This is a genomic window from Bradyrhizobium sp. YCK136 (assembly GCF_044570075.1).
GTDB classification, from domain to species: Bacteria; Pseudomonadota; Alphaproteobacteria; order Rhizobiales; family Xanthobacteraceae; genus Bradyrhizobium; species Bradyrhizobium diazoefficiens.
Genome location: NZ_CP172424.1, coordinates 3,657,660 through 3,713,393, shown reverse-complemented (window position 1 = coordinate 3,713,393; position 55,734 = coordinate 3,657,660). Strand labels below are relative to the sequence as shown.

Genomic DNA, 55,734 nt, shown 5'->3' with positions numbered 1-55,734 from the left:
GCGGATGTCTTCGATCTTCATCTGGGCCATGGCCATTACTCCGCAATGCGCTCGACGAAGCGCGTCTTGATCGGCAGCTTGGCGGCCGCCAGGGTCAGCGCCTCACGCGCCGTCTGGGTGTTGACGCCGTCGATCTCGAACAGCACCCGGCCCGGCTTGACGCGCGCCACCCACAGTTCCGGCGAACCCTTGCCGGAACCCATGCGGACTTCGGCCGGCTTCTTCGACACCGGAAGGTCGGGGAACACGCGGATCCAGACGCGGCCGGCGCGCTTCATGTGACGGGTCAGCGCGCGGCGAGCGGCTTCGATCTGGCGCGCAGTGACGCGCTCAGGCTCGGTCGCCTTCAGGCCGTACTGGCCGAACGCCAACGTCGCGCCCGAAGACGCAACGCCGTGGATGCGGCCCTTATGCGCCTTCCGGAACTTCGTTTTCTTAGGTTGCATCATGGCTTTAAGCCCTCAAATTCCTGTGCTGGCTCAGACCGCAGCGTTGTCGCGGCGCTGACGGCCACCACGATCACCACCGCCGCCGGTCTCGCCTTCGGCCATTCTCTTGTCCTGGGCCATCGGATCGTGCTCGAGGATCTCGCCCTTGAAGATCCAGACCTTGACGCCGCAGGTGCCGAAGGTCGTGAACGCGGTCGCAACGCCGTAGTCGATGTCGGCGCGCAGCGTGTGCAGCGGCACGCGACCTTCGCGGTACCACTCCATGCGCGCGATTTCCGCACCGCCCAGACGTCCCGAGCAGTTGATGCGGATGCCTTCCGCGCCGAGACGCATCGCCGACTGCACGGCGCGCTTCATGGCGCGGCGGAACGCCACGCGGCGCTCCAGCTGCTGCGCGATCGACTCGGCCACCAGCGTCGCATCGAGCTCCGGCTTGCGGATCTCGACGATGTTGATGACGACGTCGGACGAGGTGATGTCCGCGACCCGCTTGCGCAGCTTGTCGATGTCGGCGCCCTTCTTGCCGATCACCACGCCCGGACGGGCCGAGTGGATGGTGACGCGGCACTTCTTGTGCGGACGCTCGATCACGATGCGGGCGACGGCCGCCTGCTTGAGCTCCTTGTGCAGGATCTCACGGATCTTGACGTCCTCGTGCAGCAGCTTGCCGTATTCCTGCTTGCCGGCGAACCAGCGGGAATCCCAGGTCCGGTTGATGCCGAGACGCAGACCGATCGGATTGATCTTTTGACCCATCGTTTTCTCCTGCGACCCTTAAGCCGCTGCTGCTTCGGCTTCGACCTGACGAACAATGATCGTCAGCTGCGAAAATGGTTTGTAGACACGGCCCGAACGGCCACGGCCGCGGGCGGCAAAGCGCTTCATCACGAGGCCGTTGCCGACGAAGGCCTGCGCCACGACGAGATCGTCAACGTCGAGGTCGTGGTTGTTCTCGGCATTGGCGATAGCCGATTCCAGGCACTTCTTCACGTCAACCGCGATCCGCTTGCGCGAAAACTGCAGATCGGCGAGCGCAGCAGCCGCCTTCCGGCCGCGAATGAGCTGGGCGACCAGGTTGAGCTTCTGCGGGCTCACCCGCAGCATCCGGGCGACCGCCTTGGCCTCGTTCTCGGCGAGGCTCCGTTCGCGCTTAGGTTTGCTCATCGTTTAATCCTCAAGCCTTCTTGGCTTTCTTGTCACCGGAGTGGCCATGGAAGGTCCGGGTCGGCGAGAACTCGCCGAACTTGTGACCGACCATTTCCTCGTTGACGGCCACCGGCACGTGCTTCTGACCGTTGTAGACACCGAAGGTCAGACCGACGAACTGCGGCAGGATCGTCGAACGACGGCTCCAGATCTTGATGACGTCGTGACGGCCGGACGCGCGCGCGGCATCTGCCTTCTTGAGCAGAGAACCCTCGACGAACGGGCCTTTCCAGACTGAACGAACCATGTCCGGCGTTCCTTACTTCTTCCGCTTGTGGCGGCTTAGGAGAATGAATTTGTTGGTCGACTTGTTGGAGCGGGTCTTCTTGCCCTTGGTCGGCTTGCCCCACGGAGTAACCGGGTGGCGACCGCCCGAGGTACGACCTTCACCACCGCCGTGCGGATGGTCGATCGGGTTCATCGAAACACCGCGGTTGTGCGGCTTGCGACCCAGCCAACGGTTGCGGCCGGCCTTGCCGATCGAGGTGTTCATGTGATCCGGGTTCGACACCGCGCCGATCGTGCCGCGGCAACGGCCGTGCACCAGGCGCTGCTCACCCGAGTTCAGGCGGATGATGACGTAGTCCTGGTCGCGACCGACGAGCTGGGCGTAGGTGCCCGCGGAACGGGCGAGCTGGCCGCCCTTCCCGATCTTGACCTCGATGTTGTGGATGATCGTGCCGACCGGCATGTTGCCGAGCGGCATGACGTTACCCGGCTTCACGTCGACATAGTTGCCGGCCACCACGGAATCGCCGACCGCAAGGCGCTGCGGCGCCAGGATATAGGCCTGGGTGCCGTCTTCGTACTTGACCAGTGCGATGAACGCAGTGCGGTTCGGATCGTATTCCAGCCGCTCGACAGTCGCGGGCGCATCGACCTTGTCGCGCTTGAAGTCGACGATGCGCAGGGTCTGCTTGTGACCGCCGCCGCGGAAGCGCACGGTGATGCGACCGGTGTTGTTGCGACCGCCGGAGGAATGCTTGCCTTCGGTGAGGGCCTTGACCGGCTTGCCCTTGTACAGGGCCGAACGATCGACCATGACCAGCTGGCGCTGGCCCGGCGTCGTGGGATTGAATGTCTTCAGTGCCATCGTCGTACGACCTTACAGACCGGTGGTTACGTCGATCCGGTGGCCCTCTTCGAGGGTCACGATCGCGCGCTTGGTGTTCGACTGCGAACCGAGGTTGCCGCGGAAGACCTTGGTCTTGCCCTTGCGGACCAGCGTGTTGACGCTCTTGACCTTGACGTCGAACAGCTTCTCGATCGCTTCCTTGATCTGCGGCTTGGTCGCCTTCGCGGCCACCTTGAACAGGACCTTGTTGTGCTCGGACGCCAGCGTCGCCTTTTCGGTGACGACCGGAGCAACGATCACGTCGTAGTGGCGAGGCTCAATGTTCTTCGTCATTTGAAGCGCGCCTCCAGCGCATCGATGGCGGCCTTGGTCAGAACGAGCTTCTGACGGCGCAGGATGTCATAGACGTTGATGCCCTGGATCGGCAGCACGTCCATGTTCGGGATGTTGCGAGCCGCGGCGGCAAAGCCGTTGTTGAGCTCGGCGCCGTCGATGATCAGCGCGTTGGTCAAGCCCAGACCCGAGAAGTGACCGAGCAGCGCCTTGGTCTTGGCGGCTTCCAGCGCGGCCTTGTCGATCACCAGCAGATCACCGTCCTTAGCCTTGGCCGACAACGCATGCTTGAGAGCCAGCGCGCGGACCTTCTTCGGCAGGTCGGTGGCGTGCGAACGCACCACCGGACCGAAGGCGCGGCCACCGCCCCGGAACTGCGGCACGCGGGCCGAGCCGTGACGAGCACCGCCGGTGCCCTTCTGCTTGTACATCTTCTTGCCGGTGCGCCAGATCTCGGCGCGGCCCTTGGCCTTGTGGGTGCCGGCCTGACGCTTGTTGAGCTGCCACTGCACGCAACGCGCAATGATGTCCTGGCGCGGCTCGAGGCCGAAAATGGCGTCGGAAAGCTGGACCGAGCCGGCTTCCTTACCTTCGAGGGTGGTGACCTTCAATTCCATCTCACGCACCCTCCTGCTGGGCCGCAGCCTCGGCTTCGCCACCCGCAACCTTGAACTTGCCGGGCTTCGGAGCTTCCTTCGGCAGCGGCTTCTTGACGGCGTCGCGCACGCGGATCCAGCCGCCCTTGGAGCCGGGAACGGCGCCTTCGACGAGGATCAGGCCGCGCTCGACGTCGAGCTGAACGACTCGAAGGTTGAGCGTGGTGATGCGGTCGACACCCATGTGGCCGGGCATCTTCTTGTTCTTCCAGGTCTTGCCGGGATCCTGACGACCACCGGTCGAACCGATCGAACGGTGCGAGATCGACACACCGTGCGTGGCGCGCAGACCGCCGAAGTTCCAGCGCTTCATGCCGCCGGCGAAGCCCTTACCGACCGAGGTGCCGGTGACGTCGACGAACTGGCCGACGACGAAATGATCGGCCTGGATCTCGGCGCCGACCGGGATCATGGCATCCGCGGTGACGCGGAATTCCTCGACCCGGCGCTTCGGCTCGACCTTGGCGACCGCGAACTGGCCGCGCTCCGCCTTGGGCATGTAAACGGTCTTGCGGCTGCCAGAACCGAGCTGGAGCGCGACGTAACCGTTCTTCTCTTCGGTACGGTGGCCTACGACCTGGCAATTGCCGAGCTTCAGCACGGTCACGGGGATATGTTCGCCGGCCTCCGTGAAGACCCGCGTCATCCCGACCTTTTGTGCGATCACTCCGGAGCGCATCGGCTTGCTTCCTGTTCTTTCTGTCCGCTTACGCGAACGGGATCCAAAAATCTTAGAGCTTGATCTCGACGTCGACACCGGCGGCCAGATCGAGCTTCATCAAAGCATCGACGGTCTGCGGGGTCGGATCGACGATGTCGAGCAGGCGCTTGTGAGTGCGCATCTCGAACTGTTCGCGGCTCTTCTTGTCGACGTGGGGCGAACGGTTGACGGTGAACTTCTCGATGCGGGTGGGCAGCGGAATGGGTCCGCGGACCTGCGCGCCGGTGCGCTTCGCCGTGTTCACGATCTCGCGGGTCGACGTATCGAGGATACGATGGTCGAACGCCTTGAGACGGATACGAATGTTTTGGCCGTTCATTGCCGTGGTCTCTCTTCAGTGGGTGGCGAATAGCGAATAGCGAATGTCACCATTCGCTACTCGCCGATCCCTATTCTCGTATTACTCGATGATCGAGGCGACGACGCCGGCGCCGACGGTACGACCGCCCTCGCGGATCGCGAAGCGGAGCTTCTCTTCCATCGCGATCGGCACGATCAGGTGCACTTCCATCGCGATGTTGTCGCCCGGCATCACCATCTCGGTACCTTCCGGCAGATGCACGACACCGGTCACGTCGGTGGTGCGGAAATAGAACTGCGGACGGTAGTTGGTGAAGAACGGGGTGTGGCGACCGCCCTCTTCCTTGGTGAGGATGTAGGCCTCAGCCTTGAACTTGGTGTGCGGCTTGACCGAACCCGGCTTCGCCAGCACCTGGCCGCGCTCGACGTCCTCGCGCTTGGTGCCGCGGAGCAGAGCGCCGATGTTGTCGCCGGCCTGGCCCTGATCGAGCAGCTTGCGGAACATTTCGACACCGGTGACGGTGGTCTTCTGGGTCGCACGCAGACCGACGATCTCGATTTCCTCGCCGACCTTGACGATGCCGCGCTCGACACGGCCGGTCACCACGGTGCCGCGGCCCGAGATCGAGAACACGTCTTCAACCGGCATCAGGAACGGCTGGTCGATCGGACGCTCCGGCTGCGGGATGTACTCGTCGACGTTGCGCATCAGCTCGAGGATGGCGTCGTGGCCGAGCTTCTTGTCCGAATCTTCGAGAGCGGCGAGCGCCGAGCCCTTGATGATCGGGATCTTGTCGCCCGGGAATTCGTACTTCGAGAGCAGTTCGCGGACTTCGAGCTCGACGAGCTCGAGCAGCTCCGGATCGTCGACCATGTCGCACTTGTTGAGGAACACGACGAGCGCGGGCACGCCGACCTGGCGGGCGAGCAGGATGTGCTCGCGGGTCTGCGGCATCGGGCCGTCAGCGGCCGACACGACCAGGATCGCACCGTCCATCTGGGCGGCGCCGGTGATCATGTTCTTCACGTAGTCGGCGTGGCCGGGGCAGTCGACGTGGGCGTAGTGGCGGTTCTTGGTCTCGTACTCGACGTGCGCGGTCGAGATCGTGATGCCGCGCGCCTTCTCTTCCGGCGCCTTGTCGATCTGGTCGTACGCGGTGAACGTTGCACCGCCGGTCTCGGCGAGGATCTTGGTGATCGCCGCGGTCAACGACGTCTTGCCATGGTCGACGTGACCGATGGTGCCGATGTTGCAGTGCGGCTTGTTACGTTCAAACTTTGCTTTGGCCATTTGACTCTCCGTTCAATCGTCAGCTTGAGACCGACGACAATCAGGCAAACTTCTTTTGGACTTCTGCCGACACGTTGGCCGGCGCTTCTGCGTAGTGATCGAACTGCATGGTGAAGGTTGCGCGCCCCTGGCTCATCGAGCGCAGGTTATTCACGTAACCGAACATGTTCATGAGCGGCACCATCGCGTTGATGACGTTGGCGTTGCCGCGCATGTCTTGACCCTGGATCTGACCGCGCCGGGAATTCAGGTCGCCGATGACCGAGCCGGTATAGTCTTCCGGGGTCACCACTTCGACCTTCATGATCGGCTCGAGCAGCACGGACTTGCCCTTCTGCAAGGCTTCGCGGAATGCCGCGCGCGATGCGATTTCGAAGGCGAGCGCCGACGAGTCGACGTCGTGGTACTTGCCGTCGACGAGCTGAACCTTGACGTCGACCACGGGGAAGCCCGCGACGACACCAGAGCTCATCACGCTGTTGAGGCCCTTTTCGACGCCGGGGATGTATTCCTTCGGAACCGCACCGCCGACGATCTTGGACTCGAACTCGTAGCCCTTGCCGGGCTCGTTCGGCTCGACCACGATCGACACTTCCGCGAACTGACCGGTACCGCCGGTCTGCTTCTTGTGGGTGTACTTGACCTCGGCCTTCTTGGTGACGCGCTCACGGAACGCAACCTGCGGCGCGCCGATGTTGGCGTCGACCTTGTAGGTGCGCTTGAGGATGTCGACCTTGATGTCGAGATGGAGTTCGCCCATGCCCTTGAGGATGGTCTGGCCGGACTCCTGGTCGGTCGACACGCGGAAGGACGGATCCTCCGCGGCGAGCTTAGCTAGCGCCACGCCCAGCTTCTCCTGGTCGGCCTTGGACTTCGGCTCGATCGCGATCTCGATGACCGGCTCGGGGAATTCCATCTTCTCCAGGATCACCTGCTTGTCGGGATCGCACAGCGTGTCACCGGTGCGCGCTTCCTTCAGGCCGGCCAGGGCGACGATGTCGCCGGCATAGGCTTCCTTGATGTCTTCGCGGTTGTTCGCATGCATCAGCAGCATGCGCCCGATGCGCTCCTTCTTCTCGCGGGTCGAGTTCACGACGCCGGTGCCGCTCTGGAGAACGCCGGAGTAAATGCGGCAGAAGGTGATGGTGCCGACGAACGGGTCGTCCATGATCTTGAACGCGAGCAGCGCGAGCGGCTCCTTGTCGTCGGCCTTGCGCACGACCTCGTTGCCGCGGTCGTCGGTGCCCTTGATCGCGGGCACGTCGATCGGCGACGGCAGGTAGTCGACGACGGCGTCGAGCAGCGGCTGCACGCCCTTGTTCTTGAAGGCCGAACCGCACAGCACGGGATAGAACGCGCCGGTCAGCACCGCCTTGCGGATCAGCCGCTTCAGCGTCGCTTCGTCCGGCTCGTTGCCGTCGAGGAAAGCGGCGAGCGCATCGTCGTCGAGCTCGACGGCGGCTTCCACCATCTTCTCGCGATATTCCTTGGCCTGCTCGACGAGGTCTTCCGGAATGTCGACATAGTCGAACTTCGCGCCGAGCGATTCATCGTTCCAGACGATGCCCTTCATCTTCACGAGGTCGACGAGACCCTTGAAGTTGTTCTCGGCACCGATCGGAAGCTGAATCGCGATCGGCTTGGCGCCGAGGCGGTCAACGATGTCGGCCAGACACTTGAAGAAATCGGCGCCGGTCTTGTCCATCTTGTTGGCGAAGACGATGCGCGGAACCTTGTACTTGTCGCCCTGGCGCCAGACGGTCTCGGTCTGGGGCTCGACGCCCTGGTTCGAGTCCAGCACGCAGACGGCGCCGTCGAGCACGCGCAGCGAACGCTCGACTTCGATGGTGAAGTCGACGTGGCCGGGAGTGTCGATGATGTTCAGGCGCTTACCGGCCCAGAAGGCGGTGGTCGCAGCCGAGGTGATCGTGATGCCACGCTCCTGCTCCTGCTCCATCCAGTCCATCGTCGCGGCACCTTCGTGCACTTCGCCGATCTTGTGGCTCTTGCCGGTGTAATAGAGGATGCGCTCGGTCGTCGTGGTCTTGCCGGCGTCGATATGCGCCATGATACCGAAATTACGGTAGTCCTCGATGGCATGTTGGCGGGGCATAGGTCGTTCCTTGCGAGTCCGAGTGTGTCGCCGTTACCAGCGATAGTGCGAGAAGGCGCGGTTGGCTTCCGCCATCCGGTGCACGTCTTCACGCTTCTTGACGGCGTTCCCCCGGTTATTCGATGCGTCCAAGAGCTCCGCCGAGAGCCGCTCGGTCATCGTCTTCTCGTTGCGCTCGCGCGCGGCCGAGATCAGCCAGCGAATGCCCAGGGCCTGCCGGCGGGTCGAACGAACCTCGACCGGAACCTGGTAGGTCGCACCGCCGACGCGGCGGGAGCGAACCTCGATCGTCGGCATGACGTTCTCGAGCGCCTGCTCGAACACGCCGAGCGGGTTCTGCTTGGTCTTGGTTTCGATGATGCCGAGTGCACCGTAGACGATGCCTTCGGCCACCGACTTCTTGCCGGCGTACATCACCGAGTTCATGAACTTCGTGATCACGATGTTCCCGAACTTCGGATCCGGGAGAACTTCGCGCTTTTCCGCTGAGTGGCGACGAGACATGGACGTGGTTCCCGCTTACTTCGGACGCTTGGCGCCGTACTTCGAACGGCGCTGCTTACGGTTCTTGACGCCCTGGGTATCCAGAACGCCGCGGAGGATGTGGTAGCGCACGCCGGGCAAATCCTTGACGCGGCCGCCGCGGATCATGACCACCGAGTGCTCCTGGAGGTTATGGCCCTCGCCGGGGATGTAGCCGATCACCTCGAAGCCGTTGGTCAGGCGCACCTTGGCAACCTTACGAAGCGCCGAGTTCGGCTTCTTCGGGGTCGTGGTGTAGACGCGGGTGCAAACACCACGCTTCTGAGGCGACTGCTGCAGCGCCGGCACCTTCTTGCGCGACTTCTGCACTTCCCGCGGTTGAGCGATCAGCTGGTTGATCGTCGGCATCCTGGCCTTACCCTTTGTTCTGCCGCGGCCCCTTCCGGGTCCGCTGTCTTGCCGCGGCCCGTTGCCGGAACCGCAAATTCGTTTCGAGCCACCCGCTCGATGGGCCCGCCTTCCGCGGAACAATCCGCACAAAGCGAAATTGCGCCAACCGCTCCATCACCGAGCGGAAAGCGTTACGACGCCACAGAGGACCGCAGTTTCCGGGTCAATCAGCGTAAAGCTGTGGCCCGTGCACCGAGGTCATGCATCCGAATTCGATCTCAAGAGAACAAGCTCAAGAGAACTAGAATCGCACTGGCATTGCCTAGCTATGATCGACAGCGTTTGAGCGGCATTCGTCGAGGTTGGTGCCCGTCTTCAACGACCCCTGAGGGATCAACGGGTGGCCCGTTCCGACGTTGGCGATGCTCACCGCCTGTCGTTAAGTGAGGCGCTTTCTATAAGTGGGAATCGATCAAGTCAAGGCGAAACGACAGTCACAAAGCGCTTCTCGCGCCTATGGAATTCGCCCGTTTGCCGCCCTCACCGCGCTTCCACGATGTGGGAACGACGAGCCCATTCCGCTAGCCCTAGATCTATTTTTGCCCGGGTGAAATATACTTTTATAACCCGCGCTAAGGCTTTTTTTCCTGTTGATGCGTCAAACTGCCGCCTTCGGCGGGGATTGGCGCCATGCGGTACACCGACATTGCCATTATCGGCGGGGGATTGTCCGGCTCAACCGCCGCCGCAATGCTCGGCCGCGCCGGCATTTCGACGGTGCTGATCGATCCGCATGAGAGCTATCCGGCGGACTTTCGAGTCGAAAAACTCAGCGGTCACGTGCAAGTCGAGCGATTCCTGAAGACCGGAATCGCAGAATCAGTGCTGCGCCGCGCGACCTTTGCCGGCGAGAACTGGATCGCCCGATTCGGCCGCCTGCTCGACAAGGCGCCGAGCCGGCAGTTCAACATCCTCTACGATTCGCTGGTCAACGCCGTCCGCGACGAAATCCCCGCCACCGTCGAGCGCGTCTGCGCCAAGGCCCTGGCGGTCGAGACCAGTCCGGAGCGGCAGAGGATCACGCTCGCCAACGGCGAGACGATCTCGGCCCGCCTGGTCGTGCTCGCCAACGGCCTGAACGTCGGCCTGCGCCACCAGCTCGGCATCGCCCGCAAGGTCGTCAGCGCCTGCCATTCGATCTCGATCGGGTTCGACGTGATGCCGGCAGGTCGGAATTCGTTCGACTTCCCGGCGCTGACCTATTTCTCGGAGCGGCCGAGCGACCGCACCCCCTACATCTCGCTGTTTCCGGTCGACACGCGGATGCGCGCCAATCTGTTCGTCTACCGAAGCTTCGACGATCCCTGGCTGCGCGAGCTGCGCCGTGCACCCGCTGAGACGCTGGACGCCACCCTGCCCCGGCTCAAGCGCATCACCGGCGCGTTCGACATCCCCGGTGAGCTGAAGGTCCGTCCGGTCGATCTCTACGTGAACGACCCTCGCGGCCAGCCGGGAATCGTGCTGGTCGGGGATGCCTTCGCGACCTCGTGCCCCGTCGCCGGCACCGGCTGCGACAAGGTCTTCACCGACGTCGAGCGGCTCTGCAACGTCTACATCCCGCAGTGGCTTTCCTCCGACGGGATGAATGCGGCCAAGATCGCCGGCTTCTACGCCGATCCGGTCAAGCAAGCTTGCGATCAATGGTCGGCGGCGAAGGCGTTCGACTTCCGCTCAGTCTCGATCGCGACGAGCCCTTACTGGACGGCGCAGCGCTGGGCGCGCTTCATCGCCTGGTCGGCTCAAGGGCTGCTGCGGCCGCTTGGAGGAGCGTTCCATCTGGAGCCGAACTTCCTCGGTCACTCCTCCTCGTCGTCCTCGTCCTCATCACCCTCGAGGTCGTCTTCATCCTCGTCATCGTCGCTGTCGTCGTCGGCCTGAGCCACAGCGCCATGCGGCTGGTGGATCTGGTCGTTCCACAGCTTGCGATAGGTACCGTTCCTGGCGAGCAGCTCGGCATGCGACCCGCGCTCGATCGCCCTGCCCCCTGAAATCACGATGATCTCGTCCATCTCGACCACCGAGGTCAGGCGGTGGGTCGACCAGATCATGGTGCGGCCCTTGGCGACCTTGAGCAGCGTGCGGTTGATCGCGGCCTCCGTGGTCTGGTCGAGCGCCGAGGTGGCTTCGTCCAGCAGCAGCACGGACGGGTTGCGGATGATCGCGCGCGCGATCGCGATGCGCTGGCGCTGGCCGCCCGACAGAGTATCGCCGCGCTCGCCGACCGGCGTGTCGTAGCGTTGCGGCAGGCTCATGATGTAGCGATGGATCTCGGCCTTCTTGGCCGCCTCCTCCACCTCCGCGTCGGTCGCGCCCTCCTTGCCGAGCCGGATGTTCTCGCGGATCGACATGTTGAACAGCATGTTCTCCTGGAACACTACCGCCATGCTCCGGCGTAGCGAATCCAGCGTCACCTTGCGGACGTCGACGCCGTCGATGGTGACGCGCCCCTCGTCGGGCACGTAGAGCCGCAGGATCAGGTTGAGCAGCGTGCTCTTGCCGGAGCCCGAGGGGCCGACGATGGCGATGCTCTTGCCGACATTGAGCTTGAGGCTGAGATTGTCCAGCATCGGCGTCTGGCTGCCTTCGTACTGGAAGGTGACGCGGTCGAAGGTGATGTCGTGGGTAATGCGCGGCAGATCGGGCGCGCCGGCACGATCGGCCCCGCGCGTCGGCTCGTCGAGCAGCTCCTGGATGTGCCGGATCGCGGCGGCCGAGGAGATCGACACCGGGATGAAATGCATCACATGGGCGATGTTGTAGGAGACCTCCCAGAACGCGCTCTCGAAGGTGACGAAGGTGCCGATGGTGATCTGGCCCTTGGTCGCCAGATACGCACCGATTGCCAGCACAACGAGATGCAGGAGCAGCACCGAGATGGTGACCGTCCGCTCCACCATGGTCGACAGGAACGCGGCTGAGGCGATCCTGTTGCGGGTTTCGTCGTTGCGGAAGGTAAAGAAGCCGAACATCCGGCGTTGCAGGCTGAACGCCTTGATCACGGCCTGCGCCGCCACGTTCTCCTGCACCATGCCGAGCAGCGCGGATTCATTGAGCTTCTGCTCGTAATTGGCCTGCACCGCCTTCGGCGTGAGCATGCGCGGCCCGATCAGCGTGATCGGAAACACCAGGAGCGCGACCACCGCGAGCTGCCAGTTCAGGAACACCATCAGGATGATGCCGGCGAACAACTCCAGGAACGGCAGCGCCGCGCTGTTGGCGAAGGTCTTGACCGAGCCCTCGAAGGCAGCGAGGTCGACGGAAAAGCGCGACAGGATCTCGCCGCGCTTGGTGCGGCCGAAATAGGCCGCCGGCAGGTCTTGGACGTGCTCGAACAGGTGCTTGCGGACGTCGGAGATGATGCAGGCCGCGAGCCGCGCATCCCAGCGCTCATACCAGACCGCCACGATCGAGGTGAAGATGCCGGCGGCCGCGAGCACGCCGAGGATCTTGTACAGCGCCTGGAAATCCTCCTCGCCGAGCGCGTCGTCGATCAAGAACTTCAGGCTGAGCGGCATGATGACGTTGAACAGCGTCTCGACGACGACGCCGAACGCCACGAACGACAGCATCCGCTTGTAGTTGGCCAGATAGGGCTTGACGAAACCCAGGATGGTGGCGAGCGCGCCGGCGGCCTCGCGCGCGGTAAAGACGACGAGGTCCTCGTCCTCGTCGTCGTCATCGAGCTCCAGCTCGTCATCCTCCTCGCCTTCGTCGTCCTCGTCGTCTTCGAGGTCCGGCTTGGCGGTGGGGGCAAGCTTGTCGAGCTCGGCCGCCTCTTCCACGGGGGGCTTCTGTTTGTCGGGAGAAGGAGGCTTGGACGCCATGAAACCAACGGATGCTGACGGCCGGCATGACCGCAGAGAAAGCAGGAAATAGCGGCAACCGCTATTGCACTGATTCTATGCGATCAGAATGAATTCGGCAAAGCAATTGGCGAATCCGGTCCGATCGTTGCGGCTAGTCGTCGTCCTCGCTTTCGACCTTGTCGAAGAAGGAGTAGCGCAGACTGTCGGCGTCGGCATACCACTGGCCCGGCCCCTTGTTGGCGGCGAGCGTCGCCTCCCAGAGCGCATCGGTGCAGTCCCTGCGGTGCATCGACAGATCGAACCCATTGCCGAAGAACAGTTCGGACCATTCCCACCAGGTGCCGAGCTTCTTGACCCCGCGCAGGAGGTCGTAGCGGTCGATCACGGCCGAGGCCATGTCCGAGGTGATCGAGCCGAACACGAGGCCGGTCTTGACGACGCGGTTGAGCTCGCGGATCGCGCGGACTACCTGCTTCGGGGAAACGTGGCAAAGACTGGTCTCGAACACGAAGTCGAAGGCGCCGTCCTTGAACGGCATGTCGGTGATCGAGCCGAGCTTGTTGTATTTCTTCAGCGCCTTCGGCGTTTTGGCGTGGATGGCGCGGTTGTTCTCGATGCCGAAGGCATCGATGCCGCGCTCGCGCAGCGCGCCAACCAGCTCGCCACTGGCCGAGCCCGCGATCAGCAGCTTCGCGCCCTTGGCCTTGCCCCAGACGATACCGATCAGCTTGGTGAGGTAATCGGGATCGGTGAAATGGCGCCATGCCTCGCTATAGGGGCCGAGGCCGCGATAGTTCTCGAAATAGTCGCGATCGATCCTGTCGGAGAGCGGCTTGTCGTCCTGCGCGCGCTCGCGGCGCAGGCGCATCATCTCGGTGAGGATAATGTCGGTCGCCGCGTCCGAGGAGTCGAGCAAGCCGTTCAGCGTCGAGTCGAACAGATAGTCGCCGACCACGACGATGCCGGGATGCTCCTTCGGCTCGGGCCGGTGGTTGGTCATGACGTCGCGCACCGGCAGGCCGCCGGGAATCGCGTTCACCGACGACAGCCAGCGGTGGATCTTGCCTTCCATGAAATGCGCGCGCGCATCGCCGAGCGAGGCCGGCAGCGATTTCAGCGCGGCGTCGATCAACTCCTGGTCCGACAGGTTGGCGAAGGCCAGCGCGTCGGAGCCGGGAATGAGCCAGTTCAACACGCCGTGCTTGCCGACGTCGTGGCGCGCGCCCTCGTTGTAGACGCAGCAACCGCCGAAGGCCTCCGACATGAACCAGGCGCCGGCAATCTTGTCGCCCCAGAACGGCGTGTCGAACAGGATCGAGACGCGCAGATAATGCGCCGGACGGTCGAAATACGAGACGTGCTTGACCATCGACTTGCGGAGCTGCTCGCCTTCCCAGCCCATGGTCGCGAGCCAGGAATGCGGCAGGCAGACCAGCACGAGATCGAAATCGCGCGTCTCCGGCCCCTTGCCGTTCATCATCTTGAGCTGATAGCGGCCGGTCGGCGCCTTGCCGACGGCGAGCACGCGGTGATTGAGCTGGATGTCGGCATTGACCTCCGACTGCAGGCACTCGATCAACTGCTCGTTGCCGTTCTGGATCGAATAGAGGCCGATATAGCCGTCGACATCCATCAGGTAGTTCTTGAGCGCGTTGAGGCCATTGGTGTTGTGGCTCTCGGTCGCGATGTCGGAGCGCGCCATCACCTTGAAGAAGCGCTTTGCGGTCTCGTCCTCGACCTCCTCGTCGAGCACCTGCTCGGCGGTCTTGTAGGCCCAGGGATTCTCGTTGTCGTGCGCGCCGACGCCCTCGTAATATTCGATCGGCGACATCGCCTCGGTGCAGCGCTTGCGGAACGCCTCGATCGCGGCCGCGGTCTTGGCACCATATTTGCGGCGCATGCCCGGCACGTCGTTCAGCAGCTCGCCGCCGAACTGCACCTGCTCGGCATCCATCGGAATGGTCTGAAGCCCGAAATGCTGGATCAGCTCGCGCAGCGGATCCGGACCGGTCATCGAGTAGTCGTAGATCTCGGCAACGCCGGCCTCGTATATCGCCGGCGCCGAATCGAATTTGCGGGTGACGATCTTGCCGCCGAGCCGATCGGACGCCTCGTAGATGGTGACGCGGCAGAGGTCGCCGAGCTTACGCTTCAGATACCAGGCGCTCATCAGCCCGCCGGGGCCGCCGCCTACGATTGCGAGATCAAGCATGTGAGTTCCGTGGTCTCCGGCCCTGCCCCCGTCACGGGACCACCGGTCTAAACTCCCCTAGCAGAAGCGCTTTTACGCCTGAAGGAAAGATGAACAAAGGTTGATCCTGCACCGCAACAGGGAAACAAAGCAGCAAAAAGGCCGGCTTGCGCCGGCCTTTTCATTGTCCTCGGTATTCCTACGGATGAACGATCATTCCGCAGGCGGCAGCGCAGGAAGCTCCGCTTCCGGCGCCGGCGACACGACGGCCGCCTGCTTCTCGCGCTCGTCCAGGATCAGCTTGTCGCGCTTCATCGCGACTTCGCGGATCTTGGCCATGGAGGCGCCGGTGCCCGCCGGGATCAGCCGGCCGACGATGACGTTCTCCTTGAGGCCTTCGAGCGGATCGACCTTACCATTGACCGCCGCTTCCGTGAGGACGCGGGTGGTCTCCTGGAACGAGGCCGCCGAGAAGAAGGAGCGGGTCTGGAGGCTCGCCTTGGTGATGCCGAGCAGAACCGGCGTACCCGTGGCGATCTTCTTGCCCTCTTCCTTGGCCTTCTCGTTGAGCGCGTCGAACTCGATCTTGTCGACCTGCTCGCCGGAGATCATATCCGTGTCGCCCTGGTCGGTGACTTCCACCTTCTGGAGCATCTGACGGACAATCACCTCGATGTGCTTGTCGTTGATGAGCACGCCCTGGAGCCGGTAGACCTCCTGGATCTCGTTGACCAGATAGGCCGCGAGTTCCTCGATGCCCTTGACCGCCAGGATGTCGTGCGGCGCCGGGTTGCCTTCCACGATGAAGTCGCCCTTTTCGACGACGTCGCCGTCCTGAAGGTGGATGTGCTTGCCCTTCGGGATCAGGTACTCGCGCGGCTCGTCGGTCTTGTCCATCGGCTCGATCGAGATGCGACGCTTGTTCTTGTAGTCGCGCCCGAACCGGATGGTGCCCGCGATTTCGGCGATGATCGCCGCATCCTTCGGACGCCGTGCCTCGAACAGTTCCGCCACCCGCGGCAGACCGCCGGTGATGTCACGCGTCTTGGCGCTTTCGGTCGAGACACGGGCGAGGATGTCGCCCGGCGCAACCTTGGCCCCGATATCGACCGAGAGAATGGCGTCGACCGACAGCATGTAGCGGGCATCGCCGCCACGGGCGAGCTTGAGCACCTTGCCGTCCTTGCCCTTGACCACGATGGCCGGACGCAGGTCCGAGCCGCCGCGGGTCGAGCGCCAGTCGATGACCACGCGCTTGGCGATGCCGGTGGCTTCGTCGAGCGTTTCCGAGATCGACTGCCCCTCGACCAGATCCTCGAAGCCGATGGTACCTTCGACTTCGGTGAGCAGCGGACGGGTGTAGGGATCCCACTCGACGATGCGCTGGCCACGCTTGACCGTGTCGCCCTCGTCGACGTGCAGGCGCGAGCCGTACTGGATACGGTGCGTCGCACGCTCGGTGCCGTCGGCATCGACGATCGCCACCACCATGTTGCGCACCATCGCGATCAGGTGGCCTTCGCTGTTGCGGGCGATGGCCTTGTTCCGGATCACGATCTTGCCGTCGAAGTTGGATTCGACGAACGACTGCTCGTTGAGCTGCGCCGCACCACCGATGTGGAAGGTGCGCATGGTGAGCTGGGTGCCCGGCTCGCCGATCGACTGCGCCGCGATGACGCCGACCGCTTCGCCGTGGTTGACCGGCGTGCCGCGGGCGAGGTCGCGGCCGTAGCACTTGCCGCAGATGCCGTTGACGAGTTCGCAGGTCAGTGCCGAGCGGATCTTCACCTCCTGGACGCCACCCTGGTGGATGGCATCGAGGTGGCTCTCTTCCATCAGCGTACCGCGCTTGATGATCACCTTGCCCGAGCTGTCACGCACGTCTTCGCAGGCCGTGCGTCCGAGGATGCGCGAGCCGAGCGAAGCGACCACGGTGCCGGCATCGACGATGGCGCGCATCTTGATGCCGAGCTTGGTGCCGCAGTCGTCCTGCGTGATGATGCAGTCCTGCGCGACGTCGACGAGACGACGGGTCAGGTAGCCCGAGTTCGCGGTCTTCAACGCGGTGTCCGCGAGGCCCTTGCGGGCGCCGTGGGTCGAGTTGAAGTACTCGAGCACCGAGAGGCCTTCCTTGAAGTTCGAGATGATCGGCGTCTCGATGATCTCACCCGACGGCTTGGCCATCAGGCCACGCATGCCGGCGAGCTGGCGCATCTGGGCCGGCGAACCGCGGGCGCCGGAGTGAGCCATCATGTAGATCGAGTTGATGTCGGCATCGGCTCCGCTCGCCGTCTTCTTGGTGGCGGAGATCTCCTTCATCATCGCCTTGGCGATTTCTTCCGTGGCCTTCGACCAGGCGTCGACGACCTTGTTGTACTTCTCGCCGTGGGTGATCAGGCCGTCGTTGTACTGCTGCTCGAAGTCCTTCGCCAGCGTACGGGTGGTGTCGACGATCTTCCACTTGCCGTGCGGCACGACCATGTCGTCCTTGCCGAACGAGATGCCGGCCTTGAACGCGTTGTAGAAGCCGAGCGCCATGATGCGGTCGCAGAAGATCACCGTCTCCTTTTGGCCGCAGTGACGATAGACTTGGTCGATCACACCCGAGATCTCGCGCTTGGTCATCAGCTTGTTGATGATCTCGTACGAAATCCGCGGGTTCTTCGGCAGCAGGTTGCCGAGCATGACGCGGCCCGCGGTGGTCTCGATCCAGCGCGTCGAGACCTTGCCGGTCTCGTCCATGCCCTGCCACCGATACTTGATCTTGGTGTGGAGGTGGATGACCTTCGCGTGCAGCGCGTGCTCGAGCTCGGCCATGTCGCCGAAGATCTTGCCCTCGCCGGGCAGGCCTTCGCGCATGATCGAGACGTAGTAGAGACCGAGCACGATGTCCTGCGACGGCACGATGATCGGCTGGCCGTTCGCGGGATGCAGGATGTTGTTGGTCGACATCATCAGGACGCGCGCTTCCAGCTGCGCTTCGAGCGACAGCGGAACGTGCACGGCCATCTGGTCGCCGTCGAAGTCGGCGTTGAACGCGGCGCAGACCAGCGGATGCAGCTGGATCGCCTTGCCCTCGATCAGCACGGGCTCGAACGCCTGAATGCCGAGACGATGCAGCGTCGGCGCGCGGTTGAGCAGCACCGGATGCTCGCGGATCACCTCGTCCAGGATGTCCCAGACCTCGGGCCGCTCCTTCTCGACCAGCTTCTTGGCCTGCTTCACGGTGGTGGACAGGCCCTTGGCGTCAAGCCGCGAATAGATGAACGGCTTGAACAGCTCGAGCGCCATCTTCTTCGGCAGGCCGCACTGATGCAGGCGCAGCTCGGGACCGACCACGATCACCGAACGGCCCGAATAGTCGACGCGCTTGCCGAGCAGGTTCTGGCGGAAGCGGCCCTGCTTGCCCTTGAGCATGTCGGCGAGCGACTTCAGCGGGCGCTTGTTGGCGCCCGTGATGACGCGGCCGCGGCGGCCGTTGTCGAACAGAGCATCGACCGCTTCCTGAAGCATGCGCTTCTCGTTGCGGATGATGATGTCGGGCGCGCGCAGCTCCATCAGCCGCTTCAAGCGGTTGTTGCGGTTGATGACGCGGCGGTAGAGGTCGTTGAGGTCCGAGGTCGCGAAGCGGCCGCCGTCCAGCGGCACCAGCGGACGCAGGTCCGGCGGGATCACCGGAACCACGGTCATGATCATCCATTCCGGCTTGTTGCCGGAGTGGCGGAACGCTTCGACGATCTTCAGGCGCTTTGCGAGCTTCTTGTGCTTGATGTCGGAGTCGGTCTCCTGCATCTCGACGCGCAAGGAGGCCTCGAGCTTCTCGAGGTCCATGCCCTTGAGCAGCTCGCGGATCGCTTCGGCGCCGATCATGGCGGTGAAGGAATCCTGGCCGTACTCGTCCTGCGCCTTTAGATACTCGTCTTCCGACAGCAGCTGACGGTCCTTCAGCGCGGTGAGGCCCGGCTCCAGCACGACGTAGTATTCGAAGTAGAGGATCCGCTCGAGATCCTTCAGCGTCATGTCGAGCAGGAGGCCGATGCGCGAGGGCAGCGACTTCAGGAACCAGATGTGGGCGACCGGGGCTGCGAGCTCGATATGGCCCATGCGCTCGCGCCGCACGCGCGACAGCGTGACCTCGACCGAGCACTTCTCGCAGATGATGCCCTTGTACTTCATGCGCTTGTACTTGCCGCACAAGCACTCGTAGTCCTTGATCGGCCCGAAGATGCGGGCGCAGAACAGGCCGTCGCGCTCGGGCTTGAAGGTACGGTAGTTGATGGTCTCCGGCTTCTTGATCTCGCCGTAGGACCAGGACAGAATCTTCTCTGGAGACGCGATCGAGATCCGGATCTGGTCGAAGACCTGAGCCGGAGTCGTCGGATTGAAGAGATTCATAATTTCTTGGTTCATCGTCTTCTCCTCGCGTGCCGGTCGCCTCCGGCCGCAAATTCGAAAATCACTCAAGCGGGGCGCCCTGCCCTCAAGGCATTGGGAAGGGGCACCGATGCCCGGCCGCTAAAGGCCGGGCATGAAAGGTCGAATTACTCGGCCGCTTCCGACGTCGGCGCCGGTCCCATCTTGGAGTTGTGCAGGTCGACGTTGAGGCCGAGCGAGCGCATTTCCTTGACCAGCACGTTGAACGATTCCGGAATACCGGCCTCGAACGTGTCGTCGCCGCGCACGATCGCCTCGTACACCTTGGTGCGGCCGGCGACGTCGTCCGACTTCACCGTCAGCATCTCCTGGAGCGTGTACGCCGCGCCGTAAGCCTCGAGCGCCCACACCTCCATTTCGCCGAAGCGCTGGCCGCCGAACTGCGCCTTGCCGCCCAGCGGCTGCTGGGTGACGAGCGAGTACGGACCGATCGAACGCGCATGGATCTTGTCGTCGACCAGATGGTGCAGCTTGAGCATGTAGATGTAGCCCACCGTCACCTTGCGATCGAACGGATCGCCGGTGCGGCCGTCGTAGACGGTCGACTGACCCGAAGCGTCGAGACCGGCAAGCTTCAGCATCTCCTCGATGTCGGCTTCCTTGGCGCCGTCGAACACCGGCGTCGCGATCGGCACGCCGCGGCTCAGATTGTGGCCGAGCTCGATCAGTTCGTTGTCGTTGAGCGACTTGATCGTCTCGTCCTCGCCGTAGACCTTCTTCAAGGTTTCCTTCAGCGGCTTGATGTCCTGCTTCGACAGGTAGGCATCGACCGTCTGGCCGATACGCTTGCCGAGGCCGGCGCAGGCCCAGCCGAGATGGGTCTCGAGGATCTGTCCGACGTTCATGCGCGAGGGCACGCCGAGCGGATTGAGCACGATGTCAGCATGCGTGCCGTCTTCGAGGAACGGCATGTCCTCGATCGGCACGATCTTCGACACCACGCCCTTGTTGCCGTGGCGGCCGGCCATCTTGTCGCCGGGCTGGATCTTGCGCTTCACCGCGACGAAGACCTTGACCATCTTCATCACGCCGGGCGGCAATTCGTCACCGCGCTGGAGCTTCTCGACCTTGTCGAGGAAGCGCTGCTCGAGCCCCTTCTTCGACTCGTCGTACTGCTTCCGCATGGCCTCGATCTCGGCCATCAGCTTGTCGTTGGGCGACGCGAACAGCCACCACTGCGACTTCGGGTACTCCTCGAGCACCGCACGGGTGATCTTGGTGTCCTTCTTGAAGCCCTTCGGACCCGCAATGCCCTGCCGCCCCTCGAGGAGCTCGGCAAGACGGTTGTAGACGTTGCGGTCCAGGATCGCCTGCTCGTCGTCGCGGTCCTTGGCCAGACGCTCGATCTCTTCCCGCTCGATCGCCAGCGCACGCTCGTCCTTGTCGACGCCGTGGCGGTTGAACACACGCACTTCCACGATCGTGCCCTGCACGCCCGGAGGAACGCGCAGCGAGGTGTCGCGAACGTCGGAGGCCTTCTCGCCGAAGATGGCGCGCAGGAGCTTTTCTTCCGGCGTCATCGGGCTTTCGCCCTTCGGCGTGATCTTGCCGACCAGGATGTCGCCGGCGCGCACTTCCGCGCCGATGTAGACGATACCGGCTTCGTCGAGGTTCTTGAGCGCTTCTTCCGAGACGTTCGGAATGTCGCGGGTGATTTCCTCAGGCCCGAGCTTGGTGTCGCGGGCCATCACCTCGAACTCCTCGATGTGGATCGAGGTGAAGACGTCTTCCTTCACGATCCGCTCGGAGAGCAGGATCGAGTCTTCGAAGTTGTAGCCGTTCCACGGCATGAACGCGACCAGCACGTTCCGGCCGAGCGCGAGCTCGCCGAGATCGGTCGACGGACCGTCCGCGATGATGTCGCCCTTCTTGACGATGTCGCCGACCTTCACCAGCGGACGCTGGTTGATGCAGGTCGACTGGTTGGAGCGCTGGTACTTCATCAGCCGGTAGATATCGACGCCCGACTTGGTCGGATCGAGATCTTCGGTGGCGCGGATCACGACGCGGGTGGCGTCGATCTGGTCGATCACGCCCGAGCGGCGCGCCGCGATCGCGGCGCCCGAGTCACGGGCAACGACGCCTTCCATGCCGGTGCCGACGAACGGCGCCTCGGCGCGAACCAGCGGCACCGCCTGGCGCTGCATGTTCGAGCCCATCAGCGCGCGGTTGGCGTCGTCGTTCTCGAGGAACGGGATCAACGCCGCGGCGACCGAAACGAGCTGCTTCGGCGACACGTCCATGTAGTCGACCTTGTCCGGCGTCACCGGCAAGACTTCGCCGGCGTGACGGCAGACCACGAGGTCTTCGGTGAAGCGGCCCTTCGGGTCGAGCGGCACGTTGGCCTGCGCGACCGTGTAGCGGCCCTCCTCCATCGCCGAGAGGTACACGACCTCGTCGGTGACGCGGCCGTCCTTGACCTTGCGGTACGGCGTCTCGACGAAGCCGTACTTGTTCACGCGCGCGAAGGTCGCGAGCGAGTTGATCAGGCCGATGTTCGGACCTTCCGGCGTCTCGATCGGGCAGATGCGGCCGTAATGCGTCGGATGCACGTCGCGCACCTCGAAGCCGGCGCGCTCGCGGGTCAGACCGCCCGGTCCAAGCGCCGACAGGCGACGCTTGTGGGTGATCTCCGACAGCGGGTTGGTCTGGTCCATGAACTGCGAAAGCTGCGAGGAGCCGAAGAACTCGCGCACCGCGGCAGCCGCGGGCTTCGCGTTGATCAGGTCCTGCGGCATGACCGTGTCGATGTCGACCGAGGACATGCGCTCCTTGATCGCGCGCTCCATACGCAGCAGGCCGATGCGGTACTGGTTCTCCATGAGCTCGCCGACCGAACGCACACGGCGGTTGCCGAGATGGTCGATGTCGTCGATCTCGCCCTTGCCGTCGCGAAGGTCCACCAGCGTCTTGATGACGGAGAGGATGTCTTCCTTGCGCAGCGTGCGCTGGGTGTCCGGCGCATCGAGGTCGAGGCGCATGTTCATCTTGACGCGGCCGACCGCGGAGAGGTCATAGCGTTCGGCGTCGAAGAACAGCGACTGGAACATGGCCTGCGCCGAATCCAGCGTCGGCGGCTCGCCCGGACGCATCACGCGGTAGATGTCGAACAGCGCGTCCTCGCGCGTCATGTTCTTGTCGGCCGAGAGCGTGTTGCGGATGTAGGCGCCGACATTGACGTGGTCGATGTCGAGCAGCGGCAGTTCCTTGTAGCCCTGCTCGTTGAGGGCCTTCATGTTCTTGTCGGTGATCTCCTCGCCGGCCTCGGCGTGGATCTCGCCGGTCTTCGGATTGACGAGATCCTCGGCGAGGTAGTTGCCGACGAGCTCCTCATCCGACAGGCGCAGCGCCTTCAGCCCCTTCTCCTGGAGCTGACGGGCGGCACGGACGGTGAGCTTCTTGCCGGCCTCGAGCACGACCTTGCCGGTGTCGGCGTCGATCAGGTCGTTGATGGTCGAGTAGCCGCGGAAACGGTTGGCGTCGAACGGAACGCGCCAGCCTTCCTTGGTCCGCTTGTAGAGGATCTTCTTGTAGAACGTGGACAGGATCGCCTCGCCGTCAAGGCCGAGCGCGAACATCAGCGACGTCACCGGAATCTTGCGGCGACGGTCGATACGCGCATAGACGATGTCCTTGGCGTCGAACTCGATGTCGAGCCAGGAGCCGCGATACGGGATCACGCGGGCGGCGAACAGCAGCTTGCCCGACGAATGGGTCTTGCCCTTGTCGTGGTCGAAGAACACGCCGGGCGAACGGTGCATCTGCGAGACGATGACGCGCTCGGTGCCGTTGACGATGAAGGTGCCGTTCATCGTCATGAGCGGAATGTCGCCCATGTAGACGTCCTGCTCCTTGATGTCCTTGACCGACTTCGCGCCGGTTTCCTCGTCGATATCGAATACGATGAGGCGCAGCGTCACCTTGAGGGGCGCCGCGAAGGTCATGCCGCGCTGGCGGCACTCGTCGACGTCATACTTCGGCTGCTCGAACTCGTAGCGGACGAATTCCAGCATCGAGGTGCCCGAGAAGTCGGAGATCGGAAACACCGAGCGGAACACCGCCTGCAGACCCTCGTCGAGACGCCCGCCCTGGGGTTCGTCGACCATCAGGAACTGATCATAGGACGCCTTTTGAACCTCGATGAGGTTCGGCATCTCGGCGACTTCCTTGATGTGTCCAAAGAACTTGCGAACGCGTTTGCGACCGGTGAATGTCTGCTGCGCCATCGTGGCCTCTCATTTCGTCGCCCGCTCTGGGCGCGCCGTCCAGGACGCAGCTGCCGCCGCTCCCCGGGTTGAATTTTTCGAACCCGTTTTGGGGACCAAAAATCCAGTTTCAGGCCGTCATGTCCTGAATCTGTTCTTCAGACCTTCAAAACGCAAAACGACGCGCGGGGCGCATAGGCACGCCCGCCCGTCACAACGATTGTCTTCACGGACTGCAAAAGCCCGAAATAGCCTGCTCTCCCAACGGCTTACAGGGAAATCCCGCATCCCTGCCCACCGCGCTTTCGTGCTGCCGACCCGATATGGGGCGACAATAGTGCAGATTCGAGGGGTAAACCCTCAAATCCCCACACTTTTTCGTGTTCGGCCCGCGTCGGGACGTTCCGTCGCACGCCTTTTGCATCTGGCCCGCCCTCGTAAGGGTGGACCAAGATCCCGGGCCTCGCTTGGCGCTCGCCCGGGATCTCATGCCAGCAAGCTTGCGCTTACTTGAGCTCGACCTTCGCGCCAGCCTTCTCGAGCTGGACCTTGATCTTCTCGGCTTCGTCCTTGTTCACGCCTTCCTTGACAGGCTTCGGCGCGCCCTCGACGAGGTCCTTTGCTTCCTTCAGGCCGAGGCCGGTGATGGCGCGAACTTCCTTGATGACCTCGATCTTCTTCTCGCCGGCGCTGGCGAGGACGACCGTGAACTCGGTCTTCTCTTCCGCCGGAGCGGCGGCAGCGCCACCACCAGCCGGGCCGGCCACGGCGACAGCCGCGGCAGCCGAAACGCCCCACTTCTCTTCGAGGAGCTTCGCAAGTTCGGCAGCTTCGAGCACGGTGAGGCTCGAGAGGTCGTCAACGATCTTCTGCAAGTCAGCCATTGTTCAGTTTCCTTACGTGTAAGTCTGGTTCGGGTTTGAGTTTTGCGAAGGGCGTCAGGCCGCTTCGCCCTTTGAGGCATGAGCCTGGATGACACGCGCGAGCTTGCCCGCGGGCGCGTTGGCGAGCTGAGCGAGCTTGGTCGCCGGGGCCACAATCAGGCCGACGATCTTGCCGCGCAGTTCGTCAAGCGACGGCAGCGAGGCAAGCGCCTTCACGCCGTCGACATTCAGGACGGTCTTCCCCATCGAGCCGCCGACGATGACGAACTTTTCGTTCGCCTTGGCGAATTCGATGGCGACCTTTGGCGCCGCTACCGGATCGTTCGAAGTGGCGATCACGGTCGGTCCCTTCAGCATGGGGCCGATGGCAACGACGTCAGTGCCTTCAAGAGCAATTTTGGCGAGACGGTTCTTCGAGACCTTCACCGAGGCACCCGCCTGCTTCATCTGCTGGCGCAGCTTCTGCATCTGGGCGACGGTGAGGCCGGAATATTGAGCAACGACCGCGACGCTCGTGGTCTTGAAGACCCCATTGAGCTGTTCGACCGCTTCTTTTTTTGCCGCTCGTTCCACAGCAAGCTCTTTCCGGTTGGCGGTCATCGCGAAAGCGGGACCGCCGGGTTGCACCCATCGTCCCGCCCAAACCTGAACCTCAGGGGGCAAACCCTTCGGACACGCCGGGCAAGACGACAATTCAAAGCCTGCCCTCCGGGAGCCCGCTAGAGCCCACGGCGTGTCGAGGTCCGAACCAGACCCGTTCCGCAAGCCAGCCCTTAAAGCTGGATGCGAAGTGAAATCCGGTCTTCACCCGTCTATGCAGGCCATGCGATTAAGCCGTTGAGAAATCGAAATTTCCCGCGGGCGCCTGCAGTCTTGGACAGGACAAGGTCAGCCGGCGAACCGCCCGACCCCTGCCCGCATTCCACCAACCGACGGGCTTTCCTTCCTTTTCCGGCAAATCCTTGCGGACGTCCTGAAAAGGAATGAACTCCTGTCTTGTCGGGTTTTCGGAATGCGTGCACGAACGCGCCAGCGAGGCCGGCACGTCCGGAGGCGGTTCTTTAACCGCTCCGGGCCTGCTTGCCAAGAGCAAAATTCACACCAGTTCCAATCCGTTGCCGGGCGGGCTTGAGATGGCCCAACAAGGACCGATTCAGGCCGATTTGACCGCGTAAGGCAGCGGCTTGCCCGCGAAGAACGCGGTCAAGTTCGCAAGTACACAGTTCTGCATGGCGGCGTGCGAGTCCAGGGTGTGGCCGCCGATATGGGGGGCGAACACGACGTTCGGGAGCGCGGTCAGCGCGTCGGGCGTGTGCGGTTCCTTCTCGAAGACGTCGAGGCCGGCGCCGGCGATGGTCTTGTCGGTCAGCGCCGCAACCAGGGCCTTCTCGTCGATGACGGAGCCACGGGAGATATTGACGACATAGCCGTCGGCGCCCAGGCGCTTCAGGATATCGGCATTGACGACGTGCTGTGTCTCGGCCCCTGCCCGGACCGCGATCATCATCACGCTGCACCAGTCGGCGAGCGCCTCCAGCGTCGGGAAATATTGATAGGCCAGATCGTATTTGCTGCGGCTGAAATAGCCGACCTCGCTCTCGAAGGCGGCGCAGCGCGCGGCGATCTTGCGGCCGATCTCGCCCATGCCGTAGACGCCGATACGGCGGCCGGGCATGCCGGCCTGCGGGCGCATCATCGGCGAGGGCTTTGACGCGGCCCAATCGCCACTGCGGACATACTGGTCGGCGACCAGGATCCGCCGCGTCGTCGCCAGCATCAGGGTCATCGCGATATCGGCAACCGAGGCCGCATTGGCCCCCGGGCTGTGGCCGACCGCGATGTCGCGCGCAACGGCCGCTTTCAGGTCGATGCCGTCATAGCCGGTGCCGTAACAGACGATGGCGCCGAGATTCGGAAACAGGTCCATCGCCTCGGCCCCGAGCGGGGTGCCGCCCGCAGTCAGCATCGCGCGAATGCCGCCGAGCTCGTCCGCCGAAAACACCTCCCGCACGGGCTTGCCGCCGGTGTCGAGCAGCTCGAACCGCTCGGCGAAGCGCGCCATCATCGTCTTGGGGAAGCGCGAGTAGATCAGGACCTTGTCAGCCATTGTTCTTGTTTCCAGTGAACGCCGCCACAAACGAAGAGGGGCGGAATCGGTTGCCCAATTCCGCCCCTCGCCTCGTGCAATTTCCAAACCTCTAGCCGAGGCAAACCTTAGCCGAGAATGGTGCCCGGCTCGACCTTCACGCCAGGGCCCATCGTCGAGGACACCGCAACGCGCTGGATGTAGGTCCCCTTGGAACCGGCCGGCTTCGCCTTGGAGACAGCGTCAGCCAGGGCCTTGATGTTCTCGACCAGCTTCTCCTCGGAGAACGAGGCCTTGCCGACGCCGGCCTGCAGGATGCCGGCCTTCTCGACGCGGAACTCGACCGAGCCGCCCTTGGCACCCTTCACCGCACCGGTGACGTCCATGGTCACGGTACCGAACTTCGGGTTCGGCATCAGGCCGCGCGGGCCCAGCACCTTACCGAGACGGCCGACCAGCGGCATCATGTCGGGGGTGGCGATACAGCGGTCGAAATCGATCGAGCCGTTCTGCACCTTCTCGACCAGGTCTTCGGCGCCGACGACGTCGGCACCTGCCGCCTTGGCCTCATCGGCCTTGGCGCCACGGGCGAACACGCCGACGCGCAGCGTACGGCCGGTGCCGTTCGGCAGGGTTACGACGCCACGGACCATCTGGTCGGCGTGACGGGGATCGACGCCGAGATTGATCGCGACCTCGATGGTCTCGTCGAACTTCGCCTTCGCGCGTTCCTTGACCATCTTGATGGCTTCCGCGAGCGGGTAAAGCTTTTCGCGGTCAACACCTTCGCGGGCTTTGTTCAAACGCTTTCCGATTGCCATGACCGCTTACCCCGCCACTTCCAGACCCATCGAACGGGCAGAGCCCTCGACCATCTTCATGGCCGATTCGATGGTGTCGCAATTCAGGTCCTTCATCTTCTTCTCGGCGATCTCGCGCACCTGCGCCTTGGTCACCTTGCCGGCCTTGTCGCGGCCCGGCGCCTTCGAGCCGGACTGGATCTTGGCGGCCTGCTTGAGGAAGTAGGACATCGGCGGCGTCTTCATCTCGAAGGTGAAGGAACGGTCCGCATAGATGGTGATGATCACCGGGATCGGGGTGTTCTTCTCTTCCTTCTGGGTCTGGGCGTTGAACGCCTTGCAGAACTCCATGATGTTGAGACCGCGCTGACCAAGCGCGGGACCGATCGGGGGCGAAGGATTCGCCGCACCGGCCGGGACCTGAAGCTTCAGGTATCCGGTCACTTTCTTTGCCATGTATCACTCCTGTTGTGCCGGCATGTCGCCGGCGGTTTCAGGTTCGTGGTCTGGGTCGGATGCGGCTGGCAACCGCCCTCTCCCTCCCACGGCCTCTCTTTGCGCGAAGCCTTCGGCTTCACGCGCGACCCGATCAGACCTTCTCGACCTGACCGAATTCCAGCTCGACCGGCGTGGCGCGGCCAAAGATCGACACCGCGACCTTCACGCGCGAGCGCGCCTCGTCGATTTCCTCGACCACACCCGAGAACGAGGCGAACGGGCCGTCGGCCACGCGCACGTTCTCGCCGATCTCGAACGACACCGACGCCTTCGGTCGTTCCACGCCTTCCTGCACCTGGTGCAGGATGCGCATGGCCTCGGCTTCCGAGATCGGCATCGGCTTGTTTTCCGCGCCGAGGAAGCCGGTCACCTTCGGCGTGTTCTTGATCAGATGAAACGCCTCGTCGGTCAGCTTCATCTTCACCAGCACGTAGCCCGGGAAGAACTTGCGCTCGGCGTCGATCTTGCGGCCGCGACGCACTTCCGTGACCTTCTCGGTCGGAACCAGCACCAGCTCGAACAGCTCCTCGAGCCCGCGCTGCTTGGCCTGCTCGCGGATCGATTCGGCGACCTTCTTCTCGAAGTTCGAATAGGCGTGGACGATGTACCAGCGCTTGTCGGACAATTGAGCGGTTGCTGTAGCCATCAGTGAATGCCCAAGAGGAAGGTAATGAGGTAACGGATGATCTGGTCGGCGGCGAAGAAGAAGATCGAGGCCACAGCGACCATGACGAACACCATGATGGTGGTGATCGTGGTCTCGCGACGGGTCGGCCAGGTGACCTTGGCGGTCTCCGAGCGCACTTCCTGCAAGAACTTGAACGGGCTGACTGCCATCGTTTGATGTCCAACGTCCGTCGACAGACGCGAATGAATTTCATGGATCCGAACAGCCGCCGTTGGCCCAGCCCTCTGTCTCGAAGGATGAGCCGGAAACCGGGCTCGATTGTTCGGGGGATTTCAAAGCCGCGCCGGAGATCCGCGTCTAACGGGCCGGCTGCAGGTGGCGGGTATCTACTGCGAACGGGGCCAAACGTCAAGGTCACGGCTCACCCGTCCAGCGTCCCTCGTCCCCGGACGGCCTACGGCAGAGCCCATGCGAATCAACGGTTTACCGGGCCGGGTCGAGCGTCCTCCTGACGCTCGGACCGACCTCACCACCCGCCTCACGCTGACGGCGCCCGCAGGAGGCGCGTCAATCGGCCCGGTCGATCATGGAAATGCCCGGCAACGGCACCACGAACTTTCCGCCGTCAGCGAAATAACCGGCATGCTTGGCCCGGATCGGGTCGACGTAGCGCCAGGCGAACACGACGACGAACGCCGGCTTGCGCTCGTAAAGGGCGGCGGGCGGCAGGATCGGGATGTCGTAGCCGGGGCCGGCCATCACGTTCCCCTTCTTGGGATCGTCATCCACCAGGAAGTCGATCTTGCTCTCCAGGCCGAACTGCGGAAGCAACGTCGTGGTGCCGACGGAGACGCCATAGCCGGCGACAGATTGACCGCGCGCATGGGCGGCATCGGCCATCGCGACCAACTCGTCGCGAATCGCCGCGATCCGCTTCACATAGGGCGCATAATAGGCCGGCTGATCAACGCCGAGCCGGTCTTCCTCGGCGATGAACCGCGCGACCTCCGCCGACGGCTTCTTCGCGCCGCCGGCGCGCTGCACCGTCACGCGGATCGAGCCGCCCTTGGTCCAGATGTGCTGGACGTCGATCACTTCCATCCCGAGCCGCGCGAAGAAGCGCGTCAGCGGCTTGATGTTAAAATACGACAGATGCTCGTGATAGACGGTGTCGAGCAGGTTCTTCTCGGTGACGTCGACGCCATATTGCGTTTCGAAGACGAACAACCCGTCCGGCGCAAGCACGTCGCGAACCCCGATCACCAGCGGATCGAGATTGTCGACATTCGCGATCATGTTGTTGGCGATCACGACGCTCGCCGCGCCGTGGCTTTTCAGGATGCGGTGCCCGACAGCGTCGGTGAAGAAATCGCCGATGGTCTCGATCCCCGCCTCGGTCGCGCGCCGCGCGATGTCGACGGCGGGATCGACGCCCAGCACCCGCATGCCACGCTCCTTGAAGAAGCCGAGCAGCGATCCGTCGTTGCTGCCGAGTTCGACCACCAGCGAGCCCGGCGCGATTCCGAAGCGGCTGACGACGTCGCTGGCATAGCCTTCGAAATGCTGCCGCAGGCCGAGCGAGAGCGAGGTCGTGTAGACGTAGTTGCGGTACTGGACCTCCGGATTGCCGACATGGAGAATCTGGAGGTGGCCGCAGTCCCTGCACAGATGCAGCGCCATCGGCACCGCGGCCCTGAAGACGGGATCGTCAACGCTGGCGTCCGGCACCTGGAAGTTCGGCGTGCCAATGGGCATGCCGGCCATCGGGACGACCAGCTCTTGCTTGTCCGAGTGACAGAGGCGGCAGGTATGACGGACGTAGAACAGGTTTTTCATCGTGGAACCGGAAAACGGAGAGATGCGCGCAGGTGGGGCAATCCCACCCTGTGAAGATCAGATGGACAGAACTGGTTCAAGCGGGTCAAGGGTGGCTCGATACCTCCTCGGCCTTCGCCAGCCCGTAGTTCGGTGATTCTTCGGCAGCCTTCGCCGCCTTGCCCGCGGAATACGAGCCGCGCTCCGGACTTGCCAGCCAGATCACGCCGCCTGCAAGACCGATGAACACGCTGACGGCCCCCAGCAGGAGCGAAACCGACAGCGCCTCCTCGGAAGGAACGCCCGCAAGGCCAAGGCAGGCGACCATGGCCCCCTCGCGAACGCCCCAGCCGCTGATCGAGATCGGAACAGCCGTCAACAGCACCACCGGCGGAATCAGGATGCCGGCGTCCAGCACCGAGAGCTGCGCTCCGACGCCGCGCGCCAGGACGTAGCAGGCCGCTGCCGTCACGAGATGGATGAGGAGCGCCGACCCGAGCAGCAAACCGCGGCACTCGGATCGCACGAGAAGAAACCTGACGAGCGTTCCGAACCGGACGAAGCTTGCGATCGCGGGAAGCGCGATGAGACGCTTCGGCAGGCGATCGAGCGTCAACAGGACCACGGTGCCGGCGACACCCGCCAGCGTCAGCCCGCCGATCGCCAGGATCGCGGCCTCGTTGGACACGCGCGACATCAGGAGCGGCAATCCCGCCGCCATCAGCACGATCAGCCCGATCAACGCCGTGAAACGGTCTGCGGCAACCCCCTTGACCGCCTCCGGCCACTGCACGCCACGCTGGCGCAGCAGCCACATCCGAACCGCGTCACCGCCGACCGACGACGGCAGCACCTGGTTGAACCAGAGGCTGATCATGAGGATCCGCCAGCCGGCGAACCAGTCCAGCGACACGCCGAGCGCACGCATGATCAGCTCCCACCGGCCGTTGAGCACGAAGGTCTGAAAGAAGATCAGCGCCAGCGCGAGAGCGAACAGGAAGGGGTCGACGGAGACGAGATGAGTCCGCAACCGGCCCAGATCGAGGCCGCGCGCGATATAGGCCAGCACCGCGATCGACAGCAACAGCTTCACCGAAAACAAAGCCGTCTGTTTAAAGCGCGACTGCATCCGATACCCGCCTCAGGACGCCGGGTATTCCGCGCGACCGATGACGAGGTCGATCGCGGCCATCATCCAGAACTGGTGCGTGGTCTCGACAATGTTGTAGCTGCGGCTGTCCACCCAGAAATTGACGTCGCCGAGATTACGCAGGGGATTGCCCGCATTCATGCCCGACATCGTGATCACATCGAGCTTCATCGAACGCGCCTGCGCGACCGCATTGAGAATGTTCTTCGAGCGCCCCGACGAACTGATCGCAACGAGGCAGTCGCCGGCGCGGGCGCTCAGCCGCACGGCGTGCGCGATCCAGTCCTCAAAACCGTAGTCGTTGGCGAGGCACGACATCATGCTTGCATCGCTGAAGCACAGCGCAGGCACCGATGCGTTCTTTGCGAGGTCGATCGCCAGATGCGAGGCGATGCCGGCCGAGCCGCCATTACCGATGAAGATGACTCGACCGCCCTGCTCGCGCGTGCGCAACCAGGCCGTGCGAGTGGCAGAGATGCCGGCAAAAACACCGTCGTCAATCGCCGTCGCGCGATGAAGGCGTCCGACGTAATCGTCGAGGAAAGCCTTGTGATCGGGATCGAGAGATTCGGCGGGCATGGCGTGACGGCTCGACTGTAACATGACGCCCTGATGCCGGCTGTTACTAGCGATTGCAAAGGTATAATACTTGCAAAAGTTGCGACCGACTGTTAGTCGGCTTCAGGGTTTCACTCAACATTGGCGACGCCCGCAGGGCATTCGCGCTACGGATGTTCCTATGAAATGCATCGTCACTGGCGGCGCCGGTTTCATCGGCAGTCACCTCGTTGATCGCCTCCTCGATGACGGCCACGAGGTGATCGCGCTCGACAATTTCGTCATCGGACGTTCCGAAAATCTATCGTCGCGCGCCGATTCGAGCCGGCTGAAGATCGTCCGTGCCGACGTCACTGACCGCGAGTCGATCAGCCCGTATTTCTCCGGTATCGATTGGGTGTTTCACCTCGCGGCACTCGCCGACATCGTTCCCTCGATCGAATCGCCGATCCCGTATCACCGCGCCAATGTCGACGGCACGGTCAACGTTCTCGAGGCTGCGCGGGAGGCAGGCGTCAGCCGCTTCGTGTATGCGGCGTCGTCGTCCTGCTACGGCATCCCCGACATCTATCCGACGCCGGAGAGCGCCGAGATCCGGCCGATGTACCCCTACGCGCTCACCAAGAATCTCGGCGAGCAGTGCGTCATGCACTGGTGCCAGGTCTACAAGCTTCCGGCGGTGGCGCTCCGTCTGTTCAACGTGTTCGGGCCACGCCATCGCACCACGGGGACCTATGGTGCCGTGTTCGGCGTGTTCATGGCGCAGAAGCTCGCCGGCAAGCCTTTCACGGTGGTCGGCGACGGCGAGCAGACCCGCGATTTCACCTTCGTCAGCGATGTCGCCGACGCCTTCGTCACGGCAGCGCGTTCCGACGTCTCGCACGAGATCTTCAACGTCGGCTCGGACAACACCTACAGCGTCAACCGGCTGGTCGAGTTGCTCGGCGGCGACAAGGTCCACATTCCCAAGCGCCCCGGCGAGCCCGACTGCACCTACGCCGACATCACCAAGATCAAGCGGGTCCTGAAGTGGACGCCGAAGGTGAAATTCGAGGACGGCGTCGCGACGATGCTGAAGTCGATGGACCAGTACAAGGACGCTCCCCTGTGGACGGTGGACAAGATTGCCGACGCCACCAAGGACTGGTTCAAATATCTCGGTGACGACAGCGATTCGGCGCCCGGTACCCCGCAGAAGGCAAGCTATTGAACAGGTTCGCCGGGTATCATTACCGCGAATCGATCAATTTCGGACCAGCCGGCTGAGGCCGGCCGGCGCTTTTGGGTAACTCACATGGGCAATTCTGCGACAGACAAGGCGGCCGTCCATCCGGCGCCGCACGAGAAGATCAAGACGATCGAGGAACTGGGAGCGGTCGCGCGCGCCGCGCAGGCCGAGGGCCGCACCGTTGCGCTCTGCCACGGCGTGTTCGATCTCGTGCATCTTGGCCACGTCCGGCACATCCTGGCGGCGCGCAACGAGGCCGACGTCGTCATCGTGACCGTTACGGCCGACCGTTTTGTCAACAAGGGCCCCGGGCGGCCGATCTTCCCGGAGAACATGCGCGCCGAGATGCTGGCCGCGCTCGGCACGGTCGACTGGGTCGGCATCAACCAGACATCGAGCGCCGAGCCGATCCTCGATACCGTGCGCCCCGACATCTACGTGAAGGGTTCTGACTACGAAAACCCCGAGGATGACGTCACCGGCAAGATCGCCACCGAGCGAGAGGCCGTCGAGCGTCATGGCGGCCGCATCGTCTTCACGCGCGACGTGACCTTCAGCTCGTCGTCGCTGATGAACCGCTACTTCGACATCTACGATCCCCCTCTGCGCGACTACCTCCAGAAGGTGCGCGAAGGCGGTGGCGCCGAACGACTGCTGAAGCTGATCGACAAGATCCAGGACATGCACGTCGTGCTGGTCGGCGACACCATCATCGACGAATACCAGTACGTCACGGCGCTCGGAAAGGCCTCGAAGGAAAACATCGTCGCCACCCTGCTCAAGAACGGCGAGCAATTTGCCGGCGGCGTCATCGCCGCGGCCAATCACGTGGCGAGCTTCTGCAAGTCGGTGGAGATCGTCACGACGCTGGGTGGCAACGACTACCCTGAAGAGTTCATCCGCGCGCATGTCCGCCCGAATGTCACGCTCACGCCGATCCGCGTTCAGGGCCGTCCGACGACCCGCAAATTGCGGTACGTCGAGCTGGGCTATCTGCACAAGCTCTTCGAAGTCTACACCATGGACGACACGCCGCTCGACGAGACCGAGCGGAAGGAGATCGACCGTATCACCGCCGAGCGCGTTCGCGGCGGGGATGTGGTGATCGTCACCGACTTCGGTCACGGCATGATCGCACCCAGCACGATCGACACGCTGATCGCGAACTCCAGGTTCCTGGCGATCAACGCCCAGAGCAACAGCGGAAACCACGGCTACAATCTGATCACGAAGTATCCGCGCGCCGACTACATCTGCATCGACGCGCCGGAAGCGCGCCTGGCGGCCACCGACAAGTTCAACGACATCGCGTCGGTGATCGAGAACGGCCTGCACCGCAAGATCGACTGCAACAACATGATCATCACGCACGGCTCCTTCGGCTGCTACCCCTTCTCGTCGAAGACGGGTGTCGCGCGTGTCCCCGCTTTCACCAAGACCGTCGTCGACACCGTCGGCGCGGGCGATGCCTTCCTGACGATCACGGCGCCGCTGGTTGCCGCGGGCGGCAATATCGAGGACGTCGCCTTCATCGGCAATGCCGCAGGCGCGATCAAGGTCGGCATCGTCGGTCACCGCAACTCGGTCGAAAAGGCCCCCCTGGTCAAGTTTGTCACCGCGTTGCTGAAGTAGCGCAAAGAATTCTGGAGAACGACAGTGATTGATCAGAAATGGAACGTGATGGTCACCGGTGGCGCCGGCTATGTCGGCAGCGTGCTGGTTCCCCACTTGCTGGCCGCGGGCCACAAGGTCACCGTGCTCGACCTGTTCATGTATGGCGAATCCGTCTTCGACGCGGTTCGCAACAATCCGAATCTCCGGCTGATCAAGGGCGACATCCGCGATGAGGCCGCGATCAACGAGGCCCTGCGCGGCAACAACGCGGTGATCCACCTCGCCTGCATCTCCAACGACCCCTCGTTCGAGCTGGATCCGGCGCTCGGCAAGTCCATCAACTACGACTGTTTCCGGCCGATGGTGCGCGCCGCGAAGAAGGCCGGCATCAAGCGCTTCATCTACGCCTCCTCCTCGAGCGTCTACGGCATCAAGGACGAGGCCGAGGTGACCGAGGAGCTGTCCTGCGAGCCGCTCACGGACTACTCCAAGTTCAAGGCGATGTGCGAGACCGACCTTGCCGACGAGGCGGCGTCCGGGTTCGTCGCCTGCACCGTTCGTCCCGCCACCGTCTGCGGCTACGCACCGCGGCAGCGGCTCGACGTCGTCGTCAACATCCTGACCAATCTCGCGGTCAACACCGGCCGCATCCGCGTGTTCGGCGGAACGCAGCGCCGGCCCAACCTGCACATCGAGGACATGTCCGCGGCCTATCTGTTCCTGCTTCAGCAGGACGACGCAAAGATCGACGGAAAGACCTACAATATCGGCTACGAAAACCACTCGCTCATGAAGATCGCCGACATCGTGAAATCGGTGGTGGGCAACAACGTCGACATCGCGGTCGAGCCGACCGACGACCTGCGCTCCTACCATGTGTCCTCGGAGAAGATCCGCCGCGAACTCGGATTTGCGCCGACGCACACGATCGAACAAGCCGTGTCCGGACTGGTGGACGCCTTCAAGGCCGGCCGCCTGCCGAACTCGCTCAACGACCCCCGGTACTTCAACATCAAGATGATGCAGAATATCAGCCTGAAGTGAGCGGCGTGCGGATCGGCATCGATTTCGACAACACGATCATCTGCTACGACAAGGTCTTTGCCGCCGTCGCGCGTCAGCGCGGGCTGGTGCCCGAGGGCTGGGAGGGGCCGAAGACCGATGTGCGGGATCATCTGCGATCCCGCACTGGCGGCGAGCTCGCTTGGCAAGGGCTGCAAGGCTTCGTCTACGGCAAGGGCATTGGCGGCGCCGAAATCTATCCGGGCGTGCGGGAATACCTGGCGGCGTGCAGGCACGCTGGCGCGAAGGTGTACATCGTCAGCCACAAGACCCGATTCGGTCATCAGGATCCCGACCATACCGACCTGCGTGAAGCCGCGCGCGGCTGGCTGCGTGGTGCCGGCCTGATCGACGCTGCGGATGCGGCGGTGGCTGCCGGCGACGTGTATTTCGAGGACACGATGGCCGCCAAGGTCGAGCGACTCGTGAGCCTGGAGCTCGACATCTTCATCGACGATCTCGTCGAGGTGTTCGAGCAACCGCATTTTCCGAAGGGCACGCGATCGATCCTGTTCACGCGTTCGCAGCCTCCCCACCCCGAACACTGCAAGCCGATCGCGACATGGACCGGCATCCGCCACGAGGTGTTTGCGGAATGAGCGAGCCCGAGATCAGCGCGCCGGATGCAATGGCGATCGGCAGCCGCCTGGCCGGAGCGCGGGTCGCGGCCGCCCAACCGGCGCGGGCCGGCGGCAACAACAGGGTGTTTCGGCTGGAGATGGCGGAGGGACCGCCCCTCGCCCTCAAGCATTATCCGTCCGACGGGCGCGATCGCCTGGGACAGGAATATGACGCGCTGTCGTTTCTGTCGCGCCACGGCATCATGTCGACACCGCGCCCGATCGCGAAGGATTCGGGTGCGTTCTGCGCGCTGTATCAATGGTTCGACGGCGAAGCGGCGGTGCTGCGCCCTCAGGACGGCGATGCCGATCAACTGGCTGATTTCCTGATCGCGTTGCAGAAACTGCGCAACGCCGACGGGGCGCAAACTTTGCGGAACGCTTCGGCCAGCATCTTCTCGCCCGAGGAAGCCGTCGCCCAGTACGAGCAGCGCCTGGACGGACTGAGGCGCGCTTCGGATGATCATCCGGACCTGCGCGCGTTCATGGACGACAGCCTGGTTCCCAGCACTGCCATCGCGATTCGGCGGCTCCGCCAGCGCTATGCGGAACTCGGCCGGGATCCCGCAGCGGACCTTGCGCCCGCGCATCGCGCGTTGAGCCCGTCGGATTTCGGACTACACAATGCGCTGCGCGCCGCGGACGGCCGGCTGCGCTTCATCGACTTCGAATATTTCGGCTGGGACGATCCGGTCAAGCTGGTGTCGGACACCGCGATTCACCCCGGTAGCAATCTGCCTGAAGCCAAAGCAAATCGATTGACCGAACGCCTCGCGCAAGCCTTCGCGGCTAGCCCGTCTTATTCGTAAGAGTGCGCCTGAGGGCTGGCGAGCGTGGTGTAAAGCGCTGATGCGGCGTAGGATTCGGTTGCGAAGCCACCCCATCACCTTCAACCGCGAACGCCACGCCCGCCATGACCGATGATACGATTCTGCCCTTCTCGTTTCCAGCCATTCACGCCAAGAAAGTCACAGCTGCCTTCGATGGTGGGCGCCTAACCTCGAACGGGGGCGTGATGCTTCTGGCGATGGCCGAGCGGCGTCTCGGCTTGGCCGACAATCTGGCCCGGGTGTTCCCGGATCGGCGCGATCCGACGCGGGTCGTGCACAGCCTTGTCGATATGTTCCGCGCGCGCATGTTCGCGATCTGCTGCGGCTACGAGGACGCCGACGACCTCGATCATCTGCGGTCCGATCCCGCATTCAAGCTGGCCTGCGGACGGCTGCCGGACACGGGCCGCGATCTGTGTTCCCAACCGACGCTGTCGCGGCTGGAGAATGCTCCGCGCCTGCGCGACGTGATCCGACTGACCTACATTTTGGTCGACGCATGGATGGATAGCTACCCGCGCGAGCCGGCATCCGTCACGCTCGACATCGATGATACCTGCGATGTCGTCCACGGCCATCAGCAGCTCTCGCTGTTCAACGCTCATTATGACGAACGCTGCTTCCTGCCGATCCACGTCTACGACACGGAGAAGAGCCGTCCCGTGGCGGTCGTGCTGAGGCCCGGCAAGACGCCGGGCGGCGTCGAGGTGCGTGCCCTTCTGCGCCGCCTGGTACGGCATATCCGGACGCGGTGGCACAACACGCGAATTACGTTCCGTGGCGACGGGCACTATGCCCGGCCGGAGGCCATGGCGTGGTGCGAGACCAACGGCATCGACTACATCTTCGGTCTGTCCGGCACCAAGCCTCTCGCCAGAAAAGTCGACGAGGTCGCCGACGACATCCGCACCCGACGCGCCATCGAGAACCTGCCGGTTCTGCGTGGCTATACCGAGACCCGCCACAAGGCAAAGTCCTGGGATCGCGAACGGCGCACCGTCGCCCGTATTGAGGCGACGATGCTCGGCCTCGACATCCGTTTCGTCGTCACCAGCCTCGATGTCGGCTCGGCCGAGTGGATCTACGACAGCCTGTATTGCGCGCGCGGCCAAGCAGAGAATCTGATCAAGCTGCATAAGACACAGCTCGCCTCCGACCGCACCAGCTGCCGTTCGGCGCTCGCCAACCAGGTCCGTCTCGTGCTCCATACGGCCGCTTATTGGCTGATGCTGACCGTGCGCGACGCCATTCCCAAAGCCCGGGAATTGGCCACTGCCGAGTTCGCGACGCTGCGTCTTCGGCTCTTGAAACTCGCTGCCCGTGTGGTCGAGACCACGAGCCGCATTCGCCTTGCGTTTGCCGCGGCATGTCCCGAAGCCGACCTGATCCGCGGCTTGCCCGGCGCGCTGCTGCCGCTCGGTCCTTGACCGGCGGGGCGTCCGCCCCCGTTCGCCCAACCCATCCCTCAAGCGCGTTGCAAAGTACCGGTCGTCAGGCGGCGAAAAGCCGAAGGCAATCCTGTGCGCCTCGTCAGACAAGATGTGCGGCCGCATCAATCGGGCCCAAAAGCCGCACTCTCACGAATAGGACGGGCTAGGGATGACGCGTTTGCGATCCGCCTTGACGTACTGTATCCTCTCTTTGGAGCGATTTGGTGCCTGATTGTCCTGAATGCCTATTTGCCGGAAAGCCGCTCCCGGCGCGCCTTGGCTGCGCAAGGTGGCGACCTGACGGTCCGCCTCGCCGGTCAGCTCGACAAAGCCCGCCAGCTCCATCAAACGATTTGCCAACGTGATCCAGATCTCACCCCACGCTGAAGCCGCCCTCACCTGCACGCTCGACGAGCGCAGCCTTTACCTGCGCCGCCTGGTCCTCGGTTCTGTCCGTTCGGCGGGACGCGGACATGTCGGTCCGGCCCTGTCGCTGATCGAGATGGTCCGCGTGCTCTACGACGATGTGCTGCGGATCGATCCGAAGAACCCGCGCGATCCGAACCGCGACCGCGCGATTCTCAGCAAGGGACACGGTTGTCTGGCGCTCTACGCGCTCCTGGCCGATCGCGGCTTCTTCCCCCTGTCGGAGCTGGACGGCTTTTGCGGCCCGGACAGTATTCTGGGCGGACATCCCGAATACGGAATGGTGCCTGGGGTCGAGGCCTCGACTGGCGCGCTTGGACATGGTCTGTCGATCGGTGTCGGCCTTGCGCTCGCCGCACGCATGCGCGAACGCACTTACCGCACCTTCGTCCTGCTCGGCGACGGCGAGATCAACGAGGGATCGGTGTGGGAGGCGGCGATGGGCGCGGCCAAGCACGGGCTCGACAACCTCGTCGCGCTGATCGACTACAACAAACTCCAGAGCTACGGACCCACCGACTACGTGCTGCCGCTGGAGCCGCTTGCGGACAAGTGGCGCAGCTTCGGCTTTGCCGTGCAGGAGCTCAACGGCCACGACGTCGGCGCCCTGCGCACCGTCCTGAAGCAAGTCCCGCCCGTTGCGGGGAAACCCACCGCGATCATCTGCCATACCGTCAAGGGCAAGGGTCTGCCGGCCGCAGAATCCAACGCCGACTGGCATCACAAGAACAAGCTGACCGACAGCGAGCTCGACGCGATACGCGTTGCTGTCGGCGATTTTTGATCGGCACCCCATGCGCAACACCGCCATGAACATGGTCCACAAGCTCGCCGCGCGCGACGAGCGTGTGCTTTACATCGGCTCCGATCCCGGCGCGGGCACCTTGCGCGCGATGAGCAAGGAGTTTCCGAAGCGCCATCTGATCGAAGGCATCTCGGAAGCGCACATCATCGGCATGTCGGCTGGCCTCGCGATGGAAGGCTTCGTGCCCTACGTCAACACAATCGCGACATTCCTCACTCGCCGCTGCTACGAGCAGGTCGCCGTCGACCTCTGCCTGCACAATCTGCCGGTGCGGCTGATCGCCAATGGCGGCGGGCTCGTCTATGCGCCGCTCGGCCCCACCCACCAGGCGATCGAGGACATCGCCATCATGCGGGCGCTGCCCAACATGACGGTGGTCTGCCCGTGCGATGCCGACGAGGCGGCGCGCATGATGGAGCAGACCCTCGACTGGAAGGGACCGATCTACATCCGCCTGGGCAAGGGCGGCGATGCCGTCGTCTCGAAGGCCGAGCACGGCTTTGAGATCGGCAAGGCCATCCTGATGCGGCCGCCGGGTGACGTCCTCATGGTGACCACCGGAATCATGCTTCAGCGGGCGCTGGCTGCAGCCGACCTGCTGGCGGCACAAGGCGTCCGCGCGGGCATCCTGCACATGCATACCGTCAAGCCGCTCGACACCGAGGCGCTGCTGCAAGCGATCCGCGGCATCAAGCTTGTGGCAACTCTCGAGGAGCATGTCCCGTCCGGCGGCCTCGGCAGCGCGGTCGCGGAGACGCTGATCGACAAGCTCGGGGCAGGCCTGCCGGCGATGCTGCGGCTGTCGCTGCCGGACAGCTTCATGCACAATTACGGCTCGCAGGACTCGCTGCTGAAGAAGCACGGGCTTTCCGCCGGCGCCATTGCCGCCTCGATCGAGCGCGCGCTTGCCGCCTCGCACACCGCCTCCCCTCAACTCCATTCCACCTGACGGGCCACATGTACGACGTTCGATATTCCTATCTGCTCGAGCAATTCTCCGATCCTGCCCCCATCCTGGCCGAGATCGGCCGGCTGGTCGCGACCGGGGACTTCACCCTTGGCAAGCCCGTCGCCGAATTCGAGAAGCGCTTTGCCGAGCTGATCGGCGTGCGCCACGCCATCGGCGTCGGATCGGGCACCGACGCGCTCAAACTGCCGCTCAAGGCGCTCGGCATTGGCCATGGCGATGAAGTCATCACCGCCGCCAATACGTTCATCGCGACCGTCGGCGCCATCGCGGAGACCGGGGCGAAGCCCGTGCTGGTCGACTGCGACGATTCGTTCTGCATGAACGTCGACTATGTCGAAGCCGCGATCACAGCGAAGACCAAGGCGATCATGCCGGTTCAGTTGACCGGCGAGGTCACCGACATGGGCAAGCTGATGGCGATCGCGCAGCGCCACAACATCCCCGTCGTCGAGGACGCCTGCCAGGGCATCCTGTCTGAGTTCGCGGGAAAGCGCTCCGGCACCCACGGCATCGCGGCCGGCTTTTCCCTGCACCCGCTCAAGAACCTGAACGTCTGGGGCGATGCCGGCGTCGTCGTCACCAATGACGACGGCATGAACGAGAAGCTCCGGCTCATCCGCAACCACGGCATGAAGAACCGCGACGAGATCGCGATCCTCGGCTGCAACTCGCGGCTCGATTCCTTGCAGGCCGTCGTCGGCAACTGGCTGATCGGCCAGACCAGCGAGATCACGCGGCGCCGGATCGAGAACGCGGCCTATTACGACGCAGGCCTCGCCGGCCTGCCCGGCCTGCGCGTCCCGCCGCGCCGGCCCAACGTGAAGCACGTCTATCACCTCTACATGGTGTTCGCCGAACGCCGCGACGAGCTTTACAAGTACTGCCTGGACAACGGCATCGAAGCCAAGATCCACTATCCGATCCCGCTGTATCAGCAGGAAGGCCTCAAGCATCTCGGTTACGCCCCCGGAACGTTCCCGGTTACCGACCGTCATGCCAAGGAAGTCATCAGCTTCCCGGTGGACCAGCACCTGACACGCGCGCAGCAGGACCGCGTCATCGAGACTGTTCGGAAGTTCTGCCATGGACGCTGACACCGGCCGCCGGCGCATCGGTTACGTCAACCTTCCGGCGCAATTCGAGGAAGAGCGCGCCGAGATCATGCAGGCGGTCGAGGGCGTGTTCCAGCGCGGCGATTTCATCGGCGGTGCGGCGGTCGGAAAGCTCGAAGAGGAATTGTCCGCCTATCTCGGCTCGCCGCATGTCGTGACGCTGAATTCCGGCACCGATGCGCTGATCCTCGCGATGAGGGCGCTCGACATCGGTCCCGGCGACGAGGTCATCACCCCGCCGAATTCGTTCGCGGCATCGACCGCCGCGATCATCGCAGTCGGCGCCTCGCCGGTCTTTGCGGACGTGCTGCCGGACCAGAACATCGATCCGGCCGCGGTCGAGGCCGCCGTCACGCCGCGGACCAAGGCGATCATGCCGGTGCACCTGACCGGGCGCATGGCCGACATGAACCCGCTGATGGCGATCGCAAGCAAGCACGCCCTCGCCGTGATCGAGGATAGCGCGCAGGCCGTCGGCTCGACCTATGACGGGCGAATGAGCGGCACCATCGGAACCTTCGGCTGCTTCTCCGCGCATCCGCTGAAGAACCTCAATGCCGCGGGCGATGCCGGCTTCCTCGTCACCGCCGACGCCGAGCTTGCCGCACGAATTCGCCGCCTGCGTAATCACGGTCTGATCAACCGCAGCGACGTCCAGGAATGGGGCATCGTATCGCGGCTCGACACGCTGCAGGCCGAGCTGCTTCGCATTCGCCTGCGCAACCTGCCCTCGGTGATCGAGCGCCGGCGGCGCAACGCCGCGCAATACCGCGCCGAGCTCGCAGGCCTGCCGCTGTTCATTCCGCCCTGCCGCAACATCGAGTTCAACACGTTCCACACCTTCGTGGTGCAGACCGACCGCCGCAACGACTTCCAGAAATATCTTGCCGACAACGGCATCGAGACCGCGATCCATTATCCGGTCCCGATCCACCTGCAGCCGGCGGCAGCGCATCTGGGTCATGGTCGCGGCGCATTTCCGGTGACCGAGCAGCAGGCCAACCAGATCCTCACCCTTCCCATCAACCAGTTCCTCTCGGCCGCCGATATCAGCTATATCTGCGCGACCGCCCGGGAGTACTTCGCATGACGGATACGGACTTCCTCGAGGCCGATGAGCAGGCGCTGGCGCAGCGCTTCATCGACGATGGTTTTGTCACCACGCCGGCCGACGACCGCGCCGGGCTCGACCGCATCCAGCGGCGCGCCGCCGAACTCGCGGCGGACTATCTCAAGCTGCCGCACAGCAACGATCCCTATGCGATGCTCGACACCATCCACACGCGCGTGAACGTGGATGATCTCAACGGATTGCGGCTGCACGTCTTCAACGGCCTCAACGCCGAGCCCTGGTTCCGGCCGACCTATTTCCGTCTGGCGCGCTCGACGATCGAGACCATCGTCGGCAACGAGCTCTGCATGCAGCGCCGCGTCAATCTCAGCATCCAGCTTCCCGGCGACAGCTCATCGCTGCTCGCCACCCATTCCGACGTCTGGTCGGGGGACTCGCCGTTCGAGGTCGTGGTGTGGGTGCCGCTGGTCGACGTCCGCCACACCAAGTCGATGTACCTGCTGCCGCCGTCCCTGAACGGCGAGATGCAGGACCGGATGGCCAGCCTGCGCAGCGCCGAGGAGCTGTACAAGACGATCAAGCCGCACGCGACCTTCATCGAGATCCCCTACGGTCACGTGATGCTGTTCAACCAGACCCTGATGCACGGCAATCGCGTCAACGAGGAGCCCGGCACGCGCTGGAGCATGAACTGCCGCTTCAAGAGCATCATGTCCCCCTACGCGGACAAGCGCTTCGGCGAATTCTTCGAACCGATCCTGCTGCGCCCGGCGACACGGGTCGGCATGCAATACAAGCTGCCCGGAGGCTTCCATGGCTGAGCGAGCCGGCCATCGCGGCTATATCGGCGCCCGCCCGCTGAACGGCAGCCGTACCCCGCAGCACGTCCAGAACATCGTGATCCGCGACTATGCCCGGCGGAAGAACCTGCACTATCTGCTCAGCGCCGCCGAGCACACCATGCCCGGCAGCTACATGGTGCTCGAGGATATCCTGGATGAGCTGCCGCGGCTGCGTGGCCTGATCCTTTACAGCATCTTTATGCTGCCGCCCGACGAGGCACGGCGGCGGGAGATCTACGACCGCGTGCTGCGCGAGGGCTGCGATCTGCACGCGGCCGTGGAGGAGATCACGCTCTCGTCGCAGAAAGACGTCCAGGCCGTCGAGGACATCCTGCTCGTCAATAAATTCGCGACCATCCTGTGACTATGCCGCGGACCGGTTGACGATCATGACCGAGATCAACCTGCTCCAGCCGATGCACGCATCGACCAAGCGGGACTACGTTCAGCGCGTGCTCGAGCATGACAAGGCCGAATCCGCCGCCGTGGCGCGGCAATGGGGGCGCGACTACTGGGACGGCGACCGCCGTTACGGCTATGGCGGCTATCGCTACGACGGACGGTGGCGCCCGCTCGCCCAGACCCTGATCGACCGCTACGGCATCAAGCCGGGCATGAGCGTGCTCGATGTCGGCTGCGGCAAGGGCTATCTGCTCTACGAGTTCACCCAACTCGTCCCCGACCTCACGATCGCCGGCATCGACGTCTCCGAGTATGGCATCGCCAACGCCAAGGAGGACGTGCGGCCGCAGTTGAGGGTCGGCAGCGCCGTCGAGCTGCCCTACCCCGATCACAGCTTCGATCTCGTAGTGTCGCTCGGCGTGCTGCACAACCTTCCACTCGAGGACGTCTTCCGCGCGGTGTCGGAGATCGAGCGTGTCGGACGCGGCGCCTCGAAATATCTGATGGTGGAATCGTTCCGCAACGAGCGCGAGAAGGCAAATCTCCTCTACTGGCAACTCACCTGCCTGAGCTTCCATGGCCCGGACACATGGGCCTGGATCTACGATAAATGCGGCTATCGGGGCGACCATGGGTTCATCTTCTTCGAATGAGACGGCGCGTCCGCGCCCACCGACTTCGCTGCGCGCGCAAAATCCGGAAGTCTACTATTCGGACGACGCCATCGTCACGGCGGACGACGCCACGATCGCGGAGCTGAAGCGTATTGCCGCCGGCAACCCGCGCCTGCGCAGCCGGCTGTGCACGCATCCCGATCCCTCGTCCGGCCTGCATGAGATGCTGATCGTGCATCATCGCGAGGCCTATGTGCGACCCCACATGCATTTTGGCAAACCTGAATCGTTTCACGTGATCGAGGGCTCCGCGCAGGTCGTGATCTTCGAGGATGACGGCCGCATTCGCGACGTGCTCGAGATGGCGCCCTACGGCCAGGGCAAGCGCTGCTACTACCGGATGCCCGAACAGGTCTTCCACTCGATCCTGATCACCTCGGAGTGGCTGGTGTTTCACGAAACCACCGCCGGTCCCTTCGACCCCTCCCGCACGGCTTTTCCCGACTGGGCACCGGATGGCAGCGATGCCGCCGCGGTTCAGGATTATGTCGCGAAGACTGGCGTGCTCGCCGCGGAGCATCTGGCGGGACGTTAGATTTCGACTGATACCGCTACTCGACTATACCGCCTTGAACGTTCGAGGAAGACCTACCCGATGAAGCTGCCTACGTTACGCGCGACTTCAGAAAGATCGCATTGGGGACCGCCGACACGGCGGAAGCCACGCCGTACCCGCTTCCCTTCAATGGACTGCCGCGCGTCTTGCGGGACCTACCGACGACTGCTACCTGCATTGGTTGAGGACGCAACGGCCAGAGGGCTGCGCCGTGCACCCCGGGTTGGATGTATCCGGGACCATCTCATTGCGGGCCGCGCCGGTTTCATTGAAAATCGCCCCGTCAGACCCGCCAAATGCGAGAACAACCAGTGACCGACCATTGCCGCCTCTGCCATTCGACCAACCTGCGACCGGTCATCGACCTCGGGCAGATGCCGATTGCGCATCGGCTTCGGCACAGCCGGAACGAGCAGGAGGAACGGTATCCGTTCGAGGTGCTCGCCTGCGGCGATTGCGGTCTGCCGCAGATCGTCAAGCCGATTGATCCCGACATCCTGTATCGCCAGTTCAATTACAATTTCAGCAGCTGGAAGCCTGAGCCGCACCAGGTCGACGAGCTCGATACCATCGCGAAATTCTCGAGCCATCAATCCGTGTTCGAGATCGGCTGCAACGACGGCCTGTTCATGGACAAGCTTCGCGAGCGCGGCGCGAAGGTTTTGGTCGGCGTGGAGCCCAACCCGGTGTCGGGCAAGATCGCCCGCGAGCGCGGCATCAAGGTCTATGCCGACATGATCAGCCCTGCGATGTGTCACGACGCCGTGGCGCAGGCCGGCAAGTTCGATCTCGTCGTCTCGCGCCAGGTGCTGGAGCACATCGTCGATTTCGAGAACTTTTTCGATTGCGTGAAGATCGCGCTCAGCGACGACGGGCTGCTGTTCATCGACGTGCCGGATTTCGCGCCCGGCTCGACGGCCGGCGACCTCTCAGTCCTCTGGGAGGAGCACGTCAGCTATTTCACCGAGCCGACCCTGGTCGCGCTGCTGGCGCGCCACGGCTTCGAGGCGGTGTCCGTGAAGAAATACAATTTCAGCGGCGGCACCCTCGCGATCGCGGCCCGCCGTGCGACGCGCGACGTGACGCCACCGCCCGCCCCCGCCGGCGTCGGCGAGAAATTCGGCCAGCGCGCGAGGGAGTATGGCGCCCGCCTGCGACCGATTCTCGCCAAGGCCCGCGCCAGCGGCGCCGAGATCGCCATCTACGGCGCGGGCTGCCGCGCCTGCACCTTCACCAATGCCCACGAACTTGCGGATCTCGTCGATCTCTCGGTCGACGATCAGAAGGAGCGTCAGGGATTGTTCCTGCCCGGCACCGGGATTCCGATCCGATCGCCCGAGGATCTCGCTGGAAAGTCCGAACCGCTCGTCTGCCTTCTTGCCGTGAACCAGGAGAACGAAGCCAAGGTCAGCAGCCGGCTGCGCGAAAACGTGAAGCGTCCGCTGCACATCGTCCCCATCTTCGCGCCGTCCGATATCTGGAGCGAGCTCGATCGCCTCGAGGCGGCCGCAGGGTCGCAGCATGGCTGACGACAAGCTCTTCAACTACTACGAACGCCAGGACATCCTGCCGACGTTCGGCAATTTCAAATCCTCTGCCGAACTCACCGCCTACGCCGGCCAGCGTCGCGAGCTTTTTTCGGACAAGCTGGTGCTGCCTGCGCGGCTGTTCCGCGATGCGGAGGTTCTCGAATTCGGTCCTGACTCCGGTGAGAACGCCCTGGTGTTTGCCGGCTGGGGCGCGAACATGACGCTCGCCGAACCGAACCGGCATGCGCACCCGAAGATTGAGGCCTACTTCGCGCATTTCGGCCAGGCGGAACATCTTCGCGAACTCGCATTGTCCGACGTCGAGGGGTTTCGCAGCGACCGCCGTTTCGACGTCATCGACGCCGAAGGGTTCATCTACACGGTGCAGCCGAGCGAAAAATGGCTCGGCATCTTCCATCGGTTGCTCAATCCGGACGGTTACGCCGTCGTTTCCTATTACGAACGTTACGGCGGCTTCTTCGAGCTCGCACTCAAGGCGATCCATGCCGCCGGCAAGGTCTTGACGGGCCGCCCCGCGCTGGAGACGGCGAAGCTGCTGTTCGAGCCGAAGTGGAACAGCATTCCGCACACCCGCAGCTTCGAATCCTGGCTGATGGACGTGCTCGAGAATCCGTTCGTCCGGTACCGCTACTTCCTCGATGCGGAGGCCCTCTGTACGGCGGCGCATGAGCAGGGGTTCGACATCCATTCGGCATGGCCCGCCTATCGCGACAGCCTGGACGTCTACTGGCACAAGAAGGTCCTGTCGGCGGACGAGAAACTGCGTCGCGCCACACGCCATCTCGACCGCAGCCGTCTGAGCTTCCTCGGGGGACGAAAGCTTTATCTGGTCGGCAAGGCCGACGCGGTGAGCGCGATCTCGGCTTCGATCGAAGCTCTGGTGCTCGATGTGGACAGGATGATCGACGAGCCCTTCGGCGACAGCCTGCCCCGCGTGATCACCAGCCTCGCCTCGTTACGCGAGACGATCCTGACGACGGACATTCTCGCCGACGATGCTTCCGACATCGAAGCCATCACCGCAACGCTCGACAGTTTCCATCGCATCTTCAGCGCGATCGGACGGCGCGATGCGTCCGCGATCGCCGCCCTCACCCAGTCAGACCAGGCGTTCATCGACACCTGGGGGCAGCCGGCGCATTTCCTCGTCGTCCGGAAGCGCATCGAGGGATCGTAGCAAGTGAGGCCAGGCATTGGCATCATCGGAACGGGCATGGTCGGCCAGATGTGCCACCTCGCCAATTTCGTCGCCAATCCCGCCTGCCGCGTCGTTGCGATTGCAGATCTCCGACCTGACCTGGCAACCGCCGCGGCGCAGAAATTCGGCATCTCGCGGGTCTACGGCACGCACCTGGAATTGCTCGCGGACAGCGAGGTATCCGCCGTCGTCGTCGTGACCAAGCGTCGCGCCACCGGCCCGATCGTGCTGGACGCGTTAAACAGCGGCCGGCACGTGCTGTCGGAGAAGCCGATGGCCTACACGACGGTTCAGGCCGCGTCGCTGGTCGAGGCTGCGCGGCGGCAGCGCCTCGTCTACAGCATCGGCTACATGAAGCGTCACGACGCCGGCGTAGCGCGCGCGCTGGCCGAGCTGGCGCGTTTGCGCACAGACGGTTCGCTCGGATGCGTTGTCGGAGCAAGGGGCTGGTGCTTCGGCGGCGACACTGGCCGATCGCACGACAATTTCGTCATGACCGGCGAAGCCCGGCCGGACGGGCTCGAGCTCTGGCAGGATGGCCCCGACTGGATGCCGAACGCGATGCGGCCCGGCTACGATAATTTTCTGAACGTGTTCAGCCATATCATCAATCTGGCGCGCTACCTGCTCGGATCGTCGCCGGCAGTCACCGAAAGCACCGTCGAGATCGCGGGCGCGGCGCGCATAACCCTCGACTTCGACGGCGTCGCGTGCGCGCTGGATCTGGTGAATGGATCCGAAGGTGCGTGGCGCGAGGGATTGACGATCGATTTCGAGCGGGGCGCATTGACCATCGAACTGCCCCCGCCCTTTGCCGAGCAGGAGGCGGAGGTCATTCTCGACCAAGGCGGACAACGCACGCGGCTGGTGCGCGAAGGGAGTTGGGCGTTTCGGCGTCAGGCCGACGCTTTCGTCGCCGATATTGTCGAACAAGGAACGCCCCTGGCGTCCGGCCAAGATTCGGTGGCTGACATCGCGCTCGCCGAGGCGATCTGGAAGCGGCAGGTCATCGGCTAGGCATCGCATCCGCTTTCGGGCGATCGAGCGGCGTTATCCCCGCGATCGGCCCTGGCTTGATGGTGACCTCGGTAAGTTGATGCAGAAACTGCGATATGTCGCAGCGCGCCAGCAACCGGCATGCATAGAACTTGCGCACCAGAACCCAGTTTGGCGCCGCGCCGGGCCCCGGCTGGAACGAGATCGTCGCCTGGGGGCCCGACGGGTCGACATGATGAAACGCACTTCCTGGCGCTGTCCGGGCCAGTTCGACGTCCTGGAGAACGCTCGACCTCTCGCCGCGCAAGGCGAAGCCGACAAATGGCTGATTGCCCCAGGCAAGGCGGAGCATGCCGGTGACCTCCGCGAAGCCGAACGGCACGTGGCGCGACGGGTAGTCGACGAATCCGTCATCGAGCGCGAACACCGTTGCTGCCGGCTGGGCGCGGCTGACAAGCTCGTTCGCCAGGGCCTCTTGTTTTAGGGTTCTCGCCTGCATGAAGATGTATGTGTCCCACAGAAGGCCGATCGACAGCACCGATCCAAATCCCAGCACGACCGCGAAGGCTGCCTTCGGACCGATCGCGTGTTCGACCCATCGCTTGAGACCGAGAAGGATCAACGCCAATGGCAGGCCGAACATCAGCAGATGACGGCTCTCATAAAAGTGCAAGCTGGAGGGCCGCAGGCCGGCGACCAGATAGGGAAACGACAAGGCCAGAAACAACACGACGGCGAGCAGGAGCGGCGCGGCAACCGTATATTTCGCGGTGGTCGGCTCCGTCTCGGACCGCAACAACAATAGGGCGGCGCCGACGAGAAGTGCGGCAACGCCGAGCGGCGCCGGTACCTCGATCATCATCTTGAGCGCGCCAGCCACGACGTCCCAATAGCTCGTGATGAAAAATGCCTTCCAGCCGCTCGCCAACTCGCCGAGCGTCGGAAAATGGGCGCCATAGTGCTGCGCGTACGCGCCGATCCGCTTGAACCAGATATTGAGCGTGCCCCAATAGACCAGAGGAAGCACCATCAATTCCGGATAGCCCAGAGCGCAGCGCCAGGCCGCGAGCCATGTGCGGCGAACGAAGCCATGCGCCGCATCCCCGCCCCGCCATATCGCGACGAAGAGGCCGAGCACCATGAAGGCATAGAGCACGATCGTCGAGTTGAGCGCGAAGCTCAGCAGGAACACGAGCGCAGCGGCGACACGAAGCAGAACACGTCGCAGGCCGCGAGCAGTGAAGGCGAGCGTCAACAGCCAGGCACCGGTGAACAGCAGCCCGAAACTAAACACGTAGACCGCGTTCGCCTTGCCAGCCCAGAGCTGATAGCCGGGATAGGTCCAGACGATCAGCGCGAAGCCGACCGCCTCCGCACGGTCAAGCAGACCGAGACGCGTTGCGGTCAGAGCCAGGCACATCGCACCGAGGAGAATTCCGGCGAGCGCCAGCGCCACCATCACGGCGATGGGCGCGCCGGTCCAGTTGGCGAAGGTGTCGTAGCTGAAGAAGATCGGATGGCCCGCAGCGCTCAGGAGAAAATCGATGTCGATCACGAAATCCGGACGCGGCTTGAGCACCAGCCAGTCGTCCATGAAGAGGCCGTCGTTCAGCAGCATCGGCGCATGCGCGACCAGCAGCAGCGCCAGCAGAACGACTGTCGCGCGCAGCGTTGCGGATGTGCTGGGACGGGAGAGAGATGGCATCGACGGCAAGAATTCGCACGCCCACCCGACCGCCGCAAGGGCCGGATGACGGGCATTGACCCCCAAAATGCGACCTCCTATAGACGCCGTACAGGCTGGGCACCACAGAGGCGTCCGAGGCGATTTCCGCGATGAATTTCCTACCGGGCCCGGCGCAGACCACTGCGATTTGTCTCAGTGCCGCGCTTCCGCTGCTCTTGCTTTGCTATGCACGTATCGCCGCCATTCGAGGCGCCGGCCGCCGTTTTCGGCTGGGCTGTCTCAGCGTGGTCGTGCTCTTTGTGATCGCCTGCATCGCAATTCCGGGTCCAAGGCTTCTCGACGACGTGGTCAGCGGCCTCTTCCTTCTGGCGACGGCAATGATGCTTTGCTACGTCCTGTTCAGCCTGCTGGCCTGGGGCTTCACCCTGACGCTGCTCACGGCACTCGTCCGGGCCGGATCTCCCCTCACCTTGGAGCAATGGGCTGCGGCCTACATGCAGGGGGGTGATCTCGGCACCTTCGCACACAATCGATTGAAGCTGCTGATCGGTTCGGGGATGGTGATGATAGCCGACGGCAAATTGGCGCCGACGGCCAAAGGACTTGCGGTGGCGCATCTCGTCAAGTTCGTTCGTTTCTCAACGGGTCTTGGATAGCGACACGATGTCATTTGCTGTCGGTCTCATCGCTGCCGTCGCATTTGCCGTGCTGGCGCCTGTCCTGCAGTTCGTCGCTCGCGCTCGGGGATGGTCGCTGGCACCGGTGATCGTGCTCGCGATCGCCGCAGTCGTTGCGCATCTTCTCGGCGTGCTGCTCGGCGTCCTGATCCTTCCGCAATTCCGCTATTGGGACGCCGCATCGATTTTCGGCTTTGGCGTCATGGGTTACGTTTTCGCCTTCGGCGCAGTCTACAAATCGGTCTCGCTGGACATCCTGCTGGGTCTTGCCGAGCGGCCCGACCGGACGGCTCCGCTGTCGGACGTCGTCGAAGGGCAAGTTCCAGCACTGTTCCGCGGACGGGCCAAGATCTTGATTGACGGGGGTCTGGTCGAGCAGGTCGATCCGCGGTTTGCCGCGACGGCGGCCGGACAGACCATGGCAAAACGGATCGCGCGGCTACGGCGTGCCTTCGGCATCGGCGATACCGGACTCTACGATTTTGCCGACTAGTTGCCCGAATGCAACGCAGTTGCGTTGACCTGATTGACTGGACCGATATTGTTGGCCGGATTTTGATCACCTAGCGTTGCAGGTGAGGTTCCAACAGTACTGAGTGGCCGGCGACGGCGGTATGTGATGACACCTTCCAGGGCGGAAAAAAGTCTTACGATCGTCATCCCTGCGCTGAACGAGCAGGACAAGATCGCCGACACCATCGACGGCGTGTTGCCGCTCGCCCGCGAATTGCTGGACGATTTCGAGATTTTCCTGATCGACGACGGCAGCACCGATGCCACCGGCGCGATCATGGACGAATTCGCGGCCAGCGACCGGCGGATCACCGTTCATCATAACGCCGAGCGGCGAGGCGTCGGCGCCGGCTTCGAATACGCCCTGTCACGCGCGAAGTTCGATGCCATTACCCTGATCCCCGGCGATCATGCCTTCCAGAACGAAGGCATTGCCAGGATGTTCAAGGCGGTTGGCGCCGCCGACATGGTGATCACCTATCGTGACAACCAGTCGGACCGTTCCGTCAACCGCTCGATCCAGTCGCATTCGCTGCGCTTCGTCCTGAACTGCATGTTCGGCTTCTGGCTGTCCGACTACCACAGCATGATCGTCTACCCCGTGAAATGGCTGCGCCAGATCGCGGTCAGGGCCGACGGCTACGGCTATCAGATCTGCGCGTTGATCTCGCTGCTCCAACTCGGCCTCACCTATGTCCAGGTCCCCGTGAGCCTGAACGCGGAGTTGAAGGGGTCATCGCGCGCGCTGCGGCTGCGCACCTATTTGGAGCTCATCGGGACCATCGTCTCGCTGCTCCGCCGCGTTCCCATCCGGGATGTCGATCGCGATCAGGTTCCGGTTGACGCCGGACGGACCCCCGCACGCTAGTCCCCGGCCGAGGCCCTCATCGCTGCGGGCGACCGCGAGCGCCTGCCGGGGCAATCTTGCCCCATCCCGCCAGTATCTAGTCTAAGTGGTTGATTTCGCTGGCAGGAGTGGCAGGGCTCGAACCTGCGACCCCCGGTTTTGGAGACCGGTGCTCTACCAATTGAGCTACACTCCTACGGACCCTGCGTCGCCTTAGGATCACGGCCGCTTTCAAGCACAGGGGACGGCCGGATTGCAAGGGAGAAGCGCGCCCGCTTCGCTTGTTTGTGCCGCACCTTCTGGGCCACATTTCGCTCCCGATAATAATGTGCCCCCGGGAGTGACCATGACCGCGACAGCCGCCCTTAGCCCCGCAACCGCGCCGAAAACACCGCCTTTGCCCGAGGCCAAGCCCGAGACACTGGGCCTGTCGCGGCCGCGCCTCCAGGCGATGTCGGACGCCTTCAAGCGCGAGATCGACAAGGGCACCGTCCCTGGAATCACCGTGCTGGTGGCCCGCCGCGGCCAGGTCGGCTGGTTCGAGGCGCTGGATCGCCAGAGCCCGGCCGTATCAACGCCGATGGCGCTTGATTCGATCTTCCGGATCTTCTCGATGACCAAGCCGATCGTCTCCGTCGCCGTCATGGCGCTGGTCGAGGACGGCCACCTCCTGCTCGGCGATCCCGTCGCCAAGTTCATTCCGGAGTTTGCCGACCAGAAGGTCGGGATCGTCAGCGGTGGCAAGCTGGACCTGGTTCCGCCGAAGCGGCCGATGACGGTGCAGGACCTGCTCCGCCACACCTCTGGCCTCACCTACGAGCATCAGGGCGACGGGCCCGTGCACAAGATCTACCAGGACTCGCGGGTGCGCAGCCGCAAGATCACCAATGCCGAGCACGCCGCACTGGTGGCGAGCTTCCCGCTGGTCTGCCAACCCGGCGACGAGTTCAACTACAGCCGCTCCACCGACATCCTCGGCCGCATCATCGAGGTCGTCAGCGGCAATTCGCTCGGCACCTTCCTGGCCGAACGCGTGCTTGCGCCGCTCCAGATGGCCGAGACCGGCTTCTCGACATCCGAGGCCAATGCCGGCCGGCTCGCCGAACCGCTCGCGGCCGATCCCTGGACCGGCGACAAGGTCGCGCTGTTCAACATGCTGGAGCAGCCGGTGATGGAATCCGGCGGCGGCGGCCTCGTCTCCACCACGATGGACTACGCCCGTTTCGCGCTGATGTTGCGCAACGGCGGCACGCTCGACGGCAACAGGATCATCGGCCGCAAGACGCTGGAGCTGATGGCCTCCGACCACCTCGGGCCCGAGGTGAAGACCAACGGCACCCTGCTCTCGCCCGGCCACGGCTTCGGCCTCGGCTTCGCCGTGCGCCGCGAGGCCGGCATCGCGCCCTTCCCCGGCAGCGTCGGCCAGTATTTCTGGAGCGGCATTGCGGGAACGTTCTTCTGGATCGACCCGAAGGAGGATCTGCTCGCGGTGTTCATGAGCCAGGGTCCGGGCCAGCGCGACTACACGCGCACGCTGGTGCGGGATCTGGTTTACGCGGCGGTGGATTGACCCGAAGGGTCATTCCGGGGTGATACAAAGCATCGAACGATGGTGCGCAATTGCGCACCTGAGAATCTCGAGATCCCGGGTTCGCGCTAAGCGCGCCCCGGGATGACGCTCTATCGCGTCAACTGATCGTCGCGCCGCCGTCGATCACCATGGTCTGGCCGGTCATGAAGTCGCCGGCCTTCGAGCCCAGGAACACGGCCGCGCCGGCGATCTCGTCGGGGATGCCGATGCGGAGCAGCGGCGAACGCGAGGTCGAGGCCTTCAGGTTCTCCGGATTGTCCCACAGCGCCTTGGCGAAATCGGTCTTGATCAGGCCGGGCGCGATGCAGTTCACGCGGATGTTGTGCTTGCCGTATTCGCAGGCGAGATTTCGCGCGAGCTGCATATCGGCGGCCTTCGAGATCGCGTAGGCGCCGAGGATGGTCGAGCCTTTGAGGCCGCCGATCGAGGACACGATGATGATCGAGCCGTCCTTGCGCTCGATCATCTGCGGCACCACCATCGAGATCAGCCAGTTGTTGGCGACGATGTTGTTGTCGAGGATCTTGCGGAACTGATCGTCGGAGATGCCGGCGAGCGGACCGTAATACGGGTTCGACGCCGCGTTGCAGACCAGCACGTCGATCTTGCCGAACGCTCGGTTGCTCTCGTCGATCAGGTTTTGCAGATTTTCCTTCGAGGAGATGTTGGCCGCGATCGCGACAGCGGTGCCCTTGTCGAACCTGTCGTTGATGCCCTTGGCTACCTGGTCGCAGACGTCGGCCTTGCGTGAGGAAATCACGACTTTGGCGCCGTGCTCGGCCATGCGTTCGGCGATCGCAAGCCCGATGCCGCGCGTCGAGCCTGTGATGACGGCGACTTTCCCCTTCATGTCGAACAAGGTCATGTTTCTCTCCCAGATTGATTTACGTATTCAGTGTC

Annotated in this window: 53 protein-coding genes and 1 tRNA gene (1 of these 54 cut by a window edge); 22 read left to right on the top strand and 32 right to left on the bottom strand. The window is 63.7% G+C overall.

Going from position 1 to position 55,734, the window contains the following annotated elements; all coding sequences use genetic code 11:
* The 14 genes from rpmC to rpsL all read right to left on the bottom strand — a co-directional run.
* Positions 1 to 30, bottom strand: partial view of a 50S ribosomal protein L29 gene (rpmC, locus tag ACFLEY_RS17560; protein ID WP_011088144.1) — the beginning only. It extends 177 nt beyond the left edge of the window; only the first 30 of its 207 coding nucleotides appear in the window; its start codon is at positions 28 to 30; its stop codon lies off the left edge, out of view.
* Between the two features lie 5 nt (positions 31 to 35).
* The gene (gene rplP / locus ACFLEY_RS17555) at positions 36 to 449 is read right to left on the bottom strand and encodes a 50S ribosomal protein L16 (protein WP_008549252.1); all 414 of its coding nucleotides are present in this window, start codon (positions 447 to 449) and stop codon (positions 36 to 38) included.
* Positions 450 to 479: 30 nt separating this feature from the next.
* Complete coding sequence (rpsC, locus tag ACFLEY_RS17550) at positions 480 to 1,205, bottom strand: 30S ribosomal protein S3 (RefSeq protein ID WP_011088146.1); 726 nt, start codon at positions 1,203 to 1,205, stop codon at positions 480 to 482.
* 18 nt (positions 1,206 to 1,223) lie between these two features.
* Entirely contained in the window at positions 1,224 to 1,613 is a 390-nt protein-coding gene (gene rplV / locus ACFLEY_RS17545) for a 50S ribosomal protein L22 (protein WP_011088147.1), read from the bottom strand.
* A gap of 10 nt (positions 1,614 to 1,623) precedes the next feature.
* Positions 1,624 to 1,902 carry a 30S ribosomal protein S19 gene (rpsS, locus tag ACFLEY_RS17540; protein ID WP_008136357.1) on the bottom strand — a complete coding sequence of 93 codons (279 nt, stop codon included), beginning with the start codon at positions 1,900 to 1,902 and terminating at the stop codon, positions 1,624 to 1,626.
* A gap of 12 nt (positions 1,903 to 1,914) precedes the next feature.
* A complete protein-coding gene (gene rplB / locus ACFLEY_RS17535; protein WP_011088148.1) occupies positions 1,915 to 2,748 on the bottom strand; it encodes a 50S ribosomal protein L2 in 834 nt (277 codons plus the stop codon).
* A 12-nt stretch (positions 2,749 to 2,760) separates the two neighbouring features.
* Positions 2,761 to 3,063: a 50S ribosomal protein L23 gene (locus ACFLEY_RS17530; protein ID WP_011088149.1), complete on the bottom strand. Its 303-nt coding sequence runs from the start codon at positions 3,061 to 3,063 to the stop codon at positions 2,761 to 2,763.
* Positions 3,060 to 3,680 (bottom strand): 50S ribosomal protein L4, encoded by a 621-nt coding sequence (rplD, locus tag ACFLEY_RS17525; protein ID WP_011088150.1) that lies wholly within the window; start codon positions 3,678 to 3,680, stop codon positions 3,060 to 3,062. The genes ACFLEY_RS17530 and rplD overlap by 4 nt, the downstream gene beginning before the upstream one ends.
* A gap of 1 nt (position 3,681) precedes the next feature.
* Positions 3,682 to 4,398, bottom strand: coding sequence for a 50S ribosomal protein L3 (gene rplC / locus ACFLEY_RS17520; protein ID WP_011088151.1), 717 nt, complete (start codon positions 4,396 to 4,398; stop codon positions 3,682 to 3,684).
* A gap of 52 nt (positions 4,399 to 4,450) precedes the next feature.
* On the bottom strand, positions 4,451 to 4,759 hold the full coding sequence (gene rpsJ, locus ACFLEY_RS17515; RefSeq protein WP_002712302.1) for a 30S ribosomal protein S10: 309 nt from the start codon (positions 4,757 to 4,759) through the stop codon (positions 4,451 to 4,453).
* A gap of 81 nt (positions 4,760 to 4,840) precedes the next feature.
* Positions 4,841 to 6,031, bottom strand: coding sequence for an elongation factor Tu (tuf, locus tag ACFLEY_RS17510; RefSeq protein ID WP_011088152.1), 1,191 nt, complete (start codon positions 6,029 to 6,031; stop codon positions 4,841 to 4,843).
* Between the two features lie 40 nt (positions 6,032 to 6,071).
* Complete coding sequence (gene fusA, locus ACFLEY_RS17505; protein ID WP_011088153.1) at positions 6,072 to 8,144, bottom strand: elongation factor G; 2,073 nt, start codon at positions 8,142 to 8,144, stop codon at positions 6,072 to 6,074.
* 33 nt (positions 8,145 to 8,177) lie between these two features.
* On the bottom strand, positions 8,178 to 8,648 hold the full coding sequence (gene rpsG / locus ACFLEY_RS17500) for a 30S ribosomal protein S7 (protein ID WP_011088154.1): 471 nt from the start codon (positions 8,646 to 8,648) through the stop codon (positions 8,178 to 8,180).
* 15 nt (positions 8,649 to 8,663) lie between these two features.
* A complete protein-coding gene (gene rpsL, locus ACFLEY_RS17495; RefSeq protein ID WP_007603006.1) occupies positions 8,664 to 9,035 on the bottom strand; it encodes a 30S ribosomal protein S12 in 372 nt (123 codons plus the stop codon).
* 672 nt (positions 9,036 to 9,707) lie between these two features.
* Here rpsL and ACFLEY_RS17490 point away from each other — a divergent pair.
* Positions 9,708 to 10,955, top strand: a complete 1,248-nt coding sequence (locus tag ACFLEY_RS17490) for an NAD(P)/FAD-dependent oxidoreductase (protein ID WP_060907964.1) — start codon at positions 9,708 to 9,710, stop codon at positions 10,953 to 10,955.
* Here ACFLEY_RS17490 and ACFLEY_RS17485 read toward each other — a convergent pair.
* From ACFLEY_RS17485 to ACFLEY_RS17420, 14 genes are all read right to left on the bottom strand, one after another.
* Positions 10,874 to 12,901: an ABC transporter ATP-binding protein gene (locus ACFLEY_RS17485; RefSeq protein WP_211433880.1), complete on the bottom strand. Its 2,028-nt coding sequence runs from the start codon at positions 12,899 to 12,901 to the stop codon at positions 10,874 to 10,876. The genes ACFLEY_RS17490 and ACFLEY_RS17485 overlap by 82 nt on opposite strands.
* Before the next feature lie 133 nt (positions 12,902 to 13,034).
* The gene (locus ACFLEY_RS17480) at positions 13,035 to 15,095 is read right to left on the bottom strand and encodes an FAD-dependent oxidoreductase (RefSeq protein ID WP_060907965.1); all 2,061 of its coding nucleotides are present in this window, start codon (positions 15,093 to 15,095) and stop codon (positions 13,035 to 13,037) included.
* A gap of 192 nt (positions 15,096 to 15,287) precedes the next feature.
* A complete protein-coding gene (gene rpoC / locus ACFLEY_RS17475) occupies positions 15,288 to 19,484 on the bottom strand; it encodes a DNA-directed RNA polymerase subunit beta' (protein ID WP_011088158.1) in 4,197 nt (1,398 codons plus the stop codon).
* Positions 19,485 to 19,615: 131 nt separating this feature from the next.
* On the bottom strand, positions 19,616 to 23,734 hold the full coding sequence (rpoB, locus tag ACFLEY_RS17470; protein ID WP_011088159.1) for a DNA-directed RNA polymerase subunit beta: 4,119 nt from the start codon (positions 23,732 to 23,734) through the stop codon (positions 19,616 to 19,618).
* 485 nt (positions 23,735 to 24,219) lie between these two features.
* Positions 24,220 to 24,597, bottom strand: coding sequence for a 50S ribosomal protein L7/L12 (gene rplL / locus ACFLEY_RS17465; protein WP_011088160.1), 378 nt, complete (start codon positions 24,595 to 24,597; stop codon positions 24,220 to 24,222).
* Between the two features lie 54 nt (positions 24,598 to 24,651).
* Positions 24,652 to 25,170: a 50S ribosomal protein L10 gene (gene rplJ, locus ACFLEY_RS17460; protein WP_011088161.1), complete on the bottom strand. Its 519-nt coding sequence runs from the start codon at positions 25,168 to 25,170 to the stop codon at positions 24,652 to 24,654.
* 580 nt (positions 25,171 to 25,750) lie between these two features.
* The gene (locus ACFLEY_RS17455; protein ID WP_060907966.1) at positions 25,751 to 26,704 is read right to left on the bottom strand and encodes a 2-hydroxyacid dehydrogenase; all 954 of its coding nucleotides are present in this window, start codon (positions 26,702 to 26,704) and stop codon (positions 25,751 to 25,753) included.
* Positions 26,705 to 26,811: 107 nt separating this feature from the next.
* Complete coding sequence (gene rplA / locus ACFLEY_RS17450; RefSeq protein WP_060907967.1) at positions 26,812 to 27,504, bottom strand: 50S ribosomal protein L1; 693 nt, start codon at positions 27,502 to 27,504, stop codon at positions 26,812 to 26,814.
* Positions 27,505 to 27,510: 6 nt separating this feature from the next.
* Positions 27,511 to 27,939, bottom strand: coding sequence for a 50S ribosomal protein L11 (rplK, locus tag ACFLEY_RS17445; protein WP_011088164.1), 429 nt, complete (start codon positions 27,937 to 27,939; stop codon positions 27,511 to 27,513).
* Between the two features lie 133 nt (positions 27,940 to 28,072).
* Positions 28,073 to 28,627: a transcription termination/antitermination protein NusG gene (gene nusG, locus ACFLEY_RS17440; protein WP_007602985.1), complete on the bottom strand. Its 555-nt coding sequence runs from the start codon at positions 28,625 to 28,627 to the stop codon at positions 28,073 to 28,075.
* Positions 28,627 to 28,818: a preprotein translocase subunit SecE gene (gene secE / locus ACFLEY_RS17435; protein WP_007611620.1), complete on the bottom strand. Its 192-nt coding sequence runs from the start codon at positions 28,816 to 28,818 to the stop codon at positions 28,627 to 28,629. Before secE ends, nusG begins: the two co-directional genes overlap by 1 nt.
* 358 nt (positions 28,819 to 29,176) lie before the next feature.
* Positions 29,177 to 30,445, bottom strand: coding sequence for a class I SAM-dependent methyltransferase (locus tag ACFLEY_RS17430; RefSeq protein ID WP_060907968.1), 1,269 nt, complete (start codon positions 30,443 to 30,445; stop codon positions 29,177 to 29,179).
* An 85-nt stretch (positions 30,446 to 30,530) separates the two neighbouring features.
* Positions 30,531 to 31,553, bottom strand: coding sequence for a lysylphosphatidylglycerol synthase transmembrane domain-containing protein (locus tag ACFLEY_RS17425; protein WP_060907969.1), 1,023 nt, complete (start codon positions 31,551 to 31,553; stop codon positions 30,531 to 30,533).
* A gap of 12 nt (positions 31,554 to 31,565) precedes the next feature.
* Complete coding sequence (locus ACFLEY_RS17420; RefSeq protein WP_249163113.1) at positions 31,566 to 32,153, bottom strand: SIS domain-containing protein; 588 nt, start codon at positions 32,151 to 32,153, stop codon at positions 31,566 to 31,568.
* Between the two features lie 160 nt (positions 32,154 to 32,313).
* Here ACFLEY_RS17420 and ACFLEY_RS17415 point away from each other — a divergent pair, with 160 nt between their 5' ends.
* The 6 genes from ACFLEY_RS17415 to ACFLEY_RS17390 all read left to right on the top strand — a co-directional run bounded on the left by ACFLEY_RS17415 (position 32,314) and on the right by ACFLEY_RS17390 (position 38,913).
* Complete coding sequence (locus ACFLEY_RS17415; protein WP_011088169.1) at positions 32,314 to 33,342, top strand: SDR family oxidoreductase; 1,029 nt, start codon at positions 32,314 to 32,316, stop codon at positions 33,340 to 33,342.
* An 84-nt stretch (positions 33,343 to 33,426) separates the two neighbouring features.
* Positions 33,427 to 34,992, top strand: a complete 1,566-nt coding sequence (locus tag ACFLEY_RS17410) for a PfkB family carbohydrate kinase (RefSeq protein WP_097532105.1) — start codon at positions 33,427 to 33,429, stop codon at positions 34,990 to 34,992.
* 24 nt (positions 34,993 to 35,016) lie between these two features.
* Positions 35,017 to 36,018, top strand: coding sequence for an NAD(P)-dependent oxidoreductase (locus ACFLEY_RS17405; protein ID WP_028171385.1), 1,002 nt, complete (start codon positions 35,017 to 35,019; stop codon positions 36,016 to 36,018).
* A complete protein-coding gene (locus tag ACFLEY_RS17400) occupies positions 36,015 to 36,635 on the top strand; it encodes a hypothetical protein (RefSeq protein WP_211433876.1) in 621 nt (206 codons plus the stop codon). The genes ACFLEY_RS17405 and ACFLEY_RS17400 overlap by 4 nt, the downstream gene beginning before the upstream one ends.
* A complete protein-coding gene (locus ACFLEY_RS17395; RefSeq protein WP_249163110.1) occupies positions 36,632 to 37,465 on the top strand; it encodes an aminoglycoside phosphotransferase family protein in 834 nt (277 codons plus the stop codon). Before ACFLEY_RS17400 ends, ACFLEY_RS17395 begins: the two co-directional genes overlap by 4 nt.
* 104 nt (positions 37,466 to 37,569) lie before the next feature.
* The gene (locus tag ACFLEY_RS17390) at positions 37,570 to 38,913 is read left to right on the top strand and encodes an IS1380-like element ISBdi2 family transposase (protein WP_396604703.1); all 1,344 of its coding nucleotides are present in this window, start codon (positions 37,570 to 37,572) and stop codon (positions 38,911 to 38,913) included.
* Positions 38,914 to 39,063: 150 nt separating this feature from the next.
* Here the strand turns inward: ACFLEY_RS17390 and ACFLEY_RS17385 are convergent, their stop codons facing one another.
* Positions 39,064 to 39,261, bottom strand: coding sequence for a hypothetical protein (locus tag ACFLEY_RS17385; RefSeq protein WP_171901099.1), 198 nt, complete (start codon positions 39,259 to 39,261; stop codon positions 39,064 to 39,066).
* A 16-nt stretch (positions 39,262 to 39,277) separates the two neighbouring features.
* Here ACFLEY_RS17385 and ACFLEY_RS17380 point away from each other — a divergent pair, with 16 nt between their 5' ends.
* From ACFLEY_RS17380 to ACFLEY_RS17330, 11 genes are all read left to right on the top strand, one after another.
* The gene (locus ACFLEY_RS17380) at positions 39,278 to 40,126 is read left to right on the top strand and encodes a transketolase (RefSeq protein WP_039184759.1); all 849 of its coding nucleotides are present in this window, start codon (positions 39,278 to 39,280) and stop codon (positions 40,124 to 40,126) included.
* 10 nt (positions 40,127 to 40,136) lie between these two features.
* Positions 40,137 to 41,096, top strand: coding sequence for a transketolase family protein (locus ACFLEY_RS17375; protein ID WP_060907973.1), 960 nt, complete (start codon positions 40,137 to 40,139; stop codon positions 41,094 to 41,096).
* Between the two features lie 8 nt (positions 41,097 to 41,104).
* Positions 41,105 to 42,211 (top strand): DegT/DnrJ/EryC1/StrS aminotransferase family protein, encoded by a 1,107-nt coding sequence (locus ACFLEY_RS17370; RefSeq protein WP_011088176.1) that lies wholly within the window; start codon positions 41,105 to 41,107, stop codon positions 42,209 to 42,211.
* Positions 42,201 to 43,319: a DegT/DnrJ/EryC1/StrS family aminotransferase gene (locus ACFLEY_RS17365; protein WP_396604702.1), complete on the top strand. Its 1,119-nt coding sequence runs from the start codon at positions 42,201 to 42,203 to the stop codon at positions 43,317 to 43,319. Before ACFLEY_RS17370 ends, ACFLEY_RS17365 begins: the two co-directional genes overlap by 11 nt.
* Positions 43,316 to 44,122, top strand: a complete 807-nt coding sequence (locus tag ACFLEY_RS17360; RefSeq protein WP_060907974.1) for a sporadic carbohydrate cluster 2OG-Fe(II) oxygenase — start codon at positions 43,316 to 43,318, stop codon at positions 44,120 to 44,122. Before ACFLEY_RS17365 ends, ACFLEY_RS17360 begins: the two co-directional genes overlap by 4 nt.
* A complete protein-coding gene (locus ACFLEY_RS17355) occupies positions 44,115 to 44,507 on the top strand; it encodes an LIC12192 family sporadic carbohydrate cluster protein (protein WP_060907975.1) in 393 nt (130 codons plus the stop codon). The genes ACFLEY_RS17360 and ACFLEY_RS17355 overlap by 8 nt, the downstream gene beginning before the upstream one ends.
* Positions 44,508 to 44,532: 25 nt before the next feature.
* Entirely contained in the window at positions 44,533 to 45,198 is a 666-nt protein-coding gene (locus tag ACFLEY_RS17350) for a class I SAM-dependent methyltransferase (protein ID WP_028171377.1), read from the top strand.
* Entirely contained in the window at positions 45,176 to 45,754 is a 579-nt protein-coding gene (locus ACFLEY_RS17345; protein WP_060907976.1) for a WbuC family cupin fold metalloprotein, read from the top strand. Before ACFLEY_RS17350 ends, ACFLEY_RS17345 begins: the two co-directional genes overlap by 23 nt.
* A 332-nt stretch (positions 45,755 to 46,086) precedes the next feature.
* Positions 46,087 to 47,304 (top strand): class I SAM-dependent methyltransferase, encoded by a 1,218-nt coding sequence (locus ACFLEY_RS17340; protein WP_060907977.1) that lies wholly within the window; start codon positions 46,087 to 46,089, stop codon positions 47,302 to 47,304.
* Positions 47,297 to 48,502, top strand: coding sequence for a class I SAM-dependent methyltransferase (locus ACFLEY_RS17335; RefSeq protein ID WP_211434201.1), 1,206 nt, complete (start codon positions 47,297 to 47,299; stop codon positions 48,500 to 48,502). The genes ACFLEY_RS17340 and ACFLEY_RS17335 overlap by 8 nt, the downstream gene beginning before the upstream one ends.
* A 36-nt stretch (positions 48,503 to 48,538) precedes the next feature.
* Positions 48,539 to 49,540 carry a Gfo/Idh/MocA family protein gene (locus ACFLEY_RS17330; RefSeq protein ID WP_249163310.1) on the top strand — a complete coding sequence of 334 codons (1,002 nt, stop codon included), beginning with the start codon at positions 48,539 to 48,541 and terminating at the stop codon, positions 49,538 to 49,540.
* Here ACFLEY_RS17330 and ACFLEY_RS17325 read toward each other — a convergent pair.
* Positions 49,530 to 51,224 (bottom strand): hypothetical protein, encoded by a 1,695-nt coding sequence (locus tag ACFLEY_RS17325; RefSeq protein ID WP_060907979.1) that lies wholly within the window; start codon positions 51,222 to 51,224, stop codon positions 49,530 to 49,532. The two genes, ACFLEY_RS17330 and ACFLEY_RS17325, sit on opposite strands and share 11 nt — an antisense overlap.
* Before the next feature lie 131 nt (positions 51,225 to 51,355).
* Here ACFLEY_RS17325 and ACFLEY_RS17320 point away from each other — a divergent pair, with 131 nt between their 5' ends.
* The 3 genes from ACFLEY_RS17320 (at position 51,356) to ACFLEY_RS17310 (ending at position 53,264) form a co-directional block, all read left to right on the top strand.
* A complete protein-coding gene (locus ACFLEY_RS17320) occupies positions 51,356 to 51,862 on the top strand; it encodes a hypothetical protein (RefSeq protein ID WP_011088186.1) in 507 nt (168 codons plus the stop codon).
* 7 nt (positions 51,863 to 51,869) lie between these two features.
* Positions 51,870 to 52,376, top strand: a complete 507-nt coding sequence (locus ACFLEY_RS17315; RefSeq protein WP_060907980.1) for a hypothetical protein — start codon at positions 51,870 to 51,872, stop codon at positions 52,374 to 52,376.
* A 126-nt stretch (positions 52,377 to 52,502) separates the two neighbouring features.
* Positions 52,503 to 53,264 carry a glycosyltransferase family 2 protein gene (locus ACFLEY_RS17310; RefSeq protein WP_060907981.1) on the top strand — a complete coding sequence of 254 codons (762 nt, stop codon included), beginning with the start codon at positions 52,503 to 52,505 and terminating at the stop codon, positions 53,262 to 53,264.
* Between the two features lie 99 nt (positions 53,265 to 53,363).
* Here ACFLEY_RS17310 and ACFLEY_RS17305 read toward each other — a convergent pair.
* Positions 53,364 to 53,439: transfer RNA gene (locus ACFLEY_RS17305), tRNA-Trp, on the bottom strand.
* Positions 53,440 to 53,589: 150 nt separating this feature from the next.
* Here ACFLEY_RS17305 and ACFLEY_RS17300 point away from each other — a divergent pair.
* Positions 53,590 to 54,813: a serine hydrolase gene (locus tag ACFLEY_RS17300; RefSeq protein WP_211434200.1), complete on the top strand. Its 1,224-nt coding sequence runs from the start codon at positions 53,590 to 53,592 to the stop codon at positions 54,811 to 54,813.
* A 118-nt stretch (positions 54,814 to 54,931) separates the two neighbouring features.
* Here the strand turns inward: ACFLEY_RS17300 and ACFLEY_RS17295 are convergent, their stop codons facing one another.
* On the bottom strand, positions 54,932 to 55,699 hold the full coding sequence (locus ACFLEY_RS17295) for an SDR family NAD(P)-dependent oxidoreductase (RefSeq protein WP_011088190.1): 768 nt from the start codon (positions 55,697 to 55,699) through the stop codon (positions 54,932 to 54,934).
* Between the last annotated feature and the right edge of the window lie 35 nt (positions 55,700 to 55,734).

Bases quoted from the DNA above. Each gene is read 5' to 3' on its own strand.
- rplP (WP_008549252.1), bottom strand. From the start codon at position 449: ATGATGCAACCTAAGAAAACGAAGTTCCGGAAGGCGCATAAGGGCCGC.
- rpsC (WP_011088146.1), bottom strand. From the start codon at position 1,205: ATGGGTCAAAAGATCAATCCGATCGGTCTGCGTCTCGGCATCAACCGG.
- rplV (WP_011088147.1), bottom strand. From the start codon at position 1,613: ATGAGCAAACCTAAGCGCGAACGGAGCCTCGCCGAGAACGAGGCCAAG.
- rpsS (WP_008136357.1), bottom strand. From the start codon at position 1,902: ATGGTTCGTTCAGTCTGGAAAGGCCCGTTCGTCGAGGGTTCTCTGCTC.
- rplB (WP_011088148.1), bottom strand. From the start codon at position 2,748: ATGGCACTGAAGACATTCAATCCCACGACGCCGGGCCAGCGCCAGCTG.
- ACFLEY_RS17530 (WP_011088149.1), bottom strand. From the start codon at position 3,063: ATGACGAAGAACATTGAGCCTCGCCACTACGACGTGATCGTTGCTCCG.
- rplD (WP_011088150.1), bottom strand. From the start codon at position 3,680: ATGGAATTGAAGGTCACCACCCTCGAAGGTAAGGAAGCCGGCTCGGTC.
- rplC (WP_011088151.1), bottom strand. From the start codon at position 4,398: ATGCGCTCCGGAGTGATCGCACAAAAGGTCGGGATGACGCGGGTCTTC.
- rpsJ (WP_002712302.1), bottom strand. From the start codon at position 4,759: ATGAACGGCCAAAACATTCGTATCCGTCTCAAGGCGTTCGACCATCGT.
- tuf (WP_011088152.1), bottom strand. From the start codon at position 6,031: ATGGCCAAAGCAAAGTTTGAACGTAACAAGCCGCACTGCAACATCGGC.
- fusA (WP_011088153.1), bottom strand. From the start codon at position 8,144: ATGCCCCGCCAACATGCCATCGAGGACTACCGTAATTTCGGTATCATG.
- rpsG (WP_011088154.1), bottom strand. From the start codon at position 8,648: ATGTCTCGTCGCCACTCAGCGGAAAAGCGCGAAGTTCTCCCGGATCCG.
- rpsL (WP_007603006.1), bottom strand. From the start codon at position 9,035: ATGCCGACGATCAACCAGCTGATCGCTCAACCGCGGGAAGTGCAGAAG.
- ACFLEY_RS17490 (WP_060907964.1), top strand. From the start codon at position 9,708: ATGCGGTACACCGACATTGCCATTATCGGCGGGGGATTGTCCGGCTCA.
- ACFLEY_RS17485 (WP_211433880.1), bottom strand. From the start codon at position 12,901: ATGGCGTCCAAGCCTCCTTCTCCCGACAAACAGAAGCCCCCCGTGGAA.
- ACFLEY_RS17480 (WP_060907965.1), bottom strand. From the start codon at position 15,095: ATGCTTGATCTCGCAATCGTAGGCGGCGGCCCCGGCGGGCTGATGAGC.
- rpoC (WP_011088158.1), bottom strand. From the start codon at position 19,484: ATGAACCAAGAAATTATGAATCTCTTCAATCCGACGACTCCGGCTCAG.
- rpoB (WP_011088159.1), bottom strand. From the start codon at position 23,734: ATGGCGCAGCAGACATTCACCGGTCGCAAACGCGTTCGCAAGTTCTTT.
- rplL (WP_011088160.1), bottom strand. From the start codon at position 24,597: ATGGCTGACTTGCAGAAGATCGTTGACGACCTCTCGAGCCTCACCGTG.
- ACFLEY_RS17455 (WP_060907966.1), bottom strand. From the start codon at position 26,704: ATGGCTGACAAGGTCCTGATCTACTCGCGCTTCCCCAAGACGATGATG.
- rplA (WP_060907967.1), bottom strand. From the start codon at position 27,504: ATGGCAATCGGAAAGCGTTTGAACAAAGCCCGCGAAGGTGTTGACCGC.
- rplK (WP_011088164.1), bottom strand. From the start codon at position 27,939: ATGGCAAAGAAAGTGACCGGATACCTGAAGCTTCAGGTCCCGGCCGGT.
- nusG (WP_007602985.1), bottom strand. From the start codon at position 28,627: ATGGCTACAGCAACCGCTCAATTGTCCGACAAGCGCTGGTACATCGTC.
- secE (WP_007611620.1), bottom strand. From the start codon at position 28,818: ATGGCAGTCAGCCCGTTCAAGTTCTTGCAGGAAGTGCGCTCGGAGACC.
- ACFLEY_RS17430 (WP_060907968.1), bottom strand. From the start codon at position 30,445: ATGAAAAACCTGTTCTACGTCCGTCATACCTGCCGCCTCTGTCACTCG.
- ACFLEY_RS17425 (WP_060907969.1), bottom strand. From the start codon at position 31,553: ATGCAGTCGCGCTTTAAACAGACGGCTTTGTTTTCGGTGAAGCTGTTG.
- ACFLEY_RS17420 (WP_249163113.1), bottom strand. From the start codon at position 32,153: ATGCCCGCCGAATCTCTCGATCCCGATCACAAGGCTTTCCTCGACGAT.
- ACFLEY_RS17415 (WP_011088169.1), top strand. From the start codon at position 32,314: ATGAAATGCATCGTCACTGGCGGCGCCGGTTTCATCGGCAGTCACCTC.
- ACFLEY_RS17410 (WP_097532105.1), top strand. From the start codon at position 33,427: ATGGGCAATTCTGCGACAGACAAGGCGGCCGTCCATCCGGCGCCGCAC.
- ACFLEY_RS17395 (WP_249163110.1), top strand. From the start codon at position 36,632: ATGAGCGAGCCCGAGATCAGCGCGCCGGATGCAATGGCGATCGGCAGC.
- ACFLEY_RS17390 (WP_396604703.1), top strand. From the start codon at position 37,570: ATGACCGATGATACGATTCTGCCCTTCTCGTTTCCAGCCATTCACGCC.
- ACFLEY_RS17385 (WP_171901099.1), bottom strand. From the start codon at position 39,261: ATGGAGCTGGCGGGCTTTGTCGAGCTGACCGGCGAGGCGGACCGTCAG.
- ACFLEY_RS17375 (WP_060907973.1), top strand. From the start codon at position 40,137: ATGCGCAACACCGCCATGAACATGGTCCACAAGCTCGCCGCGCGCGAC.
- ACFLEY_RS17370 (WP_011088176.1), top strand. From the start codon at position 41,105: ATGTACGACGTTCGATATTCCTATCTGCTCGAGCAATTCTCCGATCCT.
- ACFLEY_RS17365 (WP_396604702.1), top strand. From the start codon at position 42,201: ATGGACGCTGACACCGGCCGCCGGCGCATCGGTTACGTCAACCTTCCG.
- ACFLEY_RS17360 (WP_060907974.1), top strand. From the start codon at position 43,316: ATGACGGATACGGACTTCCTCGAGGCCGATGAGCAGGCGCTGGCGCAG.
- ACFLEY_RS17355 (WP_060907975.1), top strand. From the start codon at position 44,115: ATGGCTGAGCGAGCCGGCCATCGCGGCTATATCGGCGCCCGCCCGCTG.
- ACFLEY_RS17350 (WP_028171377.1), top strand. From the start codon at position 44,533: ATGACCGAGATCAACCTGCTCCAGCCGATGCACGCATCGACCAAGCGG.
- ACFLEY_RS17345 (WP_060907976.1), top strand. From the start codon at position 45,176: ATGGGTTCATCTTCTTCGAATGAGACGGCGCGTCCGCGCCCACCGACT.
- ACFLEY_RS17335 (WP_211434201.1), top strand. From the start codon at position 47,297: ATGGCTGACGACAAGCTCTTCAACTACTACGAACGCCAGGACATCCTG.
- ACFLEY_RS17330 (WP_249163310.1), top strand. From the start codon at position 48,539: ATGGTCGGCCAGATGTGCCACCTCGCCAATTTCGTCGCCAATCCCGCC.
- ACFLEY_RS17325 (WP_060907979.1), bottom strand. From the start codon at position 51,224: ATGCCATCTCTCTCCCGTCCCAGCACATCCGCAACGCTGCGCGCGACA.
- ACFLEY_RS17320 (WP_011088186.1), top strand. From the start codon at position 51,356: ATGAATTTCCTACCGGGCCCGGCGCAGACCACTGCGATTTGTCTCAGT.
- ACFLEY_RS17315 (WP_060907980.1), top strand. From the start codon at position 51,870: ATGTCATTTGCTGTCGGTCTCATCGCTGCCGTCGCATTTGCCGTGCTG.
- ACFLEY_RS17310 (WP_060907981.1), top strand. From the start codon at position 52,503: ATGACACCTTCCAGGGCGGAAAAAAGTCTTACGATCGTCATCCCTGCG.
- ACFLEY_RS17300 (WP_211434200.1), top strand. From the start codon at position 53,590: ATGACCGCGACAGCCGCCCTTAGCCCCGCAACCGCGCCGAAAACACCG.
- ACFLEY_RS17295 (WP_011088190.1), bottom strand. From the start codon at position 55,699: ATGACCTTGTTCGACATGAAGGGGAAAGTCGCCGTCATCACAGGCTCG.